The organism is Streptomyces sp. NPDC060028, assembly GCF_042736725.1.
Taxonomy (GTDB): Bacteria; Actinomycetota; Actinomycetes; order Streptomycetales; family Streptomycetaceae; genus Streptomyces.
In genome coordinates, this window is the sequence record NZ_JBHWVJ010000033.1 from 1 (window position 1) to 56,310 (window position 56,310).

Consider the following 56,310-nt stretch of genomic DNA (forward strand, 5'->3'; position numbering starts at 1 on the left):
ACGCAGGGCGTGCCGCGGGCGTCCGCGGGGTGGGACCGGTGGTCAGCCGGCCTGTTCGAAGAGGAGGGCGCCCGGCCGGGAGCCCCTGGACTGGAGCTCGGCGGCGAAGAGCTGCCAGCTCTGTGCGTAGACCTCGGCCAGCTCGGCCACGGCCGCCTTGCAGTGCGCGGGCAGGCTGGCCGCGATCCCCTCCCGGTTACGGGCCACCACCGCGCCCGCGTCCAGCAGGCGCAGCACGGAGCGCCCGGTCTCGTTGAGGCGCAGCGAGGGGTCCCGGCGCAGCAGGTTGAAGATCTCCGCCGCGTCGGGCGGCGGCGGCGGCGCGCCGACCTGACGGCGTACGGGGGCCGGCGCCGCCGCGCGGGGCGGGGTCGGGGTCTCGGGAACCGCGGCGAGCTGCGCGCGGCGCGCAGCCTGCCGGGGCGCGGCCACGTCCTCGCCGCGCGCGATCCGGTCGCGTACGTCGGAGACGGTGGCGGGGGAAATGCCCGCCTCCCGCGCGATCGAGCGCAGGGAGGCCTGCGGGTTGCGCTTGATGAGCTCGGCGGCCAGGCGCCGGCCGGGGGCCGGGTCGACCGGCCTGGCCCGGCCGTCGCGCCCCACCCGCTTGGCGTCGGGCGCCGCTTCGCCGAAGAGGCCGCGGCGGATGTCGGCCGCCCTGACCGGCGAGACGCCCGCCACTGAGGCCACCGCGCGGTCCGACCAGTCGGGGTGCGCGGCGAGAATGCCCTCGACGGCCGCGGTGCGCTCCGCCATGGACAGGGGCAGGCCGTGGGCGACGTTCAGGGCGACCGCGAGGAGGCGGCTGTCCGCCGTGCTGCCGGTGAAGAAGCGTACGGGGATGCTGGTGCGGCCCCTCAGCTCGGCCGCCCGCAGCCGGTGGATCCCGTCGATGACGGTCATCGAGGGGCGGTGCACCACAACCGGCGGGAGCCGCTCGCCGAGTTCGGCGAGCATGCGCGTGTGCTCCGGGTCCTCCACGTTGCTGCGCGGGGAGCCGTCCACTTTCAGGGCGCCGAGCGGAACGCTCTCCACCGGGATCTCGAGCAGACCGTCCCGCAGCCTGAGCACGTGCTCGGAGTCGTGCATCCCGGACAACGCCGCCATCACAGCCGACCCGGGGCGGCCGCCCTGGCGACCGGCGACTGCCAGCCGGAGTCCGCCTGGACGGAGACTTCCGGCTTCCCGCCCGACGGCCCGGCCGTGGTCATCCCCCCGGCGATGGCGGCCACGGCCGCGAGCACTCCCCCGAAAAGCGCGACTCGACGCATCGTCATCTGTTCTCTCCCCTGTTTCGCGTTCCCCCGGGCCATCGATCGACCCGAAACGAGTCTCCCCCGGGGCGGGGGCGCGCAGAAGCGTTCGCGGGAGGGGCAGAGCGGCCATGGCCGCCACAGGCCAGGTTGCCGCCACAGGTCGGCTGAGGTCACCCGCCGGTGCGGGGCCACCCTTCGATGTCGGGGATCAGCGGGGCCTCGGCCTGCAGGAAGGCCCATCCGCCGAACCACGGCAGGGCCCGTACGACACCGTGCCAGGCGCGGCGCGCGGCGGCCTCGGCGAGGTCCAGAGCCGCGCACTCCAGGTAGACGCCGACGACCGGGCCCGGCCCGCCCGAGGGGTGCACCGCGACGTGCAGGACCCCGGCGTCGGGCGGCACGGCACCGGCGATGACGGGAGCCGCGTGGAGGGGCAGCGGTATGCCCGCCGGGTGCGGCGCGAGGTGAACATGGATCAGGTACAGCATATCGCCCATCGCGTAAATAAATGGAGACGGCCGAACGAGAGGCAGACCACAGCGGCCCCCGACCCCCTCATCCATATAATCGATACGAAGAAGGGAGGGGAGGAATTCCATTGCTTTCCGGACTGGGTATTGATTCGGTCACCGAGGCCGTCTACCGAAGCATGCTCTCCCGCCCCGAGGGGGGCATCTGCGACTGGGCGCTCGACCTCGGTCTGCCCGAAAACCAGGTGCGCGAGGCACTGGACCGGCTGAGCAGCCTGGCACTGGTGCGGCATTCCGCGGCGGACCGGGCCGAAGTGCGCGCGGTGAACCCCCTCCTCGGCCTGGAAGCCCTGCTCGCACAGCAGCAGGCGGAACTGGCCGCGCATCAGCAGCACGTCGAGGCGAGCCGCGCGGCCATCGCGGATGTCATCGCCCAGTACGCCCATCAGTACGCGCCCGGCGCCGGTCCGAGTTTCCATTACCTGTCGGGCCTGGACGCCATCCGGGAACAACTCGAAATTCTCAACAGCCAGGTCCGGGAAGAGTTCCTGACCTTCGCGCCCGGCGGCCCTCAGACCCCGGCCAACATGGCCGCATCACGCCCTCTCAACCTCCGGCTGCTCCATCGGGGGGTACGGATGCGAACGGTATACACCGACGGTATTCGGCGCGACCCGCCCACCGTTGAACACGCCGAATGGCTGGCGGCCCAGGGCGCCCAGGTCCGCACCGTGCCCGCGCTGCCGAACCGCCTCATCGTGATCGACCGGCGCGTGGCGCTCATCGCCGCCGACAGCCACAACACCGGTGTCGGCGCGGTGGTCGTGGAGAACCCGGGCACGATCACCCTCCTGTGCGCACTCTTCGAGACCGTGTGGCAGTCCGCCCAGCCGCTGGGATCGCGGCCGGCGCGGGAGCCGAACGGGCTCACCAGGCAGCAGGCCGAGGTGCTGCGCCTGATGGCCGACGGATGCACGGACGAGGCCATCGCCCACCACCTCGGCATCTCCGCCCGGACGGTCCGCCGGACCACGGCGGGCCTGCTCGCGGACCTCGGCGCCCGCAGCCGCTTCCAGGCCGGCGTCCACGCCGTACGGCAGGGGTACTTGCCCGCCGACGCCGACTGAGAGGTACGCGCCGGGGCGCCGGATCAACTGCCTGTGAACCGCAGTTGAACACCCGGGGGGAGAGCGAGGATGGGCCGTGTGAGGACCCATGGCGTGAAGTCCGCGAATTTCACACGGTTCTGGCTCGGACAGACGCTGTCCCAGTTCGGCACGCGCACCGGGGCCCTCGGGCTTTCGGTGACCGCCGTCGGCCTGCTGCACGCCGGCAGCCGGGAGGTGGGTGTCCTCACCGCCGCCTCCACCGTCTGCTACCTGCTCATCGGACTGCCCGCGGGGGCCTGGGTCGACCGGATGCCCAAGCGCAGGACGCTGATGTGGGCGGCCCTGGTCCGCGCGTCGGCCGTCCTCACGGTGCCCGCGCTCTGGCTCGCCGGAGGCCTGCGGATGGAGGCGCTGTACGCGGTCGCGGCCGTGGTCGGGCTCGCCGCCGTCTTCTTCGACGTCGCCTGCCAGTCGTACGTGCCGGTCCTGGTGGCCGACGAGGACATCGGCCCCGCCAACGCCCGCCTGGAGGCGACCGCCCAGCTCTCCACGCTCGGCGGCCCCGCCCTGGCGGGCCTGCTCATGCGGGTCGTGAGCGCGCCGGTCGTCATGCTCGTGGACGCCGCCTCGTACCTCGCGAGCTTCCTGTGCCTCTCGGTGACCAAGGACAACGAGCAGCGGCCCGCACCCACGTGCGGGGACGGGGCCCGGGGCCGGCTGCGGGCGGACATCGCCGAGGGCCTGCGCTTCGTCCGCGACCAGCCGGTGATCAGGCGGCTCGCGCTGTCCATGGGCGTGTCCAACTTCTTCGCCACGATGGTCGCCACCCTGGTCCCCGTACTCGTCATGCGCACCCTCGGCTTCGACGCCTTCATGCTCGGGCTGATCATGACCTGCGGCGCCGCCGGCGGCGTGCTGGGGGCGATGCTCGCCCCGGTGGCGCGGCGTCGGTTCAGTGCCGGCACCGTGATGGCCGCCGGGCTGATCACGGCCGCCTCCTGCACCGCGGCCGGGCCGCTGGCGGCCGCGGTCGCCCCGTACGGCACGGCGCCGGCCGGGGCGGTCCTGCTGGTCGGCGAGTTCGGCATGGCCGTCGGGGCGCTGCTCTACAACGTGACCCAGGTCAGCCTGCGTCAGACCCTGTGCCCCAAGCTCCTCCTCGGGCGGATGAACGCCTCCATCCGCTTCGTCGTCTGGGGCGGCATGCCGGTCGCGGCGCTGGCCGCGGGTTGGCTGGGCCAGAGCGTCGGTGTGGTCCCCACCCTGTGGATCGGCGTGGCCGCAGGCGTGGCGACGGTGCTGCCGGTCCTCACCGTCGACCGGATCATGGCGGCGGACACCGCCCGGCCGGCGGCGCGGGGCGACGAAGCCGCTGCCGCCGTGGCCGACTCGACGGGCCTCACAACGCTCCGGTGAACCGCGACACGAACAGGCCCGTCGCGTCGTTGCCGACGGCCCAGAAGCCGGCGCCGCCGGGCTCCGCCGTGAAGCGGCTGACCACCGTGCCGGTGGTGCGCGGGGACGGGATCGGGGACCAGGCCGTGCCGGTCCACTTGCGCAGGCCCGTGGAGCCGCCGTTCGCGACCCAGGTGGTGCCGTACTTCACGACCGAGCCGATGGTGGTGCCGTCACAGGTGGGCACGGTCGTCCAGGTGGTCCCGTTGAAGCGCAGGGACGTGAAGCAGCCGTCCGTGGTCTTCTTGCCGGTGATCCACAGATCGGTGGAGGTGCCGGCGATCTGCTCGCGGACCGAGTCGTACGGGGCGTTCAGGGCGGGTACGGCGACCTGGGTCCACGTCGTGCCGTTGAAGCGGGCGACGTACATCTCCGTCACCCCCTTGCCCATCTGGGTCTCGCCGACGACCCAGATGTCGTTCGGGCCGGCCTGGTGGATGGCGTCCACGTGGACGTCCTTGCCCGCGGGCGAGGGCAGGACCGTCACGGACCACGCGCCGCCCGACCAGCGCCCCACCGCGGGGCGCCAGACGGAGGTCGTGTTGTCGGTGCCCACGGTCAGGACCTCGTTGCGGGTCACCGCGATGGAGTCGGTCCCCCCGCTGAACGTGGAGGGGAAGCCGTACGTGGTCCAGGTGGTGCCGTTCCAGTGCTCGACGCCCCCGTTGGCGATTCCGCCCGGGTAGCCGAAGGACCACAGGTCGTCGGGAGCGGTGCCCGCCGTACGGCCCTCCGGGAAGTCGTAGCCGTGACTCGCCTGCTGCGCGGTCATGGCGGAGCCGTTCCGGTTCCATACGTACTCGGGCAGCCAGCAGCCCCCGATCCCGCACGGCCCCTCGTGCTCGGTCAGGACCGCGGACGTCGCGGAGAAGGGCAGGATGGTGGCGCCGCCGGTGCTGAACCCGCCCGGTATCGGCTGCTGGACGAACTGCCAGCTGCCCGCCGCCTGCGCGCCCTGCGCGGGGAGCAGGGCCGCTGCGAAGGCCAGCAGGCCGGCGGCGGCGCCCATGACGAACTTGCGTGCGTCCCCTGTTCGGAACTTCAAGACATGCCTCTCCGTAGGCCGGCGCCGCCCGGTGGCGGCGCCGGGGATGGTGCGCTCAGCCCAGGTCGAAGGTGGTTCCCAGGCCCTGGGCCCGGGCCGCCTCGACCGCGGCGAAGCCGGACATGATGTCCTGCACGCCGAGGCCGAGAGACTTGTAGACCGTCACCGCGGCGGGTCCGCTGCGGCCGCCGTGGCGGCCGAGCAGCACCTCGCCGAGCTCCGCCCGCAGGTGGTCCGCGCCGGCCAGGCCTTGGTCCAGGGCGGCCCGGATGTCGCCGGACTCCGCCAGGGCCGACTCGCGGCTGTCGACGAAGAGTTCGGCGCGGGCGACCGCCTCGGCGGTGAGTTCCCGCTGGTCGGGGAAGGAGCTGCCCACGGCGTTGACGTGCGCGCCGGGGGCCAGGTCGATGGCGTCCAGCAGCGGGGTCGTCGAGGAGGTGGTGGTGCACACCAGGTCGGCGCCGGTGACAGCCTCCCGGGGCCCGGCCACGACCTCGACGACGATGCCCAGTTCGGCGGCGGCCCAGTCGCGGTAGGCCCCCGCGTTCTCCCCGCTGCGGCTCCACACCCGCACGCGCCGCAGTACGCGTACCTCGTGCATGGCGCGCAGGTGGCTGCGGGCCTGCACCCCCGATCCGAGGATCGCGAGGTCTCCGGCGTCGGGCCGGGCCAGGGTGTCGGTGGCGACGGCGGAGACCGCCGCGGTACGGACGGCCGTGACGGCCCCCGCGTCGAGCAGGCCGACCGGCCGCGCGGTGTCCGGGTCGAAGACGATGACCATGCCGATGTGCAGGTCGAGTCCGCGGGCCGGGTTCTCCGGCTTGAGGGCCATCACCTTGACGCCGAAGCCCGCGTACCGTTCCCCCGACACGTGGCCGGGCATGGAGCCGAGCAGTCCGCTCTCCCCGGCGGGCCGGACGATGGTGCGCAGCGGCTGTGCCGCCCGGCCGCCGCTGTAGCGGCGCATGGCCTCGGCCATGACGGGGATGGCGGCGCGGACGGGGTAGACCCGCTGGACGGTGTCCCGGTCGAGGAGCAGCACGTCAGTTCTCCAGGACGAAGACGGACCACACCATCTGGATGGTGCGGGTGGAGGAGATCAGCACCAGGTTGTGGCGACGGGCGGCCGGCAGCGTGGTGAGCGCCAGGTCGGCCTCGCCCTCGCGGACCGCGCGGGCGGCCGCGCTGGTGGAGCTGACCAGCGAGACGTGCGGCTCTCCGAAGGACGCGTCGAGGAGCTGGCCGATGATGGGCACCGGGGCGGGGTGGCTGGCGACGGTCGGGCGGTTCATGTTGGTGCCGCCGGGCAGGGCGACGATGCCGTAGGGCGGGGTCTCCATGTAGAAGGCGGCGGCCAGCTCCAGGCGCGGGTCCATGTAGAACCGGTTGACGCCGGCGTAGGCGTTGGCGACGACGAGGTGGCTGGCCCGCCCGTCGAGCAGGGCCTCGCCGGCCTCCTCGTACGTGTCCGACAGGCGCAGTTCGGGGGTCCGCCCGCGGCCGTCGGGCAGCCGCTGCCACAGCTGGCCCGCGGCCTGCTCGCTGCTGGTGCCGGGCGGTCCGAGGGTGGCGACGGCGGTCAGCGGGTGGCTCTCCAGCGGTGGTCTGGTGACCCAGTCGGCCGCCGCGGCGAGGGCCGCGGGGAGCGCGGAGGCCATGGGGATGGGCAGGGTCGCGGTGATCGTCATCGGAAGTCAGCCTCGCTCGATCGGAACGATGGTGAGCCAGTGGTCGTGGCGGGGGTCGCCCGCGCCCCGCACGGTCCTGTCGTACGCCTCGACGATCCGCGTGGTGAGCGGGCCGGGGGCGCCGTCGCCGACGGGGCGGCCGGCGACGGCGACGACGGGGGTGATGCCGACGCCGGTGCCGGTGAGGAAGACCTCGTCGGCGGTGAGCAGGTCGGGGACCTGCAGGTCGCGTTCGCGGGTCTCGACGCCCATGGCCTCGGCGAGGACCCGCACGGTGTCGCGGGTGATGCCGGGCAGCAGGTCGGCGCTGGGCGGCGGGGTGATCAGGTGTCCGTCGCGCAGGGCGAAGACGTTGGCGGTGCTCGCCTCGGCGACCTGCCCGCGGTCGTTGAGCAGGATCGCGTCGTCGTGGCCGGCGGCCCGCGCCTCCTCGACGGCGAGTGCGCTGTTGACGTAGCCTCCGGTGACCTTGGCCTGGACGGGGATGGCGGAACTGCGCGGGCGGCTCCAGGAGCTGATGGCGCAGCGGATCCCGCCGGGCGGCGTGTACGCGCCCAGGGTGAAGGCGGTGATGGACACGCTCTCGCTGAGCCCGGTCAGGCGGACGCCGGGCGGGGTGCCGGGCAGCAGGCCGAGTTTGTACGCGATCGGGCGCAGGTACGTGTCGTGCGCGACGGCGTTGCGGCGCAGCAGGTCGAAGGTGCGCTCGACGAGTTCCTCGGCGGTGTGCTTGACGTCGATGCGCAGCAGCCGGCAGGAGCGCAGGAACCGCTCGTAGTGGTCGTGGGCGCGGAAGATCGACAGCTCGCCGGGGCGGCCGGCGACGGCGTAGGCGCGGATGCCCTCGAAGACGCCGGTGCCGTACTGCAGGGCCTGGGTGGTCAGCGGCAGCCCGACCTCGGCGAAGGGCACCAGCGCCCCGTCGTGGAAGACCCACGGGGCGACCCCGGGGCGTACGGGTACGGGTACGGGCGCGGCCACGTCCTTGAGCTCCTGGACGGTCATCAGGACCTCCCCGCGGCGATGCCGGCGGCGGCCAGCGCCTCGAGCTCGTGCGCGTCGTCGATGCCGGTGCGCAGGTCCACCACGCGGGCGGCCTTCCAGCTGACCATCGCGCCGGTGCTGGTGACGCTGCCGAACGTGGACTCGCTGACGTCGAGTTCCAGCCCGAGCTCGGCCCGTACGTCGGCCTGTGTCGCGGCGACGGCCTCCAGGTCGGCGGTGCGGCCGGCCGGATGCTCCAGGCGCAGCGAGAGCCGGTCGGCGCCGTCCTGCCGGTCGATGACGACCTGGTAGTCGAGCCAGCCCCGGACGTGGCGCAGCACCAGGTTCTCCAGGTCGTAGCCGGTCAGGCGGTGGCTGCCGAGCGGGATCCGGTCGCGGACCCGGCCGAGCGCCTCCAGCGTGGCGGCGGGCACGGTCTGCCCGGGGCGGGCGTCGCGCATGCGGACGAGGTCGCCGGTGCGGTAGCGCACGAGCGGTTTGGCGCCCTGGTAGAGGTGGGTGACGACGAGTTCGCCCTCGCGGACCCCGGCCGGGTCGGGCGGCGACCAGCGGCCGGTGTCCGGGTCGATGACCTCGGAGTAGGAGATGAGCGGGGCGGTGTAGAGCTTGCCGTCGGCGGCGACGGCGCCCTTGACGCTGGCTTCCTGCGAGGCGTACAGGGCGTTGTGCGCGCGGGCGCCCCACAGTTCGCCGAGGTTGGCGAGGAGGTTCGGGGAGGCGAGCTCGCCGGTGGTCATGAGGACCTGGAGGCGGAAGTCGCGGCGCGGGTCGAGCCCGGCCCGTACCGCGTGCTTGGCCAGGGTCATCGCCATGCCGGGGGTGCAGAACAGGCCGGTGATCGGGAAGTCCCGCATGACCTGCAGGGCCCGCTCGAAGCCGACCATCGGGGAGTGCGGCCACATCTTGGCGACGGTCAGGTTCAGGTTGCGGCAGACGTCCCCGAAGGTGTCGGAGAAGGCGTGCAGTTCGGTGGGGCCGCTGGAGCCGATGACCTGGCCCTCGCCGAACTCCTCGAAGACGGTGCCGTAGTAGTGCGTGAGCACGGTGTTGTTGTGGATCGAGTCGATGTCGTCGCGCGGGCACGGGGTGGACCGGCCGGTCGTCCCGGTGGTCTCGTAGAAGATCCACGCGTCGGACAACGGCCGCGACAGCATGGCCTGCTGGGCGCTGCGCAGGTCCTCCTTCGTGGTGAAGGGGATCGAGGCCAGGGTCTCCTCGTCGAGCCGGGTGATGCGGTCGGGGTCGACGGCCGCGAGGTGCTCGCGGTAGAAGGGCGAGTTCTGCTTGACGTAGCGGACGGTCTGGCGGGCGAGCGCGGCCTGGTGAGCGGCGACGCGCTCGGCGTCCCACTCCCCCGCGAGGAAGGAACGGTGCTGATCGCGCAGCGTGGCCGCGATCTCGGCGAGTTCCGGCCGGTAGACGGTGTACATGGCGAGCCTCTCTCTTCGTGCGGGGGGTGTACGCCCGGCGGGGCGGGGTCGGGCGGTCAGACGGCGGCGGGGTCCTCCACCAGGTCCGCGATCACCCAGGTGCTGATCTCCTTCCACAGGTCCGCGGACCTCTGGTGGAAGGGGTGGACGAGGTAGCGCCCCAGCGCCTCCTCGTCGGGGACCAGCCCGACGATCGCGTAGTCGTACGCGACCGGCCGCTCCGTGACGTTGCGCCCGGCCCGCCACTCCAAAAGCTCCGGCACCTCGGCGCCGATCCGGACCGCCAGCGCCTCGGCGGCGGCGACCCGCGGGTGCTCCCAGTCGTAACCGGGCTTGAACTTGAACAGCGCGATGTGCCGGATCATCGGATCACCACAGGCTCTCTTCGCTCTCGCCGAAGGCGAGCAGCGCCTCCAGCTCGTCCTCGCCGGCGAGCGGTACGTCGGCCACCACCGCGGCCGGGTCGGCCACCGCGGCCTCCAGGAAGCGCAGGTAGGCGGCGGCGAAACGGTCGGCGGTCGCCGCGTCGAACAGGTCGGTGTCGTAGCTGAAGACGGCCGTGGTGCCGGCCGGCTCCTGCTCCAGGCGCAGCATCAGGTCGAGCTGCCCCTCCTGCTGCGGTACGTCGATCAGCGCGAGGCCCAGTCCCTCGTACTCCAGCGGCGGGCCTTCGGCCAGCCCGCGCGGCACGGTCGGGACCGGCGGCTCCATCCGGTCCATCTGGACCAGGAACGCCCCGATCCGAAACAGCGGGGAGCCGGCCGGCCGCGGCCCGATCAGCGTGCAGGGATGGCGGGCGTTGACCATGCCGCCGAGGATCCCCTCGCCGGCGGCGGTGGCGGCCTCGGCGAAGGTGGTCGCGGCGGAGAACCGGCCCCGTACGGGCAGGGTGTTGAGGAAGCAGCCGATCAGATCGCGGGCGTGGCGGCCCATGCGGCTGCTGGCCGGAACCCCGACGAGGAAGTCCTCCTGCCCGGTCCAGCGGGCCACCAGGGACTGGAACACGCCCAGGTGCAGGGCGAAGGGAGTCTGCCCGATCTCCTTGGCGCGGGCGGCGACCCGGTCGGTCAGCCCGTGCTCGAGCGGGACGGCCACGGTGTCCCCGCGGTGTCCGGGACGCGGCGGGCGGGGCCGGTCCAGGGGGAGTTCGGCGGCCGGCACCCCGTCGGTGAGCGCCTGCCAGTACGCGGCTCCGCGCAGTCCGGCCGGGGAGTCCAGATAGGTCTGCTCCTGCTCGACCTGGTCGGCGTAACTACTGGTGAGCGGACGCCACTTGGGCTCCTCGCCGGCCGCGATGCCCCGGTAGGCGTCGAGCAGGTCGCGGACCAGCAGCCAGCGGGAGGTGAAGTCGCCGACGATGTGGTGCGTGGCCGGGACGAGCGCGAAGTCGTCGTCGGCGCGCCGCAGCAGGACGACGCGCAGCGCGCCGGTCTCCTCCAGGGCGAACGGCCGCTCGCCCTGTTCGCGGGCCAGGCGCCGCAGCCCGTCCTCGTCGATGCCGGGCACGTCGCGGACCTCCAGGACGGCGAGCGGCTCGGCGCTCTCCTCCCGTACGGGCACGCCGTCGGCCTCGGTGAAGCGCGAGCGCAGCTGCGCCTGGCGGCGGCCGGTCTCGGCGACGGCCTCGGCGAGGGCGGCCACGTCCAGCGGGCCGCGCACGCGCAGGGGCATCACGATGTTGTAGACGGAGCTGTCCGGGGAGATCCGGTAGGCCGCCCACATCATCCGCTGGACGGCGCTGAGCGGGGCGGGCGTCATCCGCAGCCTCCGGCGTGGCTCATGTCGGTGGTGCGGCCGCCGACGAGCGCGAGCTCGCGCTCCTCGAACGCACCGGCCAGGGCCGCCGCGGAATCCGGGACCTCCGCCGGGACCTCCTGCGGGACCTCCTGCGGGAACGAGGCCGCGAAGTCGGCCAGCCGGTCCAGGCCCCAGTAGGGCTCCGAGCCGTTCACGAAGTACGGCACGCCGAAGACCCCGTCGCGCTGGATGTCCTGCAGGGCCTTCACGCCCAGCGCGCGGATCTCCGGGTCGGTCACCGCGCCGGCCGTCTCGTCCGGGTCCAGGCCGATCGACTCGGCCAGGTCGCGGACGGTGGCCGGGGAGCAGATGTCGCGTCCCTCCTGCCAGCGGGCGCGGGAGACCCGCTCGACCCATTCGACGCCCTTGCCGTGCCGCTCGGCGACGAACCAGGCGAGGTGGGCCGGCTCCCACCACGGGTCCTTGTCCACCGGCCAGGTCACCGCGAGCCCGCGCTCCGCCGACAGCCGGCGCACGTCGCGCAGGATGTAGAACTGCTTGGCGCGGGACATCGGGGTGTACGGGAACTCCCCGCCGGCCTCGCCCAGCAGCCGGGCGCTGGTCGCGTCGGGCTCCCAGAACGGCCGCCACTGGAGCCGGGCGGCGAGCTCCGGATGGTGTTCGCGCAGCTCCAGCAGCGCGAACCACGAGTACGGGCTGCGCAGGCTGAAGTAGAAACGGGGTGGCTTGGGCGCGCGCGCCATGGGCCTACTCCTTTCGAAGAGGGTGGTCCGGTGCCGGTCCGATGCCCGGTCCGGTGCGGTCGCGGCTCAGACGACGAGTCCGCCGTCGACCTGGAACACCTGGCCGGTGATGTAGGCGGCGCGCTCGGAGGCGAGGAAGGACACCAGCTCGGCGACCTCCTCGGCGGTGCCGAAGCGGCCGAGCGGGATCTTGGCGGTCATCTCCTTGACGTGCTTGTCGGAGAGGCCCGCGACCATGTCGGTGTCGATGAAGCCGGGGGCCACGGCGTTGGCCCGCAGGCCCGCCCGCCCGGCCTCCTTCGCCAGGGCCCGGGTGAAACCGATGATCCCGGCCTTGGAGGCGGAGTAGTTGGTCTGGGTGGCGTGCCCGGCGGCCGCCACCGAGGACAGGGTGATGACGGTCCCGCGGCGCCGCTTCATCATCGGGAAGGCCACGGCCTTGGCGAAGTTGAAGGTGCCGTCGAGGTTGGTGCGCAGTACGTCGTCCCAGTCCGCGTCCGACATCATCGCCAGGTGGCTGTCGCGGACGATGCCGGCCGCGGTGACCAGCACCTCGACGGGCCCGAACTCCTCCTCGACCTCCGCCACCAGGGCGCGGACGGCGTCGCGGTCGGTGACGTCCGTCTTGCGGACGAGGACCCGGCCGCCGTGCTCGGCGGCCGACTTGGCGGTGAGCGCCGCGGCCTCCTCGTTGGACTGGAAGCACAGCGCCACGTCGTAGCCGTCGCGGGCCAGGGTCTCCACGATCGCGCGCCCGATGCCGCGTGATCCTCCGGTGACGAGCGCCACCGGCCGTACTGCTGCGGCGGGGCCGCTTGTCTCGGACATGCTCGTCCGCCTTCCTCAAGGGGTGGGTGGTCGGGGGTGCTTGGGCTCGGCCGGAACCCGCCCGGCCAGGGCCTACGCGCCCAGGCGCAGCAGTCCGGCGCCCGCCGTGCCGTCCCGGTCCACGGCGGTGACGAGCGCGAGGCGCCCGTGCAGCGCCGGGTTCGCGGCCGACTCGGCGAGTACCGCGGCGATCTGGAACGCCCCGGACGCGGCCGAGGTGTCGCCGATGAGCCGGCGCGGGGTGAGCGTGAGGTACGGGCCCGGCAGCGCCTGCAGGGCGGCCTCCTCCTGCTTGCCGAGCACGCCCGGCGGCAGTCCGGGGGCGACCAGGGCGAGGTCCTCGGGCCGGGCGCCCGCGGCGTGGAGCACGTCGGCCACGCAGCGCTCCAGCGCGGCCTGCGCCCGGTGGCTGTCGGGGAAGGCCCGGAAGCGCAGGCCGAGCACCGAGGCGAGCGGGGTCCGCCCGCCGGCCAGCGCGCCCGCGGCGCTCTCCAGGACGAACAGCGCGGCGCCCTCCCCCAGCGGCTGCGGATCGTCGCCGCCGTGGTCCGCGACGTGCTCCAGGCGGGCGCGCTGCGGGGAGAACTCCTCGACGGCGCCGGCCAGCAGGGTGTTCGCGTGGCCGCCGCGCAGCAGCCGGGAGGCGTAGTTGAGGGCGAGCAGGCCGGTGGCGGAGCCGCCGGAGACGGTGACGTTGGGCCCCTTGAGGGCGTGCCGGATGGCGCTCTGGCCGGCCGGGCAGTTCATCACCGTGTTGGGGAACTTCGCCGGGTCCACGTGGAACGGCTTCTCGCCGGTCAGTGCCGACTCCGTGAAGTCCATGATCGACTGCACGCTGCCGGAGGTCCCGAGCACCAGCCCGGTGCCCTCCGGGTCCGCGTCCAGGCCGTGGCCGTAGTCGGCGAGCAGCATGCCCACCGTGGCCGCGGCGATCCCGGTGACCCGGTCCATGGATCTGGTGCCCTTCTTGCCGAGCACCTCACGGACGTCGAAGCCGGGGATCAGCCCGGCCTCCTCGTACGGGACGGGCCACTGCGCGCCGTCCAGCGGGGCCAGGGCGCTGCGCCCGGCCCGCAGGCCGTCCGTGAACTCCTCGCGCCCCAGCCCGTACGGCGAGGCGACGGCCCACCCGGACACGACCAGCGAGGCCGCGGGGGCGGTTCGTACGGTGACTTCTGCGTCGGGCACGGTGGCCCTCCTCTCGGGGATCTCAGGACGCGGCTGCATCGGGACCGTCCCAACGGCCCATGACCAGCACGGCGTTGTTGCCGCCGAAGGCCAGTCCGTTGTTCTGGACCACCTTCAGGTCGGCGGCCACGGCCTCGTTGGGCACGCAGTCGACACCGCACTCGGGGTCGGTCTCACGGTGGTTGACGGTCGGCGGCACGAACCCCTCGCGCAGTGCGAGCGCGCAGGCCGCGGCGCCCAGGGCACTGGCCGCGCCCATGGTGTGGCCGATCATGGACTTGATGGAGATGGTGCGCGGCAGGTTCTCGCCGAACACCTGGCGGATCGCGCCGACTTCGGTGACGTCGTTGGCCTTGGTGCCGGTGCCGTGGGCGGAGATGAAGTCCACGTCCTCGGGCGTGATCCCGGAGTTGCGGTGGGCCGCCTTGATGCAGCGGGCGATGCTGTCGCCGTCCGGGGCCACGGGGTGGCTCGCGTCGCAGGACAGCCCGTAGCCGAGGACCTCGGCGTAGATCCGCGCGCCGCGGGCGAGGGCCGACTCCAGGGATTCCATGAGCAGGATCCCGGCGCCCTCGCCGGTGAGGATGCCCTGCCGGTCGCTGTCGAAGGGACGGCAGACGTCCGGGGCGATGGTGCCGAGCCGGTAGAAGCCGGTGAAGGTCTTGAAGCACAGGGCGTCGGCGCCGCCGCACAGGGCCATCTCCACGTCGCCGGTGCTGATGGCGTCGTAGCCGTACCCGACGGCGTAGTTGCCGGCCGCGCAGGCCGTGGCGACGGTGACGGTCTCCACGTCCTCCAGGCCCAGCTCCCGCACGATCCCGGCGGAGAGCCGGCCCGGCCACACCCGGCGGGCGACGACCGGATCGAGGCGGTCCTCACCGGCCGCGACCTGGACGCCGACCAGGTGGTCGAGGTCGCGGGACTCGCCGTCCGTCGTGCCGACCGAGACCAGGGAGCGCCTCGCGCGTACGTCGTCCTCGGTGAGCCCGGCGTCGGCCACGGCCATCCGGCCGGCGGCGACGGCGAACTGCGAGGCCCGGCCGAGGTCGTCGGCGGGCAGCCGGCGCAGGTACGCGTCGGCGTCGAAGTCGGTGATCTCGCAGGCGTTGGCGTGCGCGAAGCCCTCGGTGTCGAAGGCCGCGATGGGCTTCGCGCCGCTGCGCCCCTGCCGCAGGCCCTCGGCGAAGGCGCCGACCCCCGTGCCGATGCTCGTCACCACGCCCAGGCCGGTGATGACCACGCGGTGCCGGGCGCCCTGGGCGTGCCCGGCGGCGTTCTCGGTCGACGGGAGGCTCACTTGCCCTCGGCCTCCGCCACGACGCGGTACACGCCCTCCAGGTTGGTCATGCGGCTGAGCTCGGACTGTTCGAGGGTGATGCGGAAGACGCGCTCCAGGCTGGCGAGGATCTCGATGGCCCGCAGCGAGTCCGCGTCGTGCTCCTCCTTGAAGAGGCTGGTCTCGGTGACCTCGTCCAGTTCGAGTTCGAGGATGTCGCAGACGATGTCCTTGATCTCGGCCTTGCGTTCGGCGTCGAGGCCGGTCTCGGTGGTGTTGACGGTCATCACTGCCTCCAGGGAAAAACGGTTCACGAGCTGATGACAGTGATTCTTCGAACCCGCGCTATCCGTGCGCTATATGGGTTCTGTGTGTGACCGGGCCGCGGAAAAGGGCACGAAAAGAGCGCGCGGCAGCCCCCGTCGGGGACTGCCGCGCGCTCGGCGGCCCTGGCTTGCGTACGGGTACTAGTCCACGGCCGCCGTGAGCCGGACGGCGGGAATGCGCAGGGCCAGCCAGGCCGGCACCAGTACGGCTGCCAGCGCGACCAGCGTGCAGGCCCCGGCGGTCGCCAGGAACGGCACCAGCGGCACCGCGACCTCGGCCCCCGCGACCAGTTGCTGCAGGGCGGCCCACAGGCCGGTCAGGCTGACCGCGACCACCCCCGCCGCCAGGAGGCCGCCGACGGCCACGACCAGCAGGGACTCGCCCGCCACCATCGCCAGGAGTTGGCGCGGGGTGGAGCCGGTGAGCCGCAGCAGGGCGAACTCGCGGCTGCGCCTGCGGGTGGACATCACCAGGGTGTTGGCCACGGCCACGCCGGTGTAGAGGACCGCGATGCCGCCGATGACGTACAGGGCCATCCTGGCGTCGTCCTCGCGCTTGGTGTCGCCTGCCGCCGTCCACGCGGCGATCGGCACGGCCTGCGCCGCCTGGCCCTTGAGGACGGCGTCGAGCTGGGTCCGTACGGCCGCCGGGTCGGCGCCCTCCTTGAGCTTCACGTAGACCGCGGCGGGCAGTTCACTGCCGGCGTGGCCCGGGGTGAGCACCGCGCCGTTGCCGCTCGTGCTGGTCTTGAAGACGGCGGCGACGGTCAGCTGCTGCTTGGTGCCGTCGCCCATCCAGACGTCGACCTTGTCGCCGACGGAGCGGTTCCAGGACTGGTCGACGGCGATGGAGCCGTCGTCGAGCTTGCGGGCGTCACCGTCGACCACGGGCAGGCCGAGCACGTTCCCGATGGCCGCCGGGTCGACGGTCTCGGCGGAGTACGGGATCAGCGCGCCGCCGCCGGAGGGGTCGGAGAAGGCGTCGGGGCCGGGCATGGTGAAGACGGTGGTCGGGGTGGTGGCGGCCACCGAGATCCCCGGGAGCGCGGACACCTTGTCGACGACCTCCCGGGTCAGCCCGGGGGCGTGCGCGGGGGCCACCACGAAGTCGGCGCTCCGCACCCGGCTCAGGGCCTCCTTGGCGCGGGCGCCCTCCAGCGAGCCGGAGGTGCTCCACAGCGAGCACACCAGGCCGACCGTGATCAGCACCGGGGCCGCGGTGGAGGCGGTCCTGCGGACCGAGGTGACGGTGTTGGCTCGCACCAGCATGGCCCCCGCACCGCGGGTCCAGGCGACCGGCGCCGTGGCGAGCTTCGCGAGCAGCGGGATCACCACGGGCGAGAGCAGGGCGAAGGCGAGGATGAGGGCGGGACCCACGGAGGTGGCCAGGCTCGCCCAGTACAGCGGCGGCAGCAGCGGGGCGACGGCGATCAGGCCGATGCCCGCGGCGAGGGCGGCGAGCCCTCCGAGCCAGCGCGGCCAGGTCATGGTCTTCGTCTCGACGGCGGCTTCGCGCAGCGCCTCGATCGGCCGGACCCGGCCGGCCCGCAGGGCGGCGGCCCCGGCGCCGACCACCGCGAGGAAGACCCCGAGGAGGAAGACGACGGCCAGGACGACGATGGAGACGCCGTCCACCGGGACGGTGAACCAGCTGGGCGCGACGCCTTCGGCGGCGAGCTTCTCGGCGAGCGCGGGCGCCGCGGCCAGGCCGAGCAGCACGCCCGCGCCGGAGGCGACGGCGCCGACGCCGACGGCCTCGGTGAGCACGAGGCGGCGTACCTGCTGCGGGGTCGCGCCGGAGACCCGGAAGAGGGCGAGCTCGCGGCGGCGCTGGGCGACGGAGAAGGCGAAGGTGGAACCGACGACGAAGACGGAGACGAAACCGCCGACGCCGGCCGCCATGCCGAGCATGGTGGAGACGCCGATCAGCGCGGACTGGTCCGCGCGGTACTGCGGGTCGGCCTGGCCCCGGTCGGTGCCGGTCAGCACCTCGCCGCGCGATCCCACGGCCGCCCGTACGGCCTCGGCCCCGCCGTCCAGCACCAGTGCGTCGACCCGCGGCGAGAGCCGCCCGGCCTCGGCGTCGGTGAAGAACACCGCCTGCTCGAAGGGGAGGTCGGCGACCGTCCCGGCCACCGTGTACGGCCGCTGCCCCTGGGCCGTCTGTACGAGGACCCGCGCGCCGGGAGCCGCGCCGGACGCGGCGCCGACCACGACCTGGTCATCGCCGGCCGGGGCCTGCCCGGCCGCCAGCCGGTAGCCGCCGAAGCCGGCCGAGCTCCACGGGTGGCCGACCTGGCTGGAGGGGCCGCCCGCGAGCTGGGCGTAGAAGGTGCGGTCCACGGCCGCCTTGCCGACGGCGGACACGTCTGCCACCACCTCGGCGGGCAGTCCGCGCGGCTCCTCCAGCGGCAGGCTCTGGGTGCCGCCCCAGTCCGCGGGGACCGTCAGGTCCGGCGCGGCCCGTACGACGACCTCGGCCTGGGCGAAGCGGCCCGGGCCCCGGTCGGGGCTGGTGGTGGTGGCGGCGAGCACGAGACCCATGGCGGACATCAGCCCCACACCCAGGGCGAGCGCCAGGAAGGTCCCGCCGAATGCGGCCCACCTGCTGCGCAGGGTGAGCCAGGCGATGTTCAGCATGTGCAGTACTCCAGTGGGGGTTTGGGACGGTCAGACCGACGTTGTCACAGGAACCGCGGGAGCGGTGAGGGTCACCGGCAGGAAGTCGTCGATCCGTACGCCGATCCGCCACCGCCGCGCCTGGTCCGCGACCCAGCGCGCGAGCGCGAGGTCGAGGGCGGCGGGCCCGGACGGCGAACAGACGGTGACCCGGTCCGGATCGGGTCGGACGGCTCCGGGGTCGCACAGCAGGGCGCCGATGGAGACGGCCCTGAAGTCCCGTGCACCGGCGGCCGGTTCGGCCCAGTCCAGGACCGTGGTTCCGGGGCGGGCCGCCAGGGGACCGGGGTGGGGGGTGGTCGCGGTGGCGGCCAGCGACACCAACTTGTGGGCCGCCATGGCCTCTTCGGGTGTCTCGGCATAGTGCACGGCGGCGCCCGGGACGATCTTCCGGGCATCGCGGGCGAAGACGATCGCCCGCTCCTCGTCGGGGTCGAAGACGGTGAGCTCGATCAGCGAGTGGAACCGCGCCTTGACGAAGCGCAGTACCTCCAGGTTGTCGGGGCCGAGTCCGACGAGGGCGAGGCCGCGCGGCTCGGGTTCGGTGCGCAGCAGTCCGGCGGCCAGGCCCGCCGAGGCTCCGGCGCGCTTGGCCAGGATGATCGAGGCCTCGACGAACACCTCGGGGCTGCCGTCGGCCGGGGAGCCCAGCACGATGCCGGCGCCCGCGCGCACGGTGCCCTCGCAGACGCTGCCGGAGGGGCCCGCGACGCCTTCGCCGTACAGCCGGTGGGCGTCCGCGACGACCTGCAGGATCTCCGGCTCCTTGCCCTTGAGGATGTCGCGCACCTCGCGGTGTCCGATGATCAGCACAGCACCGTCTCCCTCAGCAGCTCGCCGGCCGCGAAGCCGCGGGCCGGGTCCTTCCAGAGGTGGGCGACCTCGCCGAAGTGCCGGCGCACCCAGCTGTCGTTGTAGATGGTGTCGAGGTAGCGGTCGCCGCCGTCCGGCAGGACGAGGACGACGTTCGAGCCGGGCTCGATGGCCGGGGCGAGCCGCTCCAGCGCGGAGACGACCCCGCCGGAGGAGCCGCCCGCCAGGATCGCCTCGCGCCGCACCAGCCGGCGGCAGCCGACCACACAGTCGAGGTCGGTGACGTGCAGGACCCGGTCGGCGTCACCGCGGCGCAGCAGCGGCGGCCGTACGGAGGCGCCGTGGCCGGGGATGAGCCGCGGGCAGGCCACGGGCGAGTCGAAGAGCACGCTGCCGAGGGCGTCGACGGCGTTGACGGTGGTGTGCATGCCGGTGCGCCGGATGTACTCGGCGCAGCCGCCCAGGGTGCCGCTGGTGCCGGCGGCGACGATGAGCTGGTCGACCTTGCCGTCCAGGGCCTCGGCGATCTCGGCCATGGTGGTCTCGTGGGCGAGCCGGTTGCGCGGGTTGGCGTACTGGTCGGGCCAGTACGCGTACGGGGTGGAGGCGAGCAGGTCGGCGACCCGGCGCAGCCGCATGGGCAGCAGTTCGCCGGTGACGGGATCGGGTTCGGTGATGATCTCGACCTCGGCGCCGTAGGCGTCCAGGATCGCGATGTTCTGCTCGGTGGTGCGGGCGTCGACCACGCAGATCAGGCGCAGGTCGAAGTACGCGCACAGTTGAGCGAGGCCGATGGCGAGGTTGCCCGAACTGGACTCGATCACCGTGGACTTGCCGGGGATGAGTTCCCCGGACTGGATGCGGCCCAGGACCATGCTCAGGGCGGAGCGGTCCTTGACGCTGCCGCCCGGGTTGAACCGTTCGATCTTGGCGAAGACGCGCGAGGTGAACCCCGGTACGACTCGCTCCAGTTCGACGAGCGGGGTTCCTCCCACCGTCGACAGGATTCCCTTGAGCCCCGGAGCAGCCAGGTGCCCGGCGGCGGCCTTCCTTTCGTACGCCATGTGATGCAGCCATCCTCTGCTGGGGTCGCGGGACGTGCGGGACGCGCCCCGGCCCCCGCCGCCGAGCGGCGGCAGGGGCACGGAGACGTGGGGTGGCACGGTCAGGCGTTGTTGCCGTTGTTGCCGTTGTTGCCGTTGTTGTTGTTCACGTTGTCGTTCAGGTTGTTGTTGTTGAGGTTGTTGTTCGAGTTGTTGTTGTTCACGTTGTTGTTCAGGTTGTTGTTGCTCATGTGGATTCCTCTCGTGGAGCGGTACTGCCCTGTAGCAGCGGATTCAGCTTGGCCACGAGGGCTATATCCGAGCCATACGGAGCGAGCCGGGGCATTGACAAGCCCTATAGGGGCGTCATAGCGGCGGTGCCGAGCCTGTTCGCATCCACTCGATCACCCTGCTCCGGAAGAGAGACCCCTCATGACTGCGACCGGCACCGACGCCCGCATCCGGAAAGTCGTCATCCTCGGTGGCGGTACCGCCGGCTGGATGACCGCCTCCTACCTCGGCAAGGCCCTTCAGGGCACTGTGGACATCACGGTGCTGGAGGCCCCGGCGATTCCACGCATCGGTGTCGGCGAGGCGACGGTCCCCAACCTGCACCGGGCGTTCTTCGACTTCCTCGGCATCAACGAGGACGAGTGGATGCGGGAGTGCAACGCCAGCTTCAAGATGGCGGTCCGCTTCGTGAACTGGCGCACCGGCGGCGAGGGCGAGGCCGGCGCCCGCGAGCTGGAGGCGGGCGGCCCGGACCACTTCTACCACCCCTTCGGCCTGCTCCCGGACTACGACCAGACCCCGCTCTCGCACTACTGGTTCAAGCGCAAGCACGAGGGCCTGACCACCGAGCCCTTCGACTACGCCTGCTTCCGCGAGCCGCCCGTCATGGACGCGCTGAAGTCCCCGCGCTGGATGGACGGCCGCCCGGCCACCCGCTACGCCTGGCACTTCGACGCGGCCCTCGTCGCCGACTTCCTCAGAAGATTCGCGACCGAGAAGCTCGGGGTCCATCACATCCAGGACGAGATGACCGAGGTCGAGAAGGACGAGCGCGGCTTCGTCACGGCCCTGCACACCAAGGAGGGCCGCACCCTCGACGCCGACCTCTTCGTGGACTGCTCCGGCTTCCGCGGCCTGCTGATCAACCAGGCCATGGGCGAGCCGTTCATCGACATGAGCGACCACCTCCTGTGCGACAGCGCGGTGGCCACCGCCGTCCCGCACGACGACGCCGCCAACGGCATCGAGCCGTACACCTCGGCCATCGCGATGAAGTCGGGCTGGACCTGGAAGATCCCGATGCTGGGCCGCTTCGGCACCGGCTACGTCTACTCCAGCAAGTTCGCCACGCAGGACGAGGCCACCGAGGAGTTCTGCAAGCTCTGGAACCTCGACCCGGAGACGACGAAGTTCAACCACGTCCGCTTCCGCGTCGGCCGCAACGAGCGCGCCTGGGTCAAGAACGTCGTCAGCATCGGCCTGTCCTCCGCCTTCCTGGAGCCGCTGGAGTCGACCGGCATCTACTTCATCACCGCCGCGATCTACCAGCTCGCCAAGCACTTCCCGGACCGCAACTTCACCCCGGCCCTCACCGACGCGTTCAACCGCGAGATCGAGGTGATGTTCGACGACACCCGCGACTTCATCCAGGCGCACTTCTACTACGCCCCGCGCAACGACACCCCGTTCTGGCAGGCCAACAAGGAGCTCACGCTCCCGAAGAACATCCAGGAGAAGATCTCCGCGTACAAGGCGGGCCTGCCGATCAACTCGCCGATCACCGACGAGTCCACGTACTACGGCAACTTCGAGGCCGAGTTCCGCAACTTCTGGACCAACGGCAGCTACTACTGCATCTTCGCCGGCCTCGGCCTGGAGCCGGACGCGCCGCTGCCCTCCCTCGCGCACAAGCCGGAGTCGGTCGCCGGAGCCGAGCCGCTGTTCAACACGGTCAAGCGCCAGCAGCAGAACCTGCTGGAGACCCTGCCCAGCACCTACGACTACCTGCGCCAGCTGCACGGCAAGCAGTAGTCCGTCCCCCGCACGGCCCGGCCGCCCGGATCCCCCCCTCCGGCCGGCCGGGCCGTGCTGCTCCCGGCTTGCGCAGCAGCCCGCAACCTCTCCACTCAGGAGCCCGACATGCCCGAAGCAGTGCCTCACACGCCGGCCGCGGAGGCCGACATACGGCCGTTCATGGCCGGCTTCCCGACCGGGGTCACCGTACTGACCACCCTCGACGAGGACGCCGAACCCCGTGGGATGACCTGCAGCTCGCTCGCGAGCGTCGCCCTGTCCCCGGCCACCGTCATGGTCGGCGTCCGCACCGCCAGCCCCACCCTCGAAGCCATCCTGACCGCGGGACAGTTCGCCATCAACCTGCTCCACGAGCAGGCCCGCGCCACCTCCGACCTCTTCGCCTCGGCCACCGCCGACCGCTTCGGCCTCACCGAGTGGCGGCTGCCGCTGGGCGCCGCCGGTCCGCACCTGACGGCCGACGCCCACGCCACCGCCGACTGCTGGGTCATCCGTACGATGCCCTTCGGCGACCACACGGCCGTCTTCGCCCTCGTCGAGCGCGTCACCCTGCGCGAGACCGCCGGTGCACCGCTGCTCTACGGACTGCGGCAGTACGCCGCCTGGTCCGACGCCGTCCGGGAAGGAGCCGGCCATGGCCGCCACGCCTGATCCACTGCCCGCCGTCCTGCTCGCCGTACCCGCCGTGATCCTGGCGTGCCGGGCGGGCGCGAGCCTGGTCCGGCGCTTCGGCCAGCCGGCCGTCATCGGCGAGATAGCCACCGGCATCCTGCTCGGGCCCTCGCTGCTCGGCTGGCTCTGGCCCGCCTCGCAGGCCTGGCTCTTCCCCTCCTCCGTGATCCCCTTCACCGGGATGCTCGGCAACATCGGCCTGCTCGCCTTCATGTTCCTCGTCGGCCTGGAGCTCGACCTGGGGGCGCTGCGCGGCCACAGCCGCACCGCCTTCGGGGTCAGCGGGGCGAGCATCGCCCTGCCGCTCGCGCTGGGCGTCCCGCTGGCCCTCGGCCTGTACGCGGGCTACGCCCCCGACGGCGTCGGCCGGCTGCCGTTCGTCCTGTTCGTCGCCGTCTCCGTCAGCGTCACCGCCTTCCCGGTACTCGCCCGGATCCTCACCGACCGCGGGATGTACGCCACCCCGACCGGGGCGCTCGCGATGGCCTGCGCGGCCGTCGACGACGTGGCCGCCTGGTGCCTGCTCGCCGTGGTCGTCGCCGTCACCACCAGCAGCTCGGCGATGGGCGCGGTGGTCACCGCGGCGCTGACCGTCGGCTTCGTGGTGCTGATGCTCAAGGTCGTACGTCCGCTGCTCGCGCGGATCGTGGCCCGCGCGACGGAGGACGGCGCGGGCGCCGACTCAGGCTCCGGCTCCGGCTCCGACCCGGTCTCCGGCTCCGGCCACCGCGACGGCATCCTCCTCGCCGTGCTCTTCAGCGGCCTGTGCCTGGCCGCGCTGGCCACCGACCGGATCGGGATCCACGCCCTGTTCGGCGCCTTCCTCTTCGGCGTCGTCACCCCGCGGGGCAACCCGCACGTCGCCCGCTCCGCCGGGCGGCTGCGCGCGGTCACGATGCCGCTGCTGCTCCCGCTGTTCTTCGTGCACACCGGGCTGAAGACGGACCTGGCGCTGCTGGCCGCCGATCCCGTGCAGTGGCTGTGGGCGGGCGCGGTGCTCGCCGTGGCGGTGGGCGGGAAGTGGGGCGGGTCGGCGCTCGCGGCGCGCGCCACCGGACGGCCGTGGCCGCAGGCGATGACGCTGGGAGCGCTGATGAACTGCCGGGGCCTGACGGAGCTGGTCGTGCTCAACATCGGCCTGGAGCTGGGGGTGATCGGCCCGAAGCTGTTCACCATGCTGGTCCTGATGGCGCTGGTGACCACGGCGATCACGGCCCCGGCCGTGGACCGGCTGGAACGGCGCCGCATGAAGGTGGAGTTCCCGCAGCTGACGGTGGTCCCGGACGCGCAGCCGGAGCCGCAGCAGGAGCGGGAGCGGGAACAGACACCGCAGCAGGTGCCGCAACTGACCCGGACCTGACCACGGCTGATGGTGGCCGCGCGGATCGACCCGTACCCGCCGAACCGTCCCCTCCCGGACGGAAGGCACGGGCAGATCCGGCGCGGCCACCAGAGCACGGCGGGGCGCGGACTCGTGGCCCGCGCCCTCCCCCGAATACGCCGTGGTACCACTGTGCCTGTTCGGCATATGCTCCAGCGGGCCGGAGGGCATCGTCTTGGTGCCTTGCGGGAACACGAGGGGTTTACGAACAGCCACAGGCCGGGACGAATATGCACATGCCAGCGGATGCTTCCTCCTCTCCACGGGGCCACCGGCTGAGCCCTGCCGCCCTGGAGCTCTACGCCTACGCGGTCGAGCGGCACTCCTTCACGGCGGCCGAGGCGACCGCCGCCCTCGGGTCCCCGGCCGATCCCGCGGTCACCGAGCTCACCTCGGCCCACCTGCTCCAACGGCTCCCGGACGGCGCCGCAGACGGTGGGGGCGCCGAGCGGTGGAGCGCCGTGTCCCCCCGCGCCGCCGCCGTCCGTTCACTGGCCCCGCTGGCGCTGCGCGCACGCGAGACCCACGACGAGATGGACCGCCTGCGCGGCCTGCTGGAAACCCTGGTCCCGGCGTACGAGGCGGCCACCGTACGGCGCGAACTGGAGCGGGCGGACGTGCTGGAGCTGATCACCGACCCCGCCGCCATCCACGAGCTGATCGGGCAGCTGACCGCCTCGGCCGAGCAGGAGGTGCTGACCTCCCACCCCGGCGGCGGCCGCCCCACCCGGGTCCTGGAACAGGCCATCGGCCGGGACGAGTCGCTCCTGGGCCGGGGAGTGCGGATGCGCACGATCTACCAGCACACCGCCCGCTACTCGCGCCCGACGGCCGCGTACGTGGAACGGATCGCGGCCAAAGGAGGGCAGGTCCGTACCCTCGGCGACGGTCTGATGCGGATGATCCTCATCGACCAGCACACCGGGATCATGGCCGTCCGCGACGACGTGGCCGCCGCACTGGTGGTGCGCGAGCCGAACGTCGTCAACTTCATGGTGCACGCCTTCGAACGCTCCTGGGTCGAGGCGGAGCCCTTCGCCACGACGGTCGGCCCGGACCAGGCCCGGTCCATCTCCGACGAACTGCGCCAGACCATCGTCCGGCTCCTGGCGGAGGGGCTGGAGGACAAGGTCATCGCCCGCCGGCTGGGCATGTCGGAGCGCACCTGTCAGCGCCACATCGCGGAAGTCATGCGCGCCGTGGGGGCCAAGTCCCGTTTCCAGGCGGGCTTCCTGCTGTCGGCGGCGGCATCCGCCGCGGCCGCTGCCCCTGCCTCCACGCCGGACCCGGACCCGCACCCGGACCCGGACCCGCTCAGAGCTCCGGGAGCAGCTTCCCCCGACGGGACAGCAGGAACCGCTTGAACTCCGCCACGGGCGGCGTGTCCGGATGCCCGTCGAGCCAGGCCACGCCGATCTCCCGGGCCGCGCGCGGAGCCGTCACGGTCAGCTCGACCACGCCCGGCCGGGGCACCGCGGGCGGCGGCAGCAGGGCCACCCCCAGGCCCGCGGCGACGAGGCCGCGCAGGGTCTCCGCCTCCTCGCCCTCGAACGCCACCCGGGGCGAGAACCCGGCCTCGGCGCACAGGTCGTCGGTGATCCGGCGCAGGCCGTAGCCGGGCTCCAGGGTCACGAAGGTCTCCTCCGCGGCCTCGGCGAGGCGGATCCGCTTGCGCCCCGCGAGCCGGTGGTCGTCCGGGACCACGAGCCGCAGCCGCTGCTCGTCGAGCCGGCGGGCCACCAGGTCGGGGGCGTCGGGCACCGGCGAGGTCAGGCACAGGTCGAGCTCGCCGGCGCGCAGCCGCTCCAACATGGCCTCGCCGTAGTTCTGGACGAGGGAGAAGCGCACGCCCGGATGGTCGGCGCGGAAGGCCCGGATCAGCCCGGGCACGGTCTCGGGCCCCAGGGTGTGCAGGAAGCCGAAGGCCACTTTCCCGAAAGCCGGGTCCGCGTCCTGCTGTACGGATTCGGCGGCGCGGGCGATCTCGGCGAGCGAGTCCTGCGCCGAGGCCAGGAAGGTCCGGCCCGCCGTGGTCAGGGCGACCGTACGGCCCTTGCGGGCGAACAGCGTGACGCCGAGGTCCTGTTCGAGCCGGACCATGGCCCGGGACAGGGTGGACTGCGGTACGCCCAGCTCGTGCGCGGCGCGGGTGACGTGCTCGTGCCGGGCCACGGCGACGAAGTACGCGAGGCGGGGGGCCAGCACCCGTGTCACTGCCATGTCTTCTTCGTAACGGTTCATCGACATACGACCCTCTGAGCTGGGGTGATGCATCAGTGGATCGATTATCTCGATTCTGTGCATTGGACGCATGAAAAACGGCGGCCTACCGTTTTCCCATGCCTCCCGCTCATACCGGGGCGCCCGTCATCGCGGGTGCCTCCACCTCGTCGTCTCCTGCACCGGCGCTCGAAGCCCACTCCCCCGGCCGCCCCGGCTACCGCCGCCTGAGCCTCGCGCTCTTCGCCGCCGGACTGGCCACCTTCGCCCTCCTCTACTCCACCCAGGCACTGCTGCCCGCGATCTCCGAGGACTTCGGGGTGACGGCGGGTCAGGCCAGCTGGACGGTGTCCGCGGCCACCGGGGCGCTCGCGCTGTTCGTCCTGCCGCTCAGCGCCCTGTCCGAGCGGTTCGGCCGGACCCGGATGATGACCTGCTCGATGGCGGTGGCGGTCGGGGTCGCCCTCCTCGTGCCCCTCGCGCCGAACCTGGAGTGGCTGGTCGCCCTGCGCGCCGTCCAGGGCGCGGCGATCGCCGGCATCCCCGCCTCCGCGATGGCGTACCTGGCCGAGGAGGTCAAGCCGAAGGCCCTGGTCGCCGCGATCGGCCTGTTCGTCGCCGGCAATTCCATCGGCGGCATGAGCGGCCGCCTCGTCACCGGCTGGGCGGCGCAGGCCTGGGGCTGGCGGGCGGCCCTGTTCACGGTCGGCGCGCTGTCCCTGGTGTGCGCGGTGGCCTTCCGCGTCCTGCTCCCCCGGGCCCGATTCTTCCGCCCGGCCTCGCTGAACCCGCGCGCGGTGCGGCGTACCGTCTCCGGCCACCTGCGCGACCCGCTGCTGCTGCGCCTGTACGGGATCGGCGCGCTGTTCATGACCGTGTTCGGCGCCGTGTACACCGTCATCGGCTACCGCCTGGTGGAGGAGCCGTTCTCCCTCGGGCAGGGGGTGATCGGCTCGATCTTCCTGATCTACCTGGTGGGTACGGTCTCCTCCGCGGCCGCCGGCCGGCTGGTGGGCCGCCTGGGCCGCCGCGGCGCGCTCTACCTGGCGGTCACCACCACCGCGCTGGGCCTGCTGTGCTCGCTCTCGCAGTCGCTGGCGGTGATCCTGCTGGGCCTGGTCCTGATCACGGCGGGGTTCTTCGCGGGGCACGCCGTGGCCTCGGCGGCGGTGAGCCGCACGGCGCAGACGGGCCGCGCGCAGGCCTCCGCGCTCTACCAGTCGGCGTACTACCTGGGCTCCAGCGCCGGCGGCACCCTGGGCGCCCTCGCCTACCACTGGGCGGGCTGGGCGGCCACGACCGGCATCGCCCTGCTCGCGGTGCTCGGCGTCGTCTCGATCACCCTGTACGGGTCCCACGCGGCGCGAGCCGCACGGTTCGCCCTCCCGGCTGCGACTGTCAGAGCCGTCCGGTAGTTTCCGAAGCATCGGTTCTAGCAGGGGGCGACGGACATGACGGATCTGGCGACGGCCAATGACCTCGACGCGGCGATGGACCGCCACCGCGTCGAACTGACCGGCTACTGCTACCGGATGCTCGGCTCCTCCTTCGACGCCGAGGACGCGGTGCAGGACACGTACATCCGTGCCTGGCGCGCGTACGAGAAGTTCGAGGGCCGCTCCTCGCTGCGCTCGTGGCTGTACCGGATCGCCACGAACGTCTGCCTGGACCTGCTGAACGCGGGGAACAAGCGGGCCCGCCCGATGGACCTGACCGCCCCGCAGCACCAGGCCTCGGCCGTGCTGAGCGAGCGGCCCGAGGTGACCTGGCTGGAGCCGGTCCCCGACGGCCGGGTGCTGCCGCAGACCGCCGACCCGGCGGAGATGGCCCTCGCGAAGGAGTCCGTACGGCTCGCCTTCGTGGCGGCGCTCCAGCACCTGCCGGCCAAGCAGCGGGCCGTGCTGATCCTGCGCGAGGTGCTGGCCTGGAAGGCCGACGAGGTCGCCGCGCTGCTGGAGACCACCGTGGCCTCCGTGAACAGCGCCCTCCAGCGTGCCCGGGCCACCCTGGCCGGCCGGGGGCTGCGCGAGAGCGACCCGGCGGACCCGCTGGACGCGCAGCAGGCCAGGCTGCTGGAGCAGTACCTCTCGGCCTTCGAGGCGTACGACATCTCGCGCCTGACCACGCTGCTGCACGAGGACGCGGTGCTGTCGATGCCGCCGTTCGACCTCTGGCTGCGGGGCCACGAGGACATCGCGGCCTGGCACCTCAACCAGGGCATCGGCTGCAAGGGCTCCCGCCTGATCCCGACGACGGCGAACGGCCTGCCGGCCTTCGGCCAGTACCGCCCGCGGGAAGACGGGAAGCCGGGCCACGTCCCGTGGGCACTCCAGGTTTTGGAGATCTCAGACGGCAAGATCGTCGGGCTCAACGCCTTCCTCGACACCGCCCGCTGGTTCCCCCTCTTCGACCTCCCCGAGCAACTCGACGAGCCCGACGAGGTGCAGCAGGGCGCGTAGCGCGGGCGCGACCCCGACCACCCGCAACGCCCGCCCCCGCGCGACCAGCCGCAACCGCGCGAGCACCTCGACGGCGGCCAGCCCGGGCGCGGTAACGGCGCCGGCGTCGCACACCACGGCCCCGGCCCCGGCCTCATAGAGCCGGGCGAGCCGCGCGCACAACAGCGCTACGTCCTGTTCGGCGGGACTGGGCCCGGGCAGCACGAGTCGAGTGATCTCCACGAGGGGATGACTTCCTCACGGCCGGGAACTCATCGGCGCCGGGCGGTCCCGTCAGGGGGTGGGGAACGTGGAGGTGTCGATCTGGAGACCGAAGGGCGCCGGGAGGTGGAAGGCGTCGCCGAACTTGCCGGCTTGGATCACCCGGTACACACCGTCCGTCGGCTCGCCGTACAGCGTCACGGTGGGCCCGCCGGGCGCGAATGAGTCGATGAGGAGGTACAGCGGTACGCCGGCGTGGGCGTACCCCCTGGCCTTCGCGATGCGGTCATGCGAGGCGTTCGACGGGGAGGTCACTTCCACTACGAGTTCTGCCGCAGCGGCGGGCACGTAGTGCTCGGACTCCGAAAGCAGGTCGCTGGCCATGACCAGCAGATCCGGGATGAACATTCCCTTACGGGACGGAATGGCGACGCTCTGCACCTGATAGATGCCCCACTCTTCCGGAATGACCGAGTACAGCTTGCGCTGGACCGTCTCTGTGATGCTGTTGTGTGCGTTGGCGGGCGTCGGTGCCACGGTGATGATCCCCTCGATGATCTCCACCTTGCAGCCCTCCGGCCAGTCCGTCTCCTCCCAGAGGTGGACAAGGCCCTCCCAGCTATCGCCGTTGACCGGCTCGTGCTGGACCGTGAGTGCGCTCATGGTGTGCTCCTCAAGCTGTTGGCACCGGTCCCAGCATGCCGAACGGGACCGGCGGAGGTCCACCGGTCCCGTTCAGTCAGACGGGTGAGCGCAGGTCAGGCGATGCGGTCCAGCACGATCGGGGTGGCGGAGAAGGCCGTGCCCGCCGGGGCGACGTCGTACGCGCCCTCCAGGGAGGCCAGGGCGTAGTCGAACTTCTCCGGGGTGTCCGTGTGCAGGGTCATCAGCGGCTGGCCCGCGGTCACCGTGTCGCCCGGCTTCGCGTGGAGCTCGATGCCCGCGCCCGCCTGGACGGGGTCCTCCTTGCGGGCGCGGCCCGCGCCGAGCCGCCAGGCGCCGACGCCCACCGCGTACGCGTCCAGGCGGGTCAGGACGCCCGACGCCGAGGCGGTGACCACGTGCTGCTCGCGGGCCACGGGCAGCGCCGCGTCCGGGTCGCCGCCCTGGGCGGCGATCATCCGGCGCCACACGTCCATCGCGGAGCCGTCGGCCAGGGCCTTCTCCGGGTCGGCGTCCTTGATGCCCGCGGCGTCCAGCATCTCCCGGGCCAGGGCCAGGGTCAGCTCGACGACGTCGGAGGGGCCGCCACCGGCCAGGACCTCGACGGACTCGCGGATCTCCAGCGCGTTGCCCGCGGTGAGGCCCAGCGGGGTGGACATGTCGGTCAGCAGCGCGACCGTCTTGACCCCGTGGTCCGTGCCCAGGCCGACCATCGTGGAGGCCAGCTCACGGGCGTCCTCGATGGTCTTCATGAAGGCGCCGGTGCCGACCTTCACGTCCAGGACCAGCGAGCCCGTGCCCTCGGCGATCTTCTTGGACATGATCGAGGAGGCGATCAGCGGGATGGCCTCGACGGTGCCCGTCACATCGCGCAGCGCGTACAGCTTCTTGTCCGCCGGGGCCAGGCCGTCGCCCGCCGCGCAGATGACAGCGCCCGTGGTGTCCAGGACGTGCAGCATCTCCTCGTTGGAGAGCAGCGCACGCCAGCCGGGGATGGACTCCAGCTTGTCCAGGGTGCCGCCGGTGTGGCCGAGCCCGCGGCCGGACAGCTGCGGTACGGCGGCGCCGCAGGCCGCGACCAGCGGGGCGAGCGGCAGCGTGATCTTGTCGCCGACGCCGCCGGTGGAGTGCTTGTCGGCGGTGGGGCGCGAGAGGGAGTCGAAGTTCATGCGCTCGCCGCTCGCGATCATCGCGGCGGTCCAGCGGGCGATCTCCGCGCGGTTCATGCCGTTCAGCAGGATGGCCATGGCCAGCGCCGACATCTGCTCGTCGGCGACGACACCGCGGGTGTACGCGTCGATGACCCAGTCGATCTGCTCGGGGCTCAGCTCGCCGCGATCGCGCTTGGTACGGATGACGGAGATGACGTCCATGTGGTGCTTCCTTCTACGCGCATAGAGAGAGGGGGGTGGTACGGGAGGGAGGGAAGGGGGACGGCCCTCCGCCCGGCAGGGCGAAGGGCCGTCGGTACGGCTATCTCAAGTGGTCGGGCCCGAAGGCCTGGGGCAGCATCTGCGCCAGCGTGAGGATCCCGTCGGGGGTCTCCACCAGCAGCTCGGGGCCGCCGAATTCGTACAGGAGCTGTCGGCAGCGCCCGCAGGGGACGAGTACGTCGCCCTTGCCGTCGACGCAGGTGAAGTGCGTCAGGCGGCCGCCGCCCGTGGCCTGGAGGGAGGAGACCAGGCCGCACTCGGCGCACAGGCCGAGCCCGTAGCTCGCGTTCTCCACGTTGCAGCCGACAACCACGCGGCCGTCGTCGACGAGCGCGGCGACACCGACCGGGAAGCCCGAGTAGGGGGCGTACGCCCGGGACATGGCGTCCCGGGCGGCCTCCCGCAGGGCCTCCCAATCGGGGCTGAGCGCCGTCGTCACTTGCCCTGGCCCTTGCGGTACGGCATGCCGTCCGCCTTCGGCATCCGCAGCCGCTGCGAGGAGAGCGCGAGCACCAGCAGCGTCGTCACGTACGGGGCCGCGTCCACGAACTGGCTCGGCACCGAGTCGGTGAGGGCGTACCAGAGGAAGAGCAGCCCGGCGAAGACCGCCGCGATGCCCGCCTGGACGTACTTCTTCTTGTAGAGCTGCCAGGCCGCGACCAGGACCAGGACGATCGCGATCAGCAGCAGCATCGCGTGGACGTTCTCCGCGCCGCCGCGCAGCTTGAGGCTGTCGACGAAGCCGAACAGGCCGGCGCCCAGCGCCATGCCGCCCGGCATCCAGTTACCGAAGATCATCGCGGCGAGACCGATGTAACCGCGGCCGCCGGTCTGGCCCTCCTGGTAGATCGGGCTGGCGACGAGCGACAGGAACGCACCGCCGAGGCCGGCGAGGCCGCCGGAGACGATCACGGCGATGTACTTGTACTTGTAGACGTTGACGCCGAGGGACTCCGCGGCGATCGGATTCTCGCCGCAGGAGCGCAGCCGCAGGCCGAAGGTGGTGCGCCACAGCACCCACCAGGTGCCGGGGATGAGCAGCAGCGCGACGACGGTCAGCAGGGACAGGCCGGTGACCAGGCCGCCGACGAGGCCGGCGAGGTCGGAGACGAAGAACCAGTGTTTGCCCTGCAGGGTCGCCATCCAGTCGGACAGCCCTGGCACGGTGATCTTGTAGATCTCCTCGACGCGCGGGGACTGCTTGGAGGAGCCGCCCGGGGCGTCGGCGAACGTGAAGTTCGACAGGTACTGGGTGAAGCCCAGCGCCAGGATGTTGACGGCCACACCGGAGACGATGTGGTTGACGTTGAAGGTGACCGTGATGATCGCGTGCAGCAGGCCGCCGATGGCGCCGCCGATGACGCCGGCGATGACGCCGGTCCACGGACCCCACTGGTAGCCGGCCCAGGCACCGAACCAGGTGCCGAGGATCATCATGCCTTCGAGGCCGATGTTGACGACGCCCGCGCGCTCGGCCCACAGGCCGCCGAGGCCGGCGAGGCCGATCGGGACGGCGAGGGAGAGGGCGCCGGAGACCTGGCCGATCGAGGTCAGGTCGTTGGCGCCGGAGATCAGCCGGACCACCGAGACCAGCGCGAGGCCGGCCGCGAGGATGATCATGATCCAGGGCAGGGTCAGCTTCTTGCGGCCGCTGGACTTCTTGGGTGCGGCGCTCGTGGCGGAAACGGTGCTGGTGCTCACGCCGCGACCTCCTTATCGGTCTTGATGGCGTGGCCTGCGGCCAGTTCCTCGCCGACCTTCTGCTGCTGGCGTCGGACGCCGTAGCGGCCGACGAGTTCGTACGAGACGACGACCGCGATCACGATCAGGCCCTTCATGATCGTGCCGATCTCCTTCGCGTACCCGGCCTGGTCGAGCGAGGCCGAGGCCTTGTCGATGAAGGCCATCAGGAACGCGGCGAAGAGCATGCCGACCGGGCTGTTGCGTCCGAGCAGCGCGATGGTGATGCCGGTGAAGCCGACACCGACCGGGAAGGCCAGGTTGTACGTGTGGGTCTCGCCCAGGAGCTGCGGCATGCCGGCGAGGCCGGCGACGGCTCCGGAGATGAGCATCGCGGTGACGATCATCTTCTTGGCGTCCACGCCGGAGGCCTGCGCGGCGGACTCGCTGGCGCCGGTGGCGCGCAGGTCGAAGCCGAAGCGGGTCCGGTTGAGGACGAACCAGTAGACGATGCCGAGGGCGAACGCCACGAAGGTGAAGCCGTAGATCTCCAGGCCGTCGCCCAGCGACATGGCCGGGAACCAGCCGGACTCCGGGATCTCGCCGGTGGTCAGGTCGTTGGAGCCGGCCGGCTGGACGCCGAGGTTCTTCGGCAGGATCAGCCAGGCGATCATGCTGGTCGCGATGGCGTTCAGCATGATCGTGGAGACGACCTCGCTGACGCCGCGCTTGGCCTTCAGGACGCCGGCGATGCCGGCCCAGGCGGCGCCGACCAGCATCGCGACGACGATGATCAGCAGGATGTGCAGCGGGCCGGGCAGCGTCACGGACGCACCGACGACCGCGGACACCATCGCCGCGAAGCGGTACTGGCCGTCGACGCCGATGTTGAAGAGGTTCATCCGGAAGCCGATGGCCACGGCCAGGGCCGCCAGGTAGTACGTACCGGCCTGGTTGACGATGAGGACCTGGACGTCCTCGTAGCCGGCGTTCTCCACCATCAGGCGCAGGGGCTCGATCGGGTCGATGCCCGTCGCCCCCAGCACGATCATGGTCAGCAGGAAGGCGCTGACCAGCGCGAGCACGGGCCCGGCGATGCCGAGGATCAGCCGGTCCTTGTCGAATTTCTTCATCGGGCCTCGTCCTCCGTGGGGTCGGTACCAGCGTCGGCACCGGCGGCGGAGTGGTTGTCGGGTGCTTCCAGGTGCCCCGAGGCGGCGCCCGTCATGGCGGTGCCGAGTTCCTCGGGGGTGACGGTCGCGGGGTCGGCGTCCGCGACCAGGCGGCCGCGGTAGATGACGCGCAGGGTGTCGGACAGGCCGATCAGCTCGTCCAGGTCCGCGGAGATCAGGAGCACGGCCAGGCCCTCGCGACGGGCCTCGCGGATCGCGTCCCAGATCTGCGCCTGCGCACCGACGTCCACACCACGGGTGGGGTGGGCGGCGATGAGGAACTTCGGGTTGTGGCTCATCTCCCGGCCGACGATCAGCTTCTGCTGGTTGCCGCCGGAGAGCGAGGCCGCGGTGACCTCGATGCCGGGCGTGCGGACGTCGTACTCGCGCACGATCCGCTCGGTGTCCTTGCGGGCGGCCTTCGTGTCGAGGATGCCGCGCTTGGAGTTGGGAGCCTCGGTGACGTGGCCCAGGATGCGGTTCTCCCACAGGGAGGACTCCAGCAGCAGGCCGTGCCGGTGGCGGTCCTCCGGGATGTACCCGATGCCGCCCGTGCGGCGCTCGCGCACCGGGGCCTTGGTGATGTCCCGGCCGTCCAGCGTGATCACGCCCGCGTCGGCGGAGTTCATGCCCATGAGGGCTTCGATCAGCTCGGTCTGGCCGTTGCCCTCGACACCGGCGATGCCGAGGATCTCGCCCTTGTGGATGGTGAAGGTGACGTCGTCCAGCAGGAGGCGGCCGGCTTCGACGTGCTCGCGGAGGGTGGAGTCCTCCGGGGCCTGGCGCACCAGGATCTCCGGCTCCGCGCCGACGGAGTCGCTCGCAGCGAGGGTCAGGCCCTCCACCTTCAGCATCGGGACGTCCGTCACGGTCGACTCGCGGGTCTCCGGCGAGGGCAGTTCCGCGCCGACCATCAGCTCGGCGAGCTGCTTGGTGGTGGCGGTCTTCGGGTCGGCGGTGCCGACCGTGGTGCCGCGCCGGATGACGGTGATGTCGTCGGCGACCTTCAGCACCTCGCCGAGCTTGTGCGAGATGAAGATGACGGTCAGGCCCTCGGCCTTGAGCTCGCGCAGGTTGTCGAAGAGCGCGTCGACCTCCTGCGGCACGAGCACCGCGGTCGGCTCGTCGAGGATGAGGATCTTGGCGCCGCGGTAGAGGACCTTGAGGATCTCCACGCGCTGCCGGTCGGCGACACCGAGGTCCTCGACCAGCGCGTCGGGACGCACGCCGAGGCCGTACGCGTCCGAGATCTCCTTGATCTTCTTACGGGCCTTCGCGCCGATGCCGTACAGCTTCTCGCCGCCGAGGACCACGTTCTCCAGGACGGTGAGGTTGTCGGCCAGCATGAAGTGCTGGTGCACCATGCCGATGCCGCGGGCGATGGCGTCGCCGGGGCTGTGGAAGGCGACCTGCTCCCCGTCGATGGCGATGGTGCCCTCGTCCGGCTTCTGCATGCCGTAGAGGATCTTCATCAGGGTCGACTTGCCGGCGCCGTTCTCGCCGATCAAGGCATGGACCGTGCCCTTGCGGACGGTGATCGCGATGTCCTTGTTGGCGACGACGCCGGGGAAGCGCTTGGTGATGCCGTGCAGTTCTACGGCGGGGGGCGGGCTGGACGCGTTGATGACGCACTCTCCTTGGCGCGGAGGAGCCGGAGGCGGGGCAAGGGACAGGACGGATCGGCCGGGCGGGTGGGCGGGAGCAGGACGGTATCGCGTCCACGACGCCTCTACGCGCGTAGCACTGTCTAAAGTGAAAACTTGCGGCCAACTGGCCACACAAGACGGACTTTGACCCTGTGGAACGCGGCTCGGGGCCCGGGAGCGATTGAGACCGCTACCCGGACCCCGGAGACCACGAACCAGTCGTCGGACGAAACCTTACGGCGCGGTCTTGACGGTGATCTTCTTGGCGATGATGTCGGCCTTGGCCTTCTCCACCGCGGCGATGACGTCGGTCATCTTCTTGTACTCGGGGTTGGAGTCGGCCAGGCCGACGCCGTCCTTGTCCAGGCCGTAGCGGATCTCACCGGTCTGCGGCTTGCCGTCCTGGACCGACTTGATCAGGTTGAAGACGGACTGCGAGACCTGCTTGGTGACCGAGGTCAGGATGTGGTCCTTGTACTTCGACAGACCGGCCTGGTTGTACTGGTCGGAGTCGACGCCGATGGCCCACTTGCCCTTGGCCGCGGTGGCCTCGATGGCACCGGTGCCGGCCAGACCGGCGGCCGCGTAGACCACGTCGGCGCCACCGTCGAGCTGGCCCTGCGCGGTGGCCTTGCCGAGGTCGGGCTTGGAGAAGCCGTCGAAGTTCGGGGGCTGCGTCAGGTACTGGGTGAGCACCTTGGCGTTCGGGTTGGTGTCCTTGACGCCCTGGACGAAGCCCGCCTCGAACTTCTTGATCAGCGGAACCTCGACACCGCCGATGAAGCCGACCGTGCCGGTCTTCGAGACCTTGGCGGCGGCGACGCCGGCCAGGTAGGAGCCCTGCTCCTCGTTGAAGACCAGGTTCGCGACGTTCTTGTCGACCACCGAGGTGTCGTCGATGATGCCGAACGTGGTGTTCGGGAACTTCGGCGCGACCTTCTTGATGGCCGGGGCGTAGGCGAAGCCGACGCCGATGACCGGGTTGTTGCCCTTGCGGGCCAGCTCGGTGAGGCGCTGGACCTTGTCGGCCTCGCCCTCACCGTCGGTGGGCTCCGCCTCGGCGCCCTTGACCTTCAGCTCCTTCTCGGCGAGCTGGAGACCCTCGTAGGCGGCGTCGTTGAACGACTGGTCTCCGCGGCCGCCGACGTCGTACGCGAGGGCGACGGACGCCTCCTTGTTGTCGGAGGCGGCGTCCGAGGACTTCTTACCGCCACAGGCGGTGGCCGAGAGGGCCAGCGCCGCGGACGCGATGCCCACGGTGGCGATCCTGGTGATCCGGCGCAAGGGGAGGCTCCTTCAAAACCTGACCGAAGCGCCACGACCGGCGCTGGTTTCGCGGCGATCGTAACGCGCGTAGATGTCAGTTAAAGGCCCGTTCATGAGTCGTTATCGGATCGTCGCGAACCAGACAGTGACCGACCGGTAACTCCTCACGTGCCCAGCCCTTGTGTACCAAGGGCTGGACACGTCCGTCGCCGGACGCTCGGATGTTGTACCGACTTTTACCGGCCGACCCGCGCACGCCGCGCGTCGAGGCGTCCCTCACCGCTTCCGTCCAGCAGCGCGGCGGCCGTGAAGAACTCCACGCCGACCCCGATCGCGGACTCGTCCACGTCGAAGTCGCCCCGGTGCAGGTCCCCCTTGGCGGTGTCACCGGGCGTACGGACACCGAGGCGGGCCATGGCCCCGGGCACGTGCTCCAGGTACCAGGAGAAGTCCTCCCCGCCCAGGCTCTGCTCGGTGTCCTCGACCGACTCGGCGCCGAGCCGCGCCCCCATCGCCTCGCGCAGCAGTTCGGTGACCACCGGGTCGTTGACGACCGGCGGCACACCGCGCACGTAGGTGATTTCGGACTTCGCCCGGTGCAGCGAGGCGATCTCGTCGATCGCCGCGTGGATCTGGTCCGGGGCCTCGTGCCAGGCGTTCAGGTCCAGGCACCGGATGGTTCCGGACAGCTCCGCGTGCATCGGGATGACGTTGCAGGCGTGCCCGGCCTCGATGCGGCCCCAGGTGACCGACATCCCCGAGCGGGCGTCCATCCGGCGCGACAGCACGGCCGGCAGGTCCACGGCGAGCCGGGCGGCCGCGGTCACCAGGTCGGTGGTCAGGTGCGGCCGGGCGGTGTGCCCGCCGGGTCCGGCGAGGGCGACCTCCAGCCGGTCGCAGGCCGAGGTGATGGGGCCGGGGCGCAGCCCGATCCGCCCCGCGTCGACCCGGGGGTCGCAGTGGACCGCGACGATCCGGCCCACGCCGTCCAGCACCCCGGACTCGATGGCCTCGGCGGCGCCACCGGGGAGCACCTCCTCGGCGGGCTGGAACAGCAGCCGCACCGGCCGGGGCAGCAGACCCTCGCGGTCGAGCTCGGCGAGCACCAGGCCGGCGCCGAGCACGACGGCGGTGTGCACGTCGTGGCCGCAGGCGTGGGCGCGGTCCGGGAAGACGGAGCGGTACGAGACGTGCGTCTTGGCATCCGGGATGGGCAGGGCGTCGATGTCCGCGCGCAGGGCCAGCATCGGCCGGCCGCCGTCCCATGCCCCCACGTCACAGATCAGACCCGTGCCGGATTTCAGCACGCGTGGGCGAAGGCCGGCTTTTTCCAGCCGGGCCTTGATCGCCGCCGTGGTGCGGAACTCGTGGTTTCCGAGCTCGGGATGCATGTGCAAGTCCCGGCGGAAGGCGATCAGTTCGGCGCGCAGGTGGTCCGGAAGCTTGCCGGGCAGCTCGGGCCGGTCGGGCTTGCCGGGCAGGGCGGTCTGGGACTCGCGGGACATCAACTGGTTCACCCGTTGAAGGGTAGGCGCACGCACCGGTCAACTGGTCGGGGATCACTAAAAGTTCATGCCGTTAGGGGAAAGAAACCCGGCCTCTGGACGCATGACCGGTTGCGGCCGGGGGTAAACTCGCGCGCTCATCCGGCCGCTGGAGCCGCCTGAGCCGGGAGTCTGCGCACATCACGGGCGGTGTCGGTGACCCCGGCGAGGAAGCTGCGGGCCCGCGCGGTGGCCGTGCCGGTGAGCCAGCCGGGGTCGATTTCGCATACGGCCACGGTCACCCCGGTGCCCGAGAGGGCGTACGGCAGGGTGTGGACGACCGTGGACGGAAAGCTGACGACCGTACGTCCGACCGGGCCCCGCCGTGCGATCAGCTCCAGCGGCAGGTCCGGGCGTACGATCTCCAGCCCGGTCGCCTCGCTCAGCGTGCGCAGCTTCTCCGGGGACTCCCTGCGGTGCGCGAAGTAGCGGGTGGCGCCGTGCTCCAGGGTCAGGGCGCGCACCGCGGCCAGATAGCGGTCCGGGTCCACGACTCCGGTCTCCACCAGCGAGGTGCCGACCAGGTCGGTCCCCTTGGTGAGCCGGGGCGGGCCGAAGCGGGCGCGGGTCCACGCGAAGTCGTTGACCCGCAGCTCCATCCCGGGCAGCGGGGCGACCGGCATCGAGGTGAACACCTCCACCCGCCGCCGCCCGTCCGGGGTCAGCCGGCGCCGCGCCCGCCCCGACACCGGGGCGTACGCCAATTCGCGCACCCGGGACAGCATCCCGCCGCCGGAGCGGTGCCAGCGGCGCAGCCGCTCCCCGCGGCCGAGCTGCGCCATGAACTCCATGGTGGCGGTGCCGTCGTCGACCACGACCAGCTCGGCGGCGCGGGCCGGGACCAGCAGGAGCTGGGTGAAGCGGGAGAAGGGGTCGCCGATCACGATCCGCCGGGCCCGCCGCACCTCGCCGCCGAGCGCGGCGAGCGCCTTGAGCGGGGCCCCGGAACCGCCCCGGGCCTCCTGCCAGTGCACGGTGTGGCCCTCGCCCCGGGCGATCCCGGCCATCCGGCGCAGCTGTCCGCGCGACATGGGGTCGGTGGGCGGCAGGACGACGATCCGCACCGGGTGCGCCGTGCCCGCCGCGTCGGCCGGGCCGTCCGCGGCGGCGGGCGGGCGCGGGGCGGTCCGGTCCGGCTGCCGCGGTACGCCGCCGAGCAGCGGGCCGCGCTCCGCGGGGTCGGCGCCGCGCGCGTACGCCCACTCCAGCACGTTGAGGAGCTGGACCGGACTCTCGACGAAAGCCAGGGTGGAGGCTGAGGGGGTCACCGCGTACTCCTCGATCGCTGGGCGAAAGGGCCGGCAGGGCGCGTCAGACGGCGAGGAGCTCGCCCTGGACGCGGCGGAGCTTCTTCATGGGGCCGAGCTCGGACGCGTAGACCCGCTTGACGCCGTCGCCGAGCGCGGTCTCGATGGTGCGGATGTCGCGGACCAGGCGGACCAGGCCGCCGGGTTCCACGGAGGCGGCCTGGTCGGAGCCCCACATCGCGCGGTCGAGGGTGATGTGCCGCTCGACGAAGGCGGCGCCGAGCGCGACGGCGGCCAGGGTGGTCTGCAGGCCGGTCTCGTGGCCGGAGTAGCCGATCGGGACGTTCGGGTACTCCTCCTGCAGGGTGTTGATGACCCGCAGGTTCAGCTCCTCGGCCTTGGCGGGGTAGGTCGAAGTGGCGTGGCAGAGCAGGATGTTGTCGCTGCCGAGCACCTCCACCGCGTGGCGGATCTGCTTCGGGGTGGACATGCCGGTGGAGAGGACGACGGTGCGGCCGGTGGCGCGCAGGGCGCGCAGCAGCTCGTCGTCGGTCAGCGACGCGGAGGCCACCTTGTGGGCGGGGACGTCGAACTTCTCCAGGAAGGCGACGGCCTCGGTGTCCCACGGGGAGGCGAACCAGTCGATGCCGCGCTTGGCGCAGTGCTCGTCGATGGCCCGGTACTCGGCCTCGCCGAACTCCACGCGGTGGCGGTAGTCGATGTACGTCATCCGGCCCCAGGGGGTGTCGCGCTCGATGTCCCACTGGTCGCGCGGGGTGCAGATCTCCGGGGTGCGCTTTTGGAACTTCACCGCGTCGCAGCCGGCGTCGGCCGCGGCGTCGATCAGGGCGAAGGCGTTGCCGAGGTCGCCGTTGTGGTTGATGCCGATCTCGCCGACGACGTAGACGGGGTGACCGGGGCCGGCGGTGCGGGAGCCGAGGGTGCGCAGGCGGGAGGTGGCGGTCATGGCAGGGGTGTCCTTCGGTACGGGGAGTGCGGGAGGGGTGTGGGGGACGCGCGGGGTGACAGTGGTGAGAGGGGCGGGAGGGGCGGGAGGGGTGTGAGGGGCGTCGAGCAGGGGGGCGAGGAGGCGGGCCCGGGCCAGCTCGTGCGGGTCGTCGATCTCCAGGACCCGCGCCGGGTCGGTGCGTACGGGCACCGTCCGCCCGAAGAAGCGGTGCCGGGCGGAGCGGAAGCCGGCGGCGTCCATCGCATAGGCGGCGCCGGTCTCCAGCAGGTCCTCGGGCCGGTCCTGGCGGCGGGGCCGGTACGCCGTGTCGTGGTTGACCCCGCTCCCGGCCCCGTCGGCGGCGGCCCGCCACAGGAATCCGTGGAAGGGAGCCGCGGTGAGCGCCGAGTCGGCCCCGCCGGACACGACGGCGGCGGCGACCGCCTCGACGTCCCCGGCGGTGACGAAGGGGCTGGTGCACTGGACCAGGAGGACCACGGCGACGGTGCGGGAGTGCAGTTCCTCGAAGGTGTCGAGCGCGTGCAGCAGGGCGGCCTCGCTGCTCGCGGTGTCCCCGGAGATCCCGGCGGGCCGGCGCACGATGCCGGCCCCGGCGGCCCGCGCGGCGGCGGCGATGGCCTCGGAGTCGGTGGACACCAGGACGTCGGTGACGGTCGGCGCGCCCAGGCAGGCCCGCACGGCGCGGGCCACCAGGGGCAGCCCGCCCACCTCGGCGAGGTTCTTGCCCACGACCCCCTTGGACCCGCCCCGCGCCGGGATCACGGCGAGCACGCGGGGCTGGGGGCGGGCGCTCACAGCTCCCCCAGCCGGCGGATCAGCGGGGCCACGCGCTGGACGCCCTGGCGGTACGCCCCGCGGGCGGCCTCGCGCACGTGGGCGCGCACCCGGCGGCGCAGCCGGGACTCCCCGCCCTCCACCCGGACCGCGCCCGGCAGCGGGGTGCCGTCGGGGGCGAGGTGGTGGCGCGCGAGGATCCCGGGCAGGTATCCGGGCGCGGTGACCGGGGTGTAGTAAGGGGCGACGGCCGGGAGCGGGCCCTGCCCCAGCAGCCGCACGAGCCGCGCACGGGCGGCGGCGTAGGCGTCGTCGGGGGCGTAGGCGTCGTCGGGGGCGTAGGCGTCGTCGGGGGCGCAGGCCTCGGCGTCGACAGCGGCGGCCACCGGAGCGCGTCCCGCCGCGGCCGGGCCGGTGACGCCCTGCGCGGCCAGCCATGCGGGGTCGCCCCGCGGGAGCAGGCCGGCGTCGAGCTGGTCCCAGGAGGCCAGGCAGCCCGAGCCCAGGAAGTGGTGGTTGCCCAGGACCTCGCGGATGCCCAGGTCGGTGAGGACCGCCGTCGGGACGCCCCGGTGGAGGGACTCCAGGGCGGCCGTGGAGGAGACGGTGACCAGCAGGTCGGCGCCGTCCAGCACCTCGCCCATGTTCCCGTACACGAGACGGCAGTTGGCCGGGAGCCCGCCCGGGACCCGCTCGGCGAGGCGCTGGTAGGGGAACTCCTCCAGGTGCGTGGTGTGCTCCCCCGGGCGGCTGCGCAGTTTGACCAGCACCTCGCGCTCCGGGTGCAGCCGGGCGTGCTCCGCGGCCCGCCCCAGGAGGTACGTGCGGTCCGCGCGGCTCTGCGGCACCGACGGCTGCACCGCGAAGACCACGGTGTGCGCCCCGCTCCCGGCGGGTTCGTACGGGGCGCCCTCCAGGAACGGCAGCGCGGTCTCGGTGACGGCCGAGGCGTCGGCGCCCACCCCCTCGTACACGGCGCGGAAACGCCCGGCGTCGTGGCGGGAGTTGGCGAGGACGAGGTCGGCCCCGTGGCGCAGCAGCAGCCCGTCGGCGAGCTTCTCGTACACGACGCCCACGTACCCGGTGACCAGGACGGGGCGGTGGGCCGGCTCGGGCCACAGCGCACGCGCCCCGTGCAGCACGGCCTGCACCGCCCCGCCGACGAGGGCGAGCACGACGACGTCGTAGCGCTCGCGCCGCAGCTCCGCGAGGAACTGCGCGCAGGTCACCTCGGTGAGCCGGTCGGCCCGCACCCCCACTTCGCCGAGCTGGCGCGCGGTGGGCGTGGCCCGGCCGCGCAGCAGGTATCCGCTCAGGTGGGGTTCGACCTCGATTTCGAGCCCGGTCTCGAGTCCGGTCTCGAGTCCGGTCTCGAGCCCGGCTCCGGGGCCGGAGGCGAGGCGGCGCGCGGTGAGCGCACCCCATTTCCACCGCGTGTCGGAATCGGCGAGTACGGCGACGCGAAGAGCGCCACGTGGAACGGCGCGATTGCTGTCTGGCACCCGGCAGAAGCTATTGTGCAATTTCGGTGAGCGGCCCAACGACCGCACAACAGCGGGTTAACAACCCGTCGACGAAATGCGAAAGCGCACGGGTTAACGCGCCCGCCGCGCGTCGTTCACACGGAATCCTCGTCCGGGCCATGATGAATGCCGAGCGGCGGCCTAATGTCTCCCGGGTGCTCAAGCTCTCTGTTGTCGTGCCGTTCTACAACGTGCAGACATACGCACCGGATGCCCTGAAGAGTCTCGAACTCAACGCCCGGGACGACTTCGAGTTCCTGCTCGTCGACGACTGCTCGACGGACGGGACGCCCGAACTCCTGGAGCGCGCCGCGCGCGACCTCCCGGGCGCGGTGCACCTCAGACGCGACCGGAACGGCGGCCTGGCCTGCGCCCGGAACACGGGCCTGGACGCAGCCCGCGGCGAGTACGTCGCCTTCCTCGACGGGGACGACTGGCTGGCGCCGGGCCACCTGACCCGGACGCTGGCCGCGATCGAGGCTCTGAGCTGCGATTTCGTCCGTACCGACCATGTCCAGTGCACCGGCCGCGCGCGGCAGGTCAAGCGGGTCCCCTACGGGCCGCAGGCGCTCGTCGCCGCCCCGCGCCGCGGGATCCTGCCCGCCTCGCGTCCGACCTCGGTGGACTATCCGTACGCGTGGGCCGGCATGTACCACCGGCGGCTGCTGGACCGCGGGCTGCTGCACTTCACCGACGGACTGCGGACGGCGGAGGACCGGCCGTGGATCTGGCGGCTGCACCGGGAGGCGGAGAGCTTCGCGGCGGTCGGCCTGCCGGGAATCTTCTACCGGCGCGGGATTTCCACCTCTCTGACGCAGATCGGGGACGAGCGGCAGCTCGATTTCATTCGCGCATTCGATCAAGTTCTGTCGGATACGGCCGCGGACCGGGAAGCCGATCTCCTGCTTCCGAAAGCCGTCCGAACGTATTGCGCAATTATCGCGCACCACCTCGGATCCATCGAAAGGTTCGAACCGGCCGTGGCCAGGAAACTCCGCTCCATGAGCACGGCCGCGCTCGGGCGCATGCCGCAGGATGTGCTCGACCAGGCCCTGAATGCGATGGATCTCGAACGGGCCGACCGACTGCGCCGTCTGCGCCGCCTGCGCCGCCGCTCCACGGTCACCGCGGGAGCCGCTGCGTGAGTGTCACCCAGATCTTCCTGGCCTCCACCCTGTACGGCACGGCCACCCTCGCCGCCGCGATCGACGCGGGCGCCTTCCCGCCCGCCGGCCGCCGGATCCTGCTGACCAGCAACCACTCCGTCACCGCCGAGATCGCCCCCGGCCTCGCGGACATGCCGGGCTTCACCACCCTGCGGACCCGCTTCGACGAGGTGCTCGACTGGAACGCCGTCATCGCCCCGCAGCACCCGAGCACCTGGGCCCCCCGGCCCGAAGACGTCCCCCTGTGGGAACGGCAGTTGCGCGCCCTGTGGGCCATCGGCGAGGACCGCGTCGAGCTGATCGTGGAGTCCCTCCAGGTCCCGCCCGCCCAGAGCCTGTGCCGGCTCTTCCCCGGCGCGACCGTGGACGTCTATGCCGACGGACTGATGAGCTACGGCCCCACCCGCTTCCGCCTCGACCCCCAACTCGGCATGCGGGTACGGCGGGTGCTGCACCTGGACCTCGTACCGGGGCTGGAGCCGCTGCTGCTCACGGAGTTCGACGTACCCGCGGAGCTGGTCCCGGCGCCGGCCTTCCTGAAGGTGCTGGCCGAACTGACCCTTGAGGCAACGGAGTTGGACACGACAACCACCCCCGACGCGCCGGCCGGCGAGCCTCCGGCCCCGGCCCTGCTGCTGGGCCAGTACCTCTCCGCGCTGGACCTGATGTCCGCCGCCGAGGAGGAGGAGCTGCACGTCGCGATGGTCCGCGGCGCGCACGCCCTGGGCCACCGGGAGCTCGTCTTCAAACCGCACCCCGGCGCCCCCGCCGCCTACTCCCGCCGTGCCGAGGAGGAGGCCGGGCGGCTCGGCGCCCGGCTCACCGTGATCGGCGCCCCGGTGCTCGCCGAAACCCTCTACGAGCGGCTGCGCCCGGCCTTGGTGGTCGGCTGCTTCTCCACCGGACTGCTCACCGCGGCCACGCTGTACGGACTCCCGGTCGCCCGGACCGGCACCGAAGCCGTACTGGCCCGCCTCACCCCGTACCAGAACAGCAACCGCATCCCGCTGACCGTGGCCGACGCGGCCCTGCCGGACCTGGCGGACGCGGCGGCCGTACGCTCCTGGACCCCGCCGGGCCCCGAACGGATCGCGCAGGAGCTGACCGGCCTGCTCACGGCCGTCGGGTTCACGATGCAGCCGCAGATCCTCGCGGCCCGGCGCGCGGAGGCCGAGGAGTACCTGGCCCGGCACCTGGCCCCGCACACCTGGCGCTACTTCAAGCGCCGCCGGCTGACCGCCCTGGGCCTGCCGGGCGGCATCCCGGCGCGGCTGTCCTTCCTGCCGCGCCACCCGGCGGTCCGCCGCCTGGCGCGCCGGCTGCGCAAGGTGATCGGCTGACCGGCTGACCGGCGGGCCGGCCGGTACGCGGGGGTCAGCCCATGGCGAGCTTGGCGGCGAAGCCGAGGAACAGCACCCCCGCCGCGGAGCTCGCACCGGCAGCGAGCCGCTTGCGGCGCCGGAAGGCCGCCGAGAGCCGGGCCCCGGTGAAGATCAGCGTGGTCAGGTAGAGGGCGCTCACCAGCTGGGACACGGCGCCCAGCAGCAGGAACGACAGCGCGGGGTAGGCGTAGCCGGGATCCACGAACTGCACGAAGAAGGACAGCAGGAACAAGATGGCCTTCGGGTTGAACAGGCTCACCACCAGCGCCCGCCGGTAGGTCCGCTCGACCTTCACCTCGGGCTCGCCCTGCTCCTGGAGCAGCTCCGCCCGGCGCTCCTTGCGCTCGCGCCACATGGTCCAGGCGGCCCGCATCATCCCGACGGCGAGCCACGCCAGGTACCCGGCACCGAGGAACTTCACCACGGAGAACAGCAGCGGGCTGGTCTTCAGCAGCGCGCCCGCGCCGGCGGCGGTGAGCACCATCAGGACGGTGTCCCCGGTGAACACGCCGGCGGCCGCCGTGTACCCCTTGCGCACACCGCCGCGCGCGGCGACGGACAGCACGTAGAGCGAGTTCGGCCCCGGCAACAGAATGATCAGTACGAGTCCGGCCATGTAGGTCGGCAGATCGGTGACTCCCAGCATGTTTCCGAGTCTCGCACGGGTGTCTATCCCGGTTCTCCGAGGCCGCCCGGCGGCGGGCTCCGCTCAGAACGCGTCCGCCGGGACGTACGTCCCCCACACCTCCCGCAGTGCCCCGCAGACCTCCCCCACCGTGGCCCGCGCCTTCAGCGCCTCCTTCATCGGATACAGCACGTTCGCCGAGCCGGCCGCCGCCTCCCGGACCCCCGCGAGCGCCGCGGCCACCGCCCCGCCGTCCCGCTCTGCCCGCAGCGCGGCCAGCGCCGCCCGCTGGCGCGCCTCGATCTCCGGGTCCACGCGCAGCGGCTCGTACGGTTCCTCGCGCTCCAGCGCGTACCGGTTGACTCCCACCACCACCCGCTCCCCGCTCTCGGTCTCGCGTGCGATGCGGTACGCGTTCCGCTCGATCTCCCCCTTCTGGAACCCGGCCTCGATCGCCGCCACCGCCCCGCCCAGATCCTCCACCCGGCGCATCAGCGCGAGCGCCGCCTCCTCCACGTCGTCCGTCATCCGCTCCACCGCGTACGACCCCGCGAAGGGGTCCACGGTGTGCGGTACGTCCGTCTCGTACGCGAGCACCTGCTGCGTCCGCAGCGCGAGACGGGCCGATTTCTCCGTGGGCAGGGCGATGGCCTCGTCGAAGGAGTTGGTGTGCAGCGACTGGGTGCCGCCGAGCACCGCGGCCAGCCCCTGCACGGCGACCCGTACGAGATTGAGCTCCGGCTGCTGCGCCGTCAGCTGCACCCCGGCCGTCTGGGTGTGGAAGCGCAGCATCAGCGACTTCGGGTCCCGGGCCCCGAACTCCTCGCGCATCACCCGCGCCCAGATCCGCCGGGCCGCCCGGAACTTCGCGACCTCCTCCAGCAGGGTGGTGCGGGCGACGAAGAAGAAGGACAGCCGGGGCGCGAAGGTGTCGACCGGCATCCCGGCGTCCAGCGCGGTGCGCACGTAAGCGATCCCGTCGGCCAGGGTGAAGGCGATCTCCTGCGCGGGCGAGGCCCCGGCCTCGGCCATGTGGTAGCCGGAGATGGAGATGGTGTTCCACTTGGGGATCTCGGCCCGGCAGTACCGGAAGGTGTCGGCGGTCAGCCGCAGCGACGGCCCGGGCGGGAAGATGTACGTGCCGCGCGCGATGTACTCCTTCAGAACATCGTTCTGGATCGTCCCCGTCAGCAGGTCGGCCGTGACCCCCTGCTCCTCGGCGACCAGTTGGTACAGCAGCAAGAGCAGCGCGGCGGGCGCGTTGATGGTCATCGAGGTGGAGACCCGGTCCAGCGGGATCCCGTCGAACAGCACCCGCATGTCGTCGAGCGAGTCGATGGCGACGCCCACCTTGCCGACCTCGCCGTGCGCGAGCGGGGCGTCGGAGTCGTGTCCCATCTGGGTGGGCAGGTCGAAGGCGACGGACAGCCCGGTGCCGCCGCCCGCGATGAGCTGCCGGTACCGCGCGTTGGACTCGGCGGCCGTCCCGAAGCCGGCGTACTGCCGCATCGTCCACGGCCGTCCTGTGTACATGGTGGGGTAGACGCCCCGTGTGTACGGGTATGCCCCTGGGGAACCCAGTTTGGTCTCCGGGTCCCATCCCGTCAGATCCCCCGGCCCGTAGACCGGTTCGACCGGGATTCCGCTCTCGGTGCTTGCCATGTGACGTAGTCCTCCGTAGAGCAATCGCCCCCGGGCCTGATACAACCTTGCCCGCGACGGCAGTGACCGTCCGCGTGGCGGACGCTGGTCACAATGGCGCAACATCCCGTGATCGTGTGCAACTCTCCACGCCCGCCAGGCATCACCTAGATACACGACGTCAGAATTCGGGGGAATGCAATGCTCCGCCTGCACCGCCAGAGAGTCATAATCCGCACGCTCGGGGTGGCCACCGCCGTCGCGCTCGCCGCGACCGCCTGTGGGCCGCAGAAGTCGGAGGCCAAGGGCTCCGCTTCCGCGTCCCCCTCCGCGCCCGCGGCGGACCCCACCCCTTCCGCCTCGGCCTCCTCGGACGCCAAGCCCGGCGACGCCTCGCCGTCGCCGTCCGCCTCGGCCTCCGCCTCGACGTCCCCCTCGCCTTCGCCCTCGCCGACCGTGAAGCAGATCATGGCCAACGGCGACGACAGCGAGCAGGTGCGCGAGCTCCAGGCCCGCCTGCGCCAGCTCAAGCTGATGACGGTGGCGCCGACCGGCTTCTACGGTTCGAAGACGACCACCGCGGTCAAGTCCTTCCAGGGCAAGAACAAGCTCACCGCCACCGGTGGCGTGGACGAGCCCACCTGGAAGAAGATCCAGAGCCTCACCAAGAAGCCCACCGCCGACGAGCTGCGCCCGCCGGCCGTCAACGAGGCCGACGCCCCGGACCCGCGCTGCATGGAGGGCCGGGTCATGTGCATCAGCAAGGAGAGCCGCACCCTCGCCTGGATGATCGACGGCAAGGTCATCTCCACGATGGACGTCCGCTTCGGTTCGGAGAACACCCCGACCCGCGAAGGCGTCTTCAACGTGGGCTGGAAGGCCAAGGAATGGACGTCGACGATCTACCACACGCCCATGCCGTACGCGATGTTCTTCAGCGGCGGCCAGGCGGTCCACTACTCGGCGGACTTCGCCGCCCGCGGCTACGCCGGGGCCTCGCACGGCTGTGTGAACGTCCGGGACAAGGCCAAGCTGTCGGCGCTGTTCGACGCGGTCCAGGTCGGCGACAAGGTCGTCGTCTACTGGTGAGCCGCTCCCGGAGGCGGTCGGAGAAGTAAGGGGCGCGGGCAGGGCCGGGGGAACGTGCCCCGCCCGCGCCGGTTGCGCAGAGCCCAGGGGTACGGGGGGAACCCCGGCTCATGCGCGGCCGATGACCAGTCGGCTCGATACGTACTGCGCCGCCGGTTCGAAAAGTGTTACAGCCGCCCCTGCGAATGTTTCACGCCACTGTCCGATACCCGTTCAGTGGCGGGCGCGCAGCAGCAGCGAACCGTCCGCCGGCAGCGCCGGTGTGAGCGTCGGGGCCCGCAGTACGCCGCCCCCCTGGTCGGTGCGACCGGGGTCCGCGCCCGGAGCGCCCGGCGCGTCGCTGCGTGTGGCGCCGTCGGCGGCCCCGGCCAGCAGGGACTCGCAGTAGCGCGGGATGCGCGTGAGCCCGTTGGCCAGCCGCGTGAGCTTCTCGCGGCGTTCGTCGTTGAGGCGGCCCGCCCGGAAGTCCTGGCACAGGGTCACCGCGCGCAGGCGGTTCTCCCGGTCCTTGGCGGCGGTGCCGCCGTCCAGGAAGCGGTCCTTGGTGCCGCCGTCCTTGCCCGCGGTGGCCGCCCCGTTCGCGGACGGTTCCGTCCCGGTTCCGCCGCCCCCGACCGCGCCGCCTCCGGGCGTCGTACGGTCTCCCGTGCCCGGCGCGGCGCCGGTACCCGGGGTGCCGCTCACGCCGTCGCCGCCGCGCGGCGACGACGGCTGGAACCCCGGGGTGAGGGTCGGGTCCGGGCCCGCGCCGTCCGGGGCGGGCGAGTCGCCGGAGCTCACGGACACCGCCGGGGCGGGTCCCGCGGTGTCGTGCCGGGGCCCGTCCAGCAGGCCGGCCCCCGCGGCGGCGGCCAGACCGCCGAAGGCGACGCTGGCCAGGGCGGCGGCGAGCCCGAACCGCACGGGCCGCATGCGCCGGCCGCCCGCCGGGGAAACAGCTGCGGAACCGGCGGCGGGTGCGGACGCGTGCGCGGCGGCCGGGTGCCACGGGCTGAGCTCCACCACCGGTTCCCCGGCGCCGAAGGCATCGGACCGGACCGGGGCGGCGGCGGGCGCCGTGCCGCGCGCCGCGCGGAAAGCGGCCAGCGCGGCGGCCTCCCCGGGCAGCTCGGCGCCGGTGTGAGGCGCCGGCCCGGAGAGTTCGTCGAGGGTGGCGCGCAGGCGCTCGGCCCGTGCGCGGGCAGGGTGATCGGCACCAGGTCCGGCCGGTTCTCCGCGCAGCAGTCGTTCCGCCGCGGCTCTGTCCAGCCACCTGTTGCGCTCGTCGGCCATCACATGTCCTTCTGCGTCCGCCAACGTGAATGCGTCACACCGGTTTGTTCCACGAGACCCCCGCCTCGGCCGCGCTGCGCCGGCACGGCGTCGAGATCGATCCCGCCCGCGCCGTGCCGTGGCTGGCCACCGGCATTATGGCCGACCGCGGATCCGTATCCCGAGTCCGCCTCCCAGCCCGGCTCGAACCCGCCGTCGGCCCCTATCATCTCGGCCAGTTTCTTCAGGCCCCGGTGCGCGGCGGTGCGTACCGCGCCGGGCCGCTTGCCCAGCGTCTCGGCGGCGGTCTTGGCGTCGAGACCGACGACGACGCGCAGGACGACGGCTTCCGCCTGGTCCTGGGGGAGCTGGGCGATCAGGGCCATGGCCCGGCCGGTGGACAGGGCCTCCATCGCCTCTCCCGCGGTGTCGCAGTCGGCGGCCCGGCCCGTCAGCTCGGTCTCGTCGCCGCCGATGGCAGGGCGGCGGCCGCGCATGCGTATGTGGTCGAGGGCGCGGTTGCGTGCGATCCGGGCGGCCCAGCCGCGGAAGCGGTCGGCGTCACCGGTGAAGGAGTCGAGGTCGCGGGATATCTGCAACCAGGCCTCCGAGGTGACGTCCTCCGCGTCGCCGTCTCCGACGAGCGTGCGGACGTACCCGAGCAGGCGTGGGTGCACGGCGCGGTACACATAACGGAACGCGTTCTCGTCGCCGTCTTGTGCCGCGAGCACCGCGGTGGTCAGCTCCGCGTCGTCCCCCAGCAAAGTCCCCAACCCGTTCACTGTCCTGTACGTGTGGCGCAAATCAGCACGTTACGGCTTTCAAGTACCTCTCGTCCACGCGTTGTACAACCAGCAACCAATCCTGCGCGGAGCGAGGTGTGACACAAAACGCACTCGGGGCGCTGACAGGGGTACGGGCTTGTCGCACGAGTCCGTGTCGGATGGCGGCCGGGGCCTCTCCTGTGGGGGGTGGCGGCCTCGGTCGCCCTCCTCTTCCCCGCACTCTTCGCCGGGCTCTTCCCCGGGCCCTGCCCCAGGCGCTGCCCCGGGCCCGCCCTCCAGTGCTTCTCCACGCGGCCTTGTCATCCTTTCGGCTCACTTCCGGGTGAAAACCCAGGATGCGTACGACACACCCCGCCCCGCGTCGATAGCGTGGCGATACACCCGCGCCGCGCCCCGAGGAGCCCCCCGCTGTCCAGCCACCTTCCGGCACAGGCCCGCGGAAGCTCCGCCCCTCCTCACGGATCGGGACTGGCGCGGTTCAACGCCCTGTCCCCCGAATCCGCCCGCTCCATCCTGCTGCACTGCTGCGGCAGCGCCCGCTGGGCCCAGCGCGTGGCCGCACACCGCCCCTACCCCGATCTCGACACTCTGCTCGCCGCCGCCGACGAGGCCTCGTACGACCTCTCCCAGGCCGACCTCTCGGAGGCGCTGGCCGGCGAGACCTCGGCGGAGCTGGAGCACGGGGCCTCGTACGCCGCCCTCCTCGCCCTCGACGCCGCCCAGGCGGAGTACGAGCGCAAGTTCGGCCACGCCTTCGTGATCTGCCTCGACGGACACACCCCCGAGGAGCAGGCCGATCAACTCCTGGCCGCGATCCGGCGTCGGATGGGTCACGAAGTGGACGAGGAGCGTTCGATCTCCGCGGACGAGCTGCGCCGCGTCGCGCAGGCCCGGCTCGCCGACCTGACACACTGGCTGACGTCGGCGGATGGGGTGTCTGCGGCTGAATTCGGGCTATTCGCCCCTGTGGGATAGTCCGTCCGAGCCTGTTTGATCACACCGATGGCCCCCGCGCGAAGGAACCGACAAAGCGTCGCTACGATGTCCGGGGCCGGAGGACCGTACCCGGCCGGGCCCGACCGACAGAGAAGCCGGCTGGCCCCCGCCCCGCTTCCGGAGGGTTTTCCGTGCCGGCTGGAACGTTGTACCGCGGCCGGGAAGGAATGTGGTCCTGGGTGGCTCATCGAGTCACCGGCGTCCTCATTTTCTTCTTCCTGTTCGTACACGTCCTTGACACCGCTCTCGTCCGCGTCTCCCCCGAGGCGTACGACGACGTGGTGGCTACCTACAAGACGCCGATCGTCGCGCTGCTGGAGTACGGCCTCGTCGCCGCAATCCTCTTCCACGCGCTCAACGGTCTGCGTGTCATCGCCGTGGACTTCTGGTCCAAGGGCCCGCGCTACCAGAAGCAGATGCTCTGGACCGTCGTGAGCATCTGGATCGTGCTGATGGCCGGGGCCGTGTACCCCGTCCTGCACCACGCCTACCTTGAACTGTTCGGGAAGTGACACGCATGTCTTCTGACACTTCTTCCGCTCAGGCCATCGGTGACGTGGAGGGCGTTTCCCTCTACGACGTCGACAGCCCGGCGCCGTACATCGAAGCCCCGCGCAAGCGGACCGGCAAGACGCCGCGCACGACCCGCGGCAACTTCGAGATGGCCGCATGGCTCTTCATGCGCCTCTCGGGCATCGTGCTGGTCGTCCTGGTCATCACCCACCTGCTGATCCAGCTGGTGCTGGACGGCGGCGTCTCCAAGATCGGCTTCGCCTTCGTGGCCGGCCGCTGGGCGTCCCCGTTCTGGCAGGTCTGGGACCTGCTGATGCTGTGGCTGGCCATGCTCCACGGCGCCAACGGCCTCCGCACCGTCGTCAACGACTACGCGGAGCGCCCGGGCACCCGGTTGTGGCTGAAGGGCCTGCTCTACACCGCCACGGTGTTCACCATCCTTCTGGGCACGCTGGTGATCTTCACCTTCGACCCGAACATCCGCTAGGCAACGGGGCTGAGGCGAAACCAATGAAGATCCACAAGTACGACACCGTCATCGTCGGCGCGGGTGGCGCGGGTATGCGCGCCGCCATCGAGTCGACGAAGCGCAGCCGCACCGCCGTGCTGACGAAGCTCTACCCCACCCGCTCCCACACGGGCGCCGCGCAGGGCGGCATGGCCGCCGCGCTCGCCAACGTGGAAGAGGACAACTGGGAGTGGCACACCTTCGACACGGTCAAGGGCGGTGACTACCTGGTCGACCAGGACGCCGCCGAGATCCTGGCGAAGGAGGCCATCGACGCGGTCCTCGACCTGGAGAAGATGGGCCTGCCGTTCAACCGCACGCCGGACGGCACCATCGACCAGCGCCGCTTCGGCGGCCACTCGCGCAACCACGGCGAGGCGCCGGTCCGCCGGTCCTGCTACGCCGCGGACCGCACCGGTCACATGATCCTCCAGACGCTCTACCAGAACTGTGTCAAGGAGGGCGTGGAGTTCTTCAACGAGTTCTACGTCCTGGACCAGCTGCTGGTCGAGGAGGACGGCGTCAAGAAGTCGGCCGGTGTGGTCGCGTACGAGCTCGCCACCGGCGAGATCCACGTGTTCCAGGCCAAGTCCGTCATCTACGCCTCCGGCGGCACGGGCAAGTTCTTCAAGGTGACCTCCAACGCGCACACCCTCACGGGTGACGGCCAGGCGGCCTGCTACCGCCGCGGTCTGCCGCTCGAGGACATGGAGTTCTTCCAGTTCCACCCGACGGGCATCTGGCGCATGGGCATCCTGCTGACGGAGGGCGCCCGCGGTGAGGGCGGCATCCTCCGCAACAAGGACGGCGAGCGCTTCATGGAGAAGTACGCGCCGGTCATGAAGGACCTCGCGTCCCGTGACGTCGTCTCGCGCTCCATCTACACCGAGATCCGTGAAGGCCGCGGCTGCGGTCCGGCCGGTGACCACGTGTACCTGGACCTGACGCACCTCCCGCCGGAGCAGCTCGACGCGAAGCTCCCGGACATCACCGAGTTCGCGCGCACCTACCTGGGCATCGAGCCGTACACGGACCCGATCCCGATCCAGCCCACCGCGCACTACGCCATGGGCGGCATCCCGACGAACGTCCAGGGTGAGGTCCTCAGCGACAACACCACGGTCGTCCCGGGCCTGTACGCGGCCGGCGAGGTCGCATGCGTGTCGGTGCACGGCGCCAACCGCCTCGGCACCAACTCGCTGCTCGACATCAACGTCTTCGGCAAGCGGTCCGGCATCGCCGCGGCCGAGTACGCGCACGCCAACGACTACGTCGAGCTGCCGGAGAACCCGGCCCAGCAGGTGAGCGACCTCGTCGAGCAGCTGCGCGCCTCCACGGGCAACGAGCGGGTCGCGGACCTGCGCCTGGAGCTCCAGGAGACGATGGACGCCTGCGTGATGGTGTTCCGTACCGAGCAGACGATCAAGACCGCGGTCGAGAAGATCGCGGAGCTGCGCGCGCGGTACAAGAACGTCTCCATCCAGGACAAGGGCAAGCGCTTCAACACGGACCTGCTGGAGGCCATCGAGCTGGGCAACCTGCTCGACCTGGCCGAGGTCATGGCCGTGTCCGCGCTGGCGCGCAAGGAGTCCCGCGGCGGTCACTACCGCGAGGACTACCCGAACCGCGACGACGTCAACTTCATGCGCCACACCATGGCGTACCGCGAGGTCGGAGCCGACGGCTCGGACTCGGTCCGGCTCGATTACAAGCCGGTCGTCACGACCCGCTACCAGCCGATGGAGCGTAAGTACTGATGGCTACCCCCACCCTGTCCAAGACGGACGAGATGGAGGCGGCGGCCGCGGCCTCGCCGTTCATCACGGTCACCTTCCGGATCCGCCGCTTCAACCCCGAGATCTCGGACGAGTCGCAGTGGCAGGACTTCCAGATCGAGATCGACCCGAAGGAGCGCGTGCTCGACGGTCTCCACAAGATCAAGTGGGACCTCGACGGCACGCTGACCTTCCGCCGCTCGTGCGCGCATGGCATCTGCGGCTCCGACGCGATGCGGATCAACGGCAAGAACAGGCTCGCCTGCAAGACGCTGATCAAGGACATCAACCCGGAGAAGCCGATCACGGTCGAGGCCATCAAGGGCCTGACGGTGATGAAGGACCTCGTCGTCGACATGGAGCCCTTCTTCCAGGCGTACCGGGACGTCATGCCGTTCCTGGTCACCAAGGGCAACGAGCCGACGCGCGAGCGCCTGCAGTCCGCCGAGGACCGCGAGCGCTTCGACGACACCACCAAGTGCATCCTGTGCGCCGCGTGCACGTCCTCGTGCCCGGTGTTCTGGAACGACGGCCAGTACTTCGGCCCGGCGGCGATCGTCAACGCGCACCGCTTCATCTTCGACTCGCGTGACGAGGCCGGCGAGCAGCGGCTGGAGATCCTGAACGACAAGGACGGCGTGTGGCGCTGCCGCACGACCTTCAACTGCACCGACGCGTGCCCGCGTGGCATCGAGGTCACCAAGGCGATCCAGGAAGTCAAGCGTGCGCTGATCACGCGCCGCTTCTGATTCCGTCGTCGCAGGAGTGCCGCAGGGCCCCGTCCCCGGATCCGTTCCGGGGGCGGGGCCCTCGGCGTGTCAGCGCCCGCGGATCTGGCTGGTGATCGTCGGGTCGGTGATCTCCGTGTCCTTCGCGAGCAGCACGGCCTTGCTGAGGATCACCGCCAGGGTCCGGTCGCCCTCGTACGGCAGGTAGCCCGCGTCCGGGGAGTCGCCGGCCTTGGGCACGATGCACAGGTACTGGTCGTTCGGCTCCATCAGGATGTTGCCCGAGCCCAGGTGGATCTTGTAGGTCCGCAGCTCGCCCTTGACGTGGAGGAACCGGCCATCCAGGGTGCAGCGGCCGGCGATCGCCAGCCTCGGCACCAGCCGCTCCAGCAGCGCCCGGCGGGTCTCGGCGCCCTGGCTCAGCTCGCCGAAGCCGTACGAGGTCCAGTACTCGCGGAACCGGCCCTCGGGGCCGCCGTCGGACCAGGTGGGGTCGTTGCCCACGCTGGCGACCCCGACGAACAGGTCCACGTCGCGCAGCACCTCGCTGAGCACCAGCTCGGGTATCTCCGTGAGCGGCAGCGGCTCGACCGGGTCCCGGCCGTCGCGCAGGTACATGGTGTACCCGCCGCCTCCGCAGTGCGCCCGGTTCTGCGGGGCGTCGATCGGGTAGAAGCGCACCTGGTCGGTGCTCAGCCGCAGATGGCTGCCGGATCCGGTGGTGTCGCCGTAGTGGTCCCCGCTGTCCTCCCCCTCGATCCAGTACTCGGCGCGCAGCCCCCACTGCGCAAGCTCGCGGACGGCGGGCGGGACGGAGTCGTCCACGGCGAGGCGCAGCTTGT

General features: G+C 72.0%; 53 protein-coding genes and 1 pseudogene (1 of these 54 only partly in view). 16 read left to right on the top strand and 38 right to left on the bottom strand.

Annotated elements, in window-relative coordinates; all coding sequences use genetic code 11:
• Positions 1–42: 42 nt before the first annotated feature.
• The 3 genes from ACFWBF_RS18300 to ACFWBF_RS18310 all read right to left on the bottom strand — a co-directional run bounded on the left by ACFWBF_RS18300 (position 43) and on the right by ACFWBF_RS18310 (position 1,753).
• Positions 43–1,089, bottom strand: coding sequence for a transcriptional regulator (locus tag ACFWBF_RS18300; protein ID WP_385602635.1), 1,047 nt, complete (start codon positions 1,087–1,089; stop codon positions 43–45).
• A 17-nt stretch (positions 1,090–1,106) separates the two neighbouring features.
• Positions 1,107–1,277: a hypothetical protein gene (locus tag ACFWBF_RS18305; protein ID WP_385602444.1), complete on the bottom strand. Its 171-nt coding sequence runs from the start codon at positions 1,275–1,277 to the stop codon at positions 1,107–1,109.
• A gap of 149 nt (positions 1,278–1,426) precedes the next feature.
• Positions 1,427–1,753 (bottom strand): hypothetical protein, encoded by a 327-nt coding sequence (locus tag ACFWBF_RS18310; RefSeq protein ID WP_385602447.1) that lies wholly within the window; start codon positions 1,751–1,753, stop codon positions 1,427–1,429.
• 101 nt (positions 1,754–1,854) lie between these two features.
• Between ACFWBF_RS18310 and ACFWBF_RS18315 the strand changes: the two genes are divergently transcribed.
• Together ACFWBF_RS18315 and ACFWBF_RS18320 are read left to right on the top strand one after the other, a co-directional pair.
• On the top strand, positions 1,855–2,853 hold the full coding sequence (locus tag ACFWBF_RS18315; RefSeq protein ID WP_385602450.1) for a LuxR C-terminal-related transcriptional regulator: 999 nt from the start codon (positions 1,855–1,857) through the stop codon (positions 2,851–2,853).
• A gap of 93 nt (positions 2,854–2,946) precedes the next feature.
• Positions 2,947–4,251, top strand: a complete 1,305-nt coding sequence (locus ACFWBF_RS18320; protein ID WP_385602453.1) for an MFS transporter — start codon at positions 2,947–2,949, stop codon at positions 4,249–4,251.
• On the opposite strand, the gene ACFWBF_RS18325 is transcribed toward ACFWBF_RS18320, so the two are convergent.
• From ACFWBF_RS18325 to ACFWBF_RS18400, 16 genes are all read right to left on the bottom strand, one after another.
• The gene (locus ACFWBF_RS18325; RefSeq protein ID WP_385602456.1) at positions 4,235–5,335 is read right to left on the bottom strand and encodes a hypothetical protein; all 1,101 of its coding nucleotides are present in this window, start codon (positions 5,333–5,335) and stop codon (positions 4,235–4,237) included. The genes ACFWBF_RS18320 and ACFWBF_RS18325 overlap by 17 nt on opposite strands.
• 55 nt (positions 5,336–5,390) lie before the next feature.
• The gene (locus ACFWBF_RS18330) at positions 5,391–6,377 is read right to left on the bottom strand and encodes an ornithine cyclodeaminase family protein (protein ID WP_385602459.1); all 987 of its coding nucleotides are present in this window, start codon (positions 6,375–6,377) and stop codon (positions 5,391–5,393) included.
• Between the two features lies 1 nt (position 6,378).
• On the bottom strand, positions 6,379–7,023 hold the full coding sequence (locus ACFWBF_RS18335) for a hypothetical protein (protein ID WP_385602462.1): 645 nt from the start codon (positions 7,021–7,023) through the stop codon (positions 6,379–6,381).
• A gap of 6 nt (positions 7,024–7,029) precedes the next feature.
• Positions 7,030–8,028, bottom strand: coding sequence for a branched-chain amino acid transaminase (locus tag ACFWBF_RS18340; RefSeq protein WP_385602465.1), 999 nt, complete (start codon positions 8,026–8,028; stop codon positions 7,030–7,032).
• On the bottom strand, positions 8,028–9,458 hold the full coding sequence (locus tag ACFWBF_RS18345) for a phenylacetate--CoA ligase family protein (protein WP_385602468.1): 1,431 nt from the start codon (positions 9,456–9,458) through the stop codon (positions 8,028–8,030). The genes ACFWBF_RS18340 and ACFWBF_RS18345 overlap by 1 nt, the downstream gene beginning before the upstream one ends.
• Positions 9,459–9,514: 56 nt before the next feature.
• Entirely contained in the window at positions 9,515–9,823 is a 309-nt protein-coding gene (locus tag ACFWBF_RS18350; RefSeq protein WP_385602471.1) for a Dabb family protein, read from the bottom strand.
• Between the two features lie 4 nt (positions 9,824–9,827).
• A complete protein-coding gene (locus tag ACFWBF_RS18355) occupies positions 9,828–11,216 on the bottom strand; it encodes a condensation domain-containing protein (RefSeq protein ID WP_385602474.1) in 1,389 nt (462 codons plus the stop codon).
• Complete coding sequence (locus ACFWBF_RS18360; protein ID WP_385602477.1) at positions 11,213–11,959, bottom strand: 2-hydroxychromene-2-carboxylate isomerase; 747 nt, start codon at positions 11,957–11,959, stop codon at positions 11,213–11,215. Before ACFWBF_RS18360 ends, ACFWBF_RS18355 begins: the two co-directional genes overlap by 4 nt.
• Positions 11,960–12,025: 66 nt before the next feature.
• Positions 12,026–12,787, bottom strand: coding sequence for a 3-oxoacyl-[acyl-carrier-protein] reductase (gene fabG / locus ACFWBF_RS18365; RefSeq protein WP_385602480.1), 762 nt, complete (start codon positions 12,785–12,787; stop codon positions 12,026–12,028).
• A 72-nt stretch (positions 12,788–12,859) separates the two neighbouring features.
• On the bottom strand, positions 12,860–13,975 hold the full coding sequence (locus ACFWBF_RS18370; protein WP_385602483.1) for a beta-ketoacyl synthase N-terminal-like domain-containing protein: 1,116 nt from the start codon (positions 13,973–13,975) through the stop codon (positions 12,860–12,862).
• Positions 13,976–13,997: 22 nt separating this feature from the next.
• Positions 13,998–15,272, bottom strand: a complete 1,275-nt coding sequence (locus ACFWBF_RS18375) for a beta-ketoacyl-[acyl-carrier-protein] synthase family protein (protein WP_385602486.1) — start codon at positions 15,270–15,272, stop codon at positions 13,998–14,000.
• The gene (locus ACFWBF_RS18380) at positions 15,269–15,538 is read right to left on the bottom strand and encodes an acyl carrier protein (RefSeq protein ID WP_385602637.1); all 270 of its coding nucleotides are present in this window, start codon (positions 15,536–15,538) and stop codon (positions 15,269–15,271) included. The genes ACFWBF_RS18375 and ACFWBF_RS18380 overlap by 4 nt, the downstream gene beginning before the upstream one ends.
• Before the next feature lie 180 nt (positions 15,539–15,718).
• Positions 15,719–18,217, bottom strand: coding sequence for an FtsX-like permease family protein (locus ACFWBF_RS18385; protein WP_385602489.1), 2,499 nt, complete (start codon positions 18,215–18,217; stop codon positions 15,719–15,721).
• 30 nt (positions 18,218–18,247) lie between these two features.
• Positions 18,248–19,069: a 2,3-diaminopropionate biosynthesis protein SbnB gene (locus ACFWBF_RS18390; RefSeq protein WP_385602492.1), complete on the bottom strand. Its 822-nt coding sequence runs from the start codon at positions 19,067–19,069 to the stop codon at positions 18,248–18,250.
• Positions 19,063–20,133, bottom strand: a complete 1,071-nt coding sequence (gene sbnA, locus ACFWBF_RS18395) for a 2,3-diaminopropionate biosynthesis protein SbnA (RefSeq protein ID WP_385602495.1) — start codon at positions 20,131–20,133, stop codon at positions 19,063–19,065. Before sbnA ends, ACFWBF_RS18390 begins: the two co-directional genes overlap by 7 nt.
• A 101-nt stretch (positions 20,134–20,234) precedes the next feature.
• Positions 20,235–20,363 (bottom strand): hypothetical protein, encoded by a 129-nt coding sequence (locus ACFWBF_RS18400; protein WP_385602498.1) that lies wholly within the window; start codon positions 20,361–20,363, stop codon positions 20,235–20,237.
• 181 nt (positions 20,364–20,544) lie between these two features.
• Here ACFWBF_RS18400 and ACFWBF_RS18405 point away from each other — a divergent pair, with 181 nt between their 5' ends.
• The 4 genes from ACFWBF_RS18405 to ACFWBF_RS18420 all read left to right on the top strand — a co-directional run bounded on the left by ACFWBF_RS18405 (position 20,545) and on the right by ACFWBF_RS18420 (position 25,575).
• Positions 20,545–22,155, top strand: a complete 1,611-nt coding sequence (locus ACFWBF_RS18405) for a tryptophan halogenase family protein (RefSeq protein WP_385602501.1) — start codon at positions 20,545–20,547, stop codon at positions 22,153–22,155.
• A 108-nt stretch (positions 22,156–22,263) separates the two neighbouring features.
• Complete coding sequence (locus ACFWBF_RS18410) at positions 22,264–22,809, top strand: flavin reductase family protein (protein WP_385602504.1); 546 nt, start codon at positions 22,264–22,266, stop codon at positions 22,807–22,809.
• Entirely contained in the window at positions 22,793–24,190 is a 1,398-nt protein-coding gene (locus ACFWBF_RS18415; protein ID WP_385602506.1) for a cation:proton antiporter, read from the top strand. Before ACFWBF_RS18410 ends, ACFWBF_RS18415 begins: the two co-directional genes overlap by 17 nt.
• A 257-nt stretch (positions 24,191–24,447) precedes the next feature.
• Positions 24,448–25,575, top strand: coding sequence for a LuxR C-terminal-related transcriptional regulator (locus ACFWBF_RS18420; protein ID WP_385602509.1), 1,128 nt, complete (start codon positions 24,448–24,450; stop codon positions 25,573–25,575).
• On the opposite strand, the gene ACFWBF_RS18425 is transcribed toward ACFWBF_RS18420, so the two are convergent.
• On the bottom strand, positions 25,526–26,488 hold the full coding sequence (locus tag ACFWBF_RS18425; protein ID WP_385602640.1) for a LysR family transcriptional regulator: 963 nt from the start codon (positions 26,486–26,488) through the stop codon (positions 25,526–25,528). The two genes, ACFWBF_RS18420 and ACFWBF_RS18425, sit on opposite strands and share 50 nt — an antisense overlap.
• Positions 26,489–26,550: 62 nt before the next feature.
• Between ACFWBF_RS18425 and ACFWBF_RS18430 the strand changes: the two genes are divergently transcribed.
• The gene (locus tag ACFWBF_RS18430) at positions 26,551–27,846 is read left to right on the top strand and encodes an MFS transporter (protein WP_385602512.1); all 1,296 of its coding nucleotides are present in this window, start codon (positions 26,551–26,553) and stop codon (positions 27,844–27,846) included.
• Between the two features lie 36 nt (positions 27,847–27,882).
• Positions 27,883–28,890, top strand: a complete 1,008-nt coding sequence (locus tag ACFWBF_RS18435) for a sigma-70 family RNA polymerase sigma factor (protein WP_385602514.1) — start codon at positions 27,883–27,885, stop codon at positions 28,888–28,890.
• On the opposite strand, the gene ACFWBF_RS18440 is transcribed toward ACFWBF_RS18435, so the two are convergent.
• The 13 genes and pseudogenes from ACFWBF_RS18440 to ACFWBF_RS18500 all read right to left on the bottom strand — a co-directional run bounded on the left by ACFWBF_RS18440 (position 28,777) and on the right by ACFWBF_RS18500 (position 42,988).
• Positions 28,777–29,112, bottom strand: coding sequence for an STAS domain-containing protein (locus tag ACFWBF_RS18440; RefSeq protein ID WP_385602517.1), 336 nt, complete (start codon positions 29,110–29,112; stop codon positions 28,777–28,779). The genes ACFWBF_RS18435 and ACFWBF_RS18440 overlap by 114 nt on opposite strands.
• Before the next feature lie 51 nt (positions 29,113–29,163).
• Positions 29,164–29,754: a Uma2 family endonuclease gene (locus tag ACFWBF_RS18445; protein WP_385602520.1), complete on the bottom strand. Its 591-nt coding sequence runs from the start codon at positions 29,752–29,754 to the stop codon at positions 29,164–29,166.
• Positions 29,755–29,849: 95 nt separating this feature from the next.
• A complete protein-coding gene (locus ACFWBF_RS18450) occupies positions 29,850–31,127 on the bottom strand; it encodes a thymidine phosphorylase (protein WP_385602523.1) in 1,278 nt (425 codons plus the stop codon).
• 100 nt (positions 31,128–31,227) lie between these two features.
• Positions 31,228–31,626, bottom strand: coding sequence for a cytidine deaminase (locus ACFWBF_RS18455; RefSeq protein ID WP_385602525.1), 399 nt, complete (start codon positions 31,624–31,626; stop codon positions 31,228–31,230).
• A complete protein-coding gene (locus ACFWBF_RS18460) occupies positions 31,623–32,888 on the bottom strand; it encodes an ABC transporter permease (protein WP_385602528.1) in 1,266 nt (421 codons plus the stop codon). The genes ACFWBF_RS18455 and ACFWBF_RS18460 overlap by 4 nt, the downstream gene beginning before the upstream one ends.
• Entirely contained in the window at positions 32,885–34,000 is a 1,116-nt protein-coding gene (locus ACFWBF_RS18465) for an ABC transporter permease (protein WP_385602530.1), read from the bottom strand. Before ACFWBF_RS18465 ends, ACFWBF_RS18460 begins: the two co-directional genes overlap by 4 nt.
• Positions 33,997–35,664: an ABC transporter ATP-binding protein gene (locus ACFWBF_RS18470; protein ID WP_385602643.1), complete on the bottom strand. Its 1,668-nt coding sequence runs from the start codon at positions 35,662–35,664 to the stop codon at positions 33,997–33,999. Before ACFWBF_RS18470 ends, ACFWBF_RS18465 begins: the two co-directional genes overlap by 4 nt.
• 255 nt (positions 35,665–35,919) lie before the next feature.
• On the bottom strand, positions 35,920–36,969 hold the full coding sequence (locus tag ACFWBF_RS18475; protein ID WP_385602533.1) for a BMP family protein: 1,050 nt from the start codon (positions 36,967–36,969) through the stop codon (positions 35,920–35,922).
• Positions 36,970–37,187: 218 nt separating this feature from the next.
• Positions 37,188–38,456, bottom strand: a complete 1,269-nt coding sequence (locus tag ACFWBF_RS18480) for an amidohydrolase (protein WP_385602646.1) — start codon at positions 38,454–38,456, stop codon at positions 37,188–37,190.
• A gap of 137 nt (positions 38,457–38,593) precedes the next feature.
• Positions 38,594–39,763, bottom strand: a complete 1,170-nt coding sequence (locus ACFWBF_RS18485) for a hypothetical protein (protein ID WP_385602536.1) — start codon at positions 39,761–39,763, stop codon at positions 38,594–38,596.
• A gap of 43 nt (positions 39,764–39,806) precedes the next feature.
• Positions 39,807–40,709: an N-acetylneuraminate synthase family protein gene (locus ACFWBF_RS18490; protein WP_385602649.1), complete on the bottom strand. Its 903-nt coding sequence runs from the start codon at positions 40,707–40,709 to the stop codon at positions 39,807–39,809.
• Positions 40,710–41,129: 420 nt separating this feature from the next.
• A pseudogene (locus tag ACFWBF_RS18495) lies at positions 41,130–41,507 on the bottom strand (cytidylyltransferase domain-containing protein); the annotation flags it as partial.
• Positions 41,504–42,988 (bottom strand): DUF6716 putative glycosyltransferase, encoded by a 1,485-nt coding sequence (locus ACFWBF_RS18500; RefSeq protein ID WP_385602538.1) that lies wholly within the window; start codon positions 42,986–42,988, stop codon positions 41,504–41,506. The pseudogene ACFWBF_RS18495 and the gene ACFWBF_RS18500, both read right to left, overlap by 4 nt.
• 176 nt (positions 42,989–43,164) lie before the next feature.
• Here ACFWBF_RS18500 and ACFWBF_RS18505 point away from each other — a divergent pair, with 176 nt between their 5' ends.
• Both ACFWBF_RS18505 and ACFWBF_RS18510 read left to right on the top strand, forming a co-directional pair.
• The gene (locus ACFWBF_RS18505) at positions 43,165–44,154 is read left to right on the top strand and encodes a glycosyltransferase family 2 protein (protein WP_385602651.1); all 990 of its coding nucleotides are present in this window, start codon (positions 43,165–43,167) and stop codon (positions 44,152–44,154) included.
• Positions 44,151–45,515: a polysialyltransferase family glycosyltransferase gene (locus ACFWBF_RS18510; RefSeq protein WP_385602541.1), complete on the top strand. Its 1,365-nt coding sequence runs from the start codon at positions 44,151–44,153 to the stop codon at positions 45,513–45,515. The genes ACFWBF_RS18505 and ACFWBF_RS18510 overlap by 4 nt, the downstream gene beginning before the upstream one ends.
• A 34-nt stretch (positions 45,516–45,549) precedes the next feature.
• Here the strand turns inward: ACFWBF_RS18510 and leuE are convergent, their stop codons facing one another.
• Together leuE and ACFWBF_RS18520 are read right to left on the bottom strand one after the other, a co-directional pair.
• Positions 45,550–46,203 (bottom strand): leucine efflux protein LeuE, encoded by a 654-nt coding sequence (gene leuE / locus ACFWBF_RS18515; RefSeq protein ID WP_385602544.1) that lies wholly within the window; start codon positions 46,201–46,203, stop codon positions 45,550–45,552.
• A gap of 63 nt (positions 46,204–46,266) precedes the next feature.
• Positions 46,267–47,844, bottom strand: a complete 1,578-nt coding sequence (locus ACFWBF_RS18520; RefSeq protein WP_385602547.1) for a methylmalonyl-CoA mutase — start codon at positions 47,842–47,844, stop codon at positions 46,267–46,269.
• 225 nt (positions 47,845–48,069) lie between these two features.
• Here ACFWBF_RS18520 and ACFWBF_RS18525 point away from each other — a divergent pair, with 225 nt between their 5' ends.
• On the top strand, positions 48,070–48,912 hold the full coding sequence (locus ACFWBF_RS18525; RefSeq protein WP_385602550.1) for a L,D-transpeptidase family protein: 843 nt from the start codon (positions 48,070–48,072) through the stop codon (positions 48,910–48,912).
• 213 nt (positions 48,913–49,125) lie between these two features.
• Here ACFWBF_RS18525 and ACFWBF_RS18530 read toward each other — a convergent pair whose 3' ends face one another.
• Positions 49,126–50,184, bottom strand: a complete 1,059-nt coding sequence (locus ACFWBF_RS18530) for a hypothetical protein (RefSeq protein ID WP_385602553.1) — start codon at positions 50,182–50,184, stop codon at positions 49,126–49,128.
• A complete protein-coding gene (locus ACFWBF_RS18535; RefSeq protein ID WP_385602654.1) occupies positions 50,184–50,927 on the bottom strand; it encodes an RNA polymerase sigma factor in 744 nt (247 codons plus the stop codon). The genes ACFWBF_RS18530 and ACFWBF_RS18535 overlap by 1 nt, the downstream gene beginning before the upstream one ends.
• A gap of 390 nt (positions 50,928–51,317) precedes the next feature.
• Here ACFWBF_RS18535 and ACFWBF_RS18540 point away from each other — a divergent pair, with 390 nt between their 5' ends.
• The 5 genes from ACFWBF_RS18540 (at position 51,318) to ACFWBF_RS18560 (ending at position 55,489) form a co-directional block, all read left to right on the top strand.
• Positions 51,318–51,923, top strand: a complete 606-nt coding sequence (locus ACFWBF_RS18540) for a 2-oxo-4-hydroxy-4-carboxy-5-ureidoimidazoline decarboxylase (protein WP_385602556.1) — start codon at positions 51,318–51,320, stop codon at positions 51,921–51,923.
• 152 nt (positions 51,924–52,075) lie between these two features.
• Positions 52,076–52,456: a succinate dehydrogenase, cytochrome b556 subunit gene (gene sdhC, locus ACFWBF_RS18545; protein ID WP_385234051.1), complete on the top strand. Its 381-nt coding sequence runs from the start codon at positions 52,076–52,078 to the stop codon at positions 52,454–52,456.
• Positions 52,457–52,461: 5 nt separating this feature from the next.
• On the top strand, positions 52,462–52,944 hold the full coding sequence (locus ACFWBF_RS18550) for a succinate dehydrogenase hydrophobic membrane anchor subunit (protein WP_385602559.1): 483 nt from the start codon (positions 52,462–52,464) through the stop codon (positions 52,942–52,944).
• A 23-nt stretch (positions 52,945–52,967) separates the two neighbouring features.
• On the top strand, positions 52,968–54,722 hold the full coding sequence (gene sdhA / locus ACFWBF_RS18555) for a succinate dehydrogenase flavoprotein subunit (RefSeq protein WP_385602562.1): 1,755 nt from the start codon (positions 52,968–52,970) through the stop codon (positions 54,720–54,722).
• Positions 54,722–55,489, top strand: a complete 768-nt coding sequence (locus ACFWBF_RS18560) for a succinate dehydrogenase iron-sulfur subunit (protein WP_214946746.1) — start codon at positions 54,722–54,724, stop codon at positions 55,487–55,489. The genes sdhA and ACFWBF_RS18560 overlap by 1 nt, the downstream gene beginning before the upstream one ends.
• 69 nt (positions 55,490–55,558) lie before the next feature.
• Here the strand turns inward: ACFWBF_RS18560 and ACFWBF_RS18565 are convergent, their stop codons facing one another.
• Positions 55,559–56,310, bottom strand: partial view of a DUF4132 domain-containing protein gene (locus tag ACFWBF_RS18565; protein ID WP_385602565.1) — the final stretch only. Its footprint extends 1,432 nt past the window's final position; 752 of the gene's 2,184 nt are visible here — the last part of the coding sequence; the start codon falls outside the window, past its right edge; the stop codon is at positions 55,559–55,561.

Excerpts from the sequence above, each read along its gene's own strand:
- ACFWBF_RS18450 (WP_385602523.1), bottom strand. The coding sequence starts at position 31,127 with ATGGACGTCATCTCCGTCATCCGTACCAAGCGCGATCGCGGCGAGCTG.
- ACFWBF_RS18560 (WP_214946746.1), top strand. The coding sequence starts at position 54,722 with ATGGCTACCCCCACCCTGTCCAAGACGGACGAGATGGAGGCGGCGGCC.
- ACFWBF_RS18530 (WP_385602553.1), bottom strand. The coding sequence starts at position 50,184 with ATGGCCGACGAGCGCAACAGGTGGCTGGACAGAGCCGCGGCGGAACGA.
- ACFWBF_RS18415 (WP_385602506.1), top strand. The coding sequence starts at position 22,793 with ATGGCCGCCACGCCTGATCCACTGCCCGCCGTCCTGCTCGCCGTACCC.
- ACFWBF_RS18310 (WP_385602447.1), bottom strand. The coding sequence starts at position 1,753 with ATGGGCGATATGCTGTACCTGATCCATGTTCACCTCGCGCCGCACCCG.
- ACFWBF_RS18400 (WP_385602498.1), bottom strand. The coding sequence starts at position 20,363 with ATGAGCAACAACAACCTGAACAACAACGTGAACAACAACAACTCGAAC.
- ACFWBF_RS18405 (WP_385602501.1), top strand. The coding sequence starts at position 20,545 with ATGACTGCGACCGGCACCGACGCCCGCATCCGGAAAGTCGTCATCCTC.
- ACFWBF_RS18480 (WP_385602646.1), bottom strand. The coding sequence starts at position 38,456 with ATGTCCCGCGAGTCCCAGACCGCCCTGCCCGGCAAGCCCGACCGGCCC.
- ACFWBF_RS18445 (WP_385602520.1), bottom strand. The coding sequence starts at position 29,754 with ATGAGCGCACTCACGGTCCAGCACGAGCCGGTCAACGGCGATAGCTGG.
- ACFWBF_RS18300 (WP_385602635.1), bottom strand. The coding sequence starts at position 1,089 with ATGCACGACTCCGAGCACGTGCTCAGGCTGCGGGACGGTCTGCTCGAG.
- ACFWBF_RS18490 (WP_385602649.1), bottom strand. The coding sequence starts at position 40,709 with ATGACCGCCACCTCCCGCCTGCGCACCCTCGGCTCCCGCACCGCCGGC.
- fabG (WP_385602480.1), bottom strand. The coding sequence starts at position 12,787 with ATGTCCGAGACAAGCGGCCCCGCCGCAGCAGTACGGCCGGTGGCGCTC.
- ACFWBF_RS18360 (WP_385602477.1), bottom strand. The coding sequence starts at position 11,959 with ATGGCGCGCGCGCCCAAGCCACCCCGTTTCTACTTCAGCCTGCGCAGC.
- ACFWBF_RS18340 (WP_385602465.1), bottom strand. The coding sequence starts at position 8,028 with ATGACCGTCCAGGAGCTCAAGGACGTGGCCGCGCCCGTACCCGTACCC.
- leuE (WP_385602544.1), bottom strand. The coding sequence starts at position 46,203 with ATGCTGGGAGTCACCGATCTGCCGACCTACATGGCCGGACTCGTACTG.
- ACFWBF_RS18430 (WP_385602512.1), top strand. The coding sequence starts at position 26,551 with ATGCCTCCCGCTCATACCGGGGCGCCCGTCATCGCGGGTGCCTCCACC.
- ACFWBF_RS18420 (WP_385602509.1), top strand. The coding sequence starts at position 24,448 with ATGCCAGCGGATGCTTCCTCCTCTCCACGGGGCCACCGGCTGAGCCCT.
- ACFWBF_RS18305 (WP_385602444.1), bottom strand. The coding sequence starts at position 1,277 with ATGACGATGCGTCGAGTCGCGCTTTTCGGGGGAGTGCTCGCGGCCGTG.
- ACFWBF_RS18335 (WP_385602462.1), bottom strand. The coding sequence starts at position 7,023 with ATGACGATCACCGCGACCCTGCCCATCCCCATGGCCTCCGCGCTCCCC.
- ACFWBF_RS18350 (WP_385602471.1), bottom strand. The coding sequence starts at position 9,823 with ATGATCCGGCACATCGCGCTGTTCAAGTTCAAGCCCGGTTACGACTGG.
- sbnA (WP_385602495.1), bottom strand. The coding sequence starts at position 20,133 with ATGGCGTACGAAAGGAAGGCCGCCGCCGGGCACCTGGCTGCTCCGGGG.
- ACFWBF_RS18410 (WP_385602504.1), top strand. The coding sequence starts at position 22,264 with ATGCCCGAAGCAGTGCCTCACACGCCGGCCGCGGAGGCCGACATACGG.
- ACFWBF_RS18380 (WP_385602637.1), bottom strand. The coding sequence starts at position 15,538 with ATGACCGTCAACACCACCGAGACCGGCCTCGACGCCGAACGCAAGGCC.
- ACFWBF_RS18520 (WP_385602547.1), bottom strand. The coding sequence starts at position 47,844 with ATGGCAAGCACCGAGAGCGGAATCCCGGTCGAACCGGTCTACGGGCCG.
- ACFWBF_RS18385 (WP_385602489.1), bottom strand. The coding sequence starts at position 18,217 with ATGCTGAACATCGCCTGGCTCACCCTGCGCAGCAGGTGGGCCGCATTC.
- ACFWBF_RS18345 (WP_385602468.1), bottom strand. The coding sequence starts at position 9,458 with ATGTACACCGTCTACCGGCCGGAACTCGCCGAGATCGCGGCCACGCTG.
- ACFWBF_RS18435 (WP_385602514.1), top strand. The coding sequence starts at position 27,883 with ATGACGGATCTGGCGACGGCCAATGACCTCGACGCGGCGATGGACCGC.
- ACFWBF_RS18355 (WP_385602474.1), bottom strand. The coding sequence starts at position 11,216 with ATGACGCCCGCCCCGCTCAGCGCCGTCCAGCGGATGATGTGGGCGGCC.
- ACFWBF_RS18550 (WP_385602559.1), top strand. The coding sequence starts at position 52,462 with ATGTCTTCTGACACTTCTTCCGCTCAGGCCATCGGTGACGTGGAGGGC.
- ACFWBF_RS18465 (WP_385602530.1), bottom strand. The coding sequence starts at position 34,000 with ATGAAGAAATTCGACAAGGACCGGCTGATCCTCGGCATCGCCGGGCCC.
- sdhA (WP_385602562.1), top strand. The coding sequence starts at position 52,968 with ATGAAGATCCACAAGTACGACACCGTCATCGTCGGCGCGGGTGGCGCG.